The sequence below is a fragment of the Marinobacter sp. ATCH36 genome, from assembly GCF_023555055.1.
Lineage (GTDB): Bacteria > Pseudomonadota > Gammaproteobacteria > Pseudomonadales > Oleiphilaceae > Marinobacter.
Genome location: NZ_JAMJPL010000002.1, coordinates 288,357 through 343,341, shown reverse-complemented (window position 1 = coordinate 343,341; position 54,985 = coordinate 288,357). Strand labels below are relative to the sequence as shown.

The 54,985-nt window shown below is 57.7% G+C and carries 58 protein-coding genes (2 of these 58 only partly in view); 29 read left to right on the top strand and 29 right to left on the bottom strand.

The genetic code is table 11. The features are described 5' to 3' along the window. The 4 genes from M8010_RS09280 to M8010_RS09265 form a co-directional block, all read left to right on the top strand. Window positions 1–97 carry the end of a YdbL family probable chaperone protein gene (locus tag M8010_RS09280; RefSeq protein WP_250090633.1) on the top strand. 248 nt of this gene lie to the left of the window's left edge, so the window shows 97 of its 345 coding nt (coding positions 249–345); the start codon falls outside the window, past its left edge; the stop codon is at window positions 95–97. Next, window positions 98–772 carry a polyamine aminopropyltransferase gene (locus tag M8010_RS09275; protein WP_250090632.1) on the top strand — a complete coding sequence of 225 codons (675 nt, stop codon included), beginning with the start codon at window positions 98–100 and terminating at the stop codon, window positions 770–772. It abuts the gene before it with no gap. Window positions 773–907: 135 nt separating this feature from the next. Further along, a complete protein-coding gene (locus M8010_RS09270) occupies window positions 908–1,441 on the top strand; it encodes a hypothetical protein (RefSeq protein WP_250090630.1) in 534 nt (177 codons plus the stop codon). A gap of 23 nt (window positions 1,442–1,464) precedes the next feature. Beyond that, the gene (locus M8010_RS09265) at window positions 1,465–1,860 is read left to right on the top strand and encodes a hypothetical protein (RefSeq protein ID WP_250090628.1); all 396 of its coding nucleotides are present in this window, start codon (window positions 1,465–1,467) and stop codon (window positions 1,858–1,860) included. On the opposite strand, the gene M8010_RS09260 is transcribed toward M8010_RS09265, so the two are convergent. Further along, the gene (locus M8010_RS09260) at window positions 1,857–2,717 is read right to left on the bottom strand and encodes a PA4780 family RIO1-like protein kinase (protein WP_250090626.1); all 861 of its coding nucleotides are present in this window, start codon (window positions 2,715–2,717) and stop codon (window positions 1,857–1,859) included. The genes M8010_RS09265 and M8010_RS09260 overlap by 4 nt on opposite strands. Window positions 2,718–2,892: 175 nt before the next feature. Between M8010_RS09260 and M8010_RS09255 the strand changes: the two genes are divergently transcribed. Then, the gene (locus M8010_RS09255) at window positions 2,893–3,585 is read left to right on the top strand and encodes an SDR family oxidoreductase (protein ID WP_250090616.1); all 693 of its coding nucleotides are present in this window, start codon (window positions 2,893–2,895) and stop codon (window positions 3,583–3,585) included. A 15-nt stretch (window positions 3,586–3,600) separates the two neighbouring features. Here M8010_RS09255 and M8010_RS09250 read toward each other — a convergent pair whose 3' ends face one another. Continuing rightward, window positions 3,601–3,969 (bottom strand): ribbon-helix-helix domain-containing protein, encoded by a 369-nt coding sequence (locus M8010_RS09250; RefSeq protein ID WP_250090615.1) that lies wholly within the window; start codon window positions 3,967–3,969, stop codon window positions 3,601–3,603. Between the two features lie 47 nt (window positions 3,970–4,016). Further along, window positions 4,017–4,586: a DJ-1/PfpI family protein gene (locus M8010_RS09245; protein WP_250090613.1), complete on the bottom strand. Its 570-nt coding sequence runs from the start codon at window positions 4,584–4,586 to the stop codon at window positions 4,017–4,019. 140 nt (window positions 4,587–4,726) lie between these two features. On the opposite strand from M8010_RS09245, the gene M8010_RS09240 reads away from it, so the two are divergent. Both M8010_RS09240 and arfB read left to right on the top strand, forming a co-directional pair. Further along, window positions 4,727–5,719 carry a CobW family GTP-binding protein gene (locus M8010_RS09240; protein WP_250090612.1) on the top strand — a complete coding sequence of 331 codons (993 nt, stop codon included), beginning with the start codon at window positions 4,727–4,729 and terminating at the stop codon, window positions 5,717–5,719. Beyond that, window positions 5,713–6,126, top strand: coding sequence for an alternative ribosome rescue aminoacyl-tRNA hydrolase ArfB (gene arfB / locus M8010_RS09235; RefSeq protein WP_250090611.1), 414 nt, complete (start codon window positions 5,713–5,715; stop codon window positions 6,124–6,126). Before M8010_RS09240 ends, arfB begins: the two co-directional genes overlap by 7 nt. Here the strand turns inward: arfB and M8010_RS09230 are convergent. Genes M8010_RS09230 through M8010_RS09220 form a run of 3 tightly spaced genes read right to left on the bottom strand, consistent with a single transcriptional unit; the run spans window position 6,117 to window position 8,275 of the window. Next, window positions 6,117–7,346 carry a MerC family mercury resistance protein gene (locus tag M8010_RS09230; protein ID WP_250090609.1) on the bottom strand — a complete coding sequence of 410 codons (1,230 nt, stop codon included), beginning with the start codon at window positions 7,344–7,346 and terminating at the stop codon, window positions 6,117–6,119. The genes arfB and M8010_RS09230 overlap by 10 nt on opposite strands. A 42-nt stretch (window positions 7,347–7,388) precedes the next feature. Continuing rightward, window positions 7,389–7,625, bottom strand: coding sequence for a mycothiol system anti-sigma-R factor (rsrA, locus tag M8010_RS09225; protein WP_250090608.1), 237 nt, complete (start codon window positions 7,623–7,625; stop codon window positions 7,389–7,391). After that, on the bottom strand, window positions 7,622–8,275 hold the full coding sequence (locus M8010_RS09220) for an RNA polymerase sigma factor (protein ID WP_284048045.1): 654 nt from the start codon (window positions 8,273–8,275) through the stop codon (window positions 7,622–7,624). Before M8010_RS09220 ends, rsrA begins: the two co-directional genes overlap by 4 nt. A 163-nt stretch (window positions 8,276–8,438) precedes the next feature. On the opposite strand from M8010_RS09220, the gene M8010_RS09215 reads away from it, so the two are divergent. Beyond that, the gene (locus M8010_RS09215; RefSeq protein WP_250090604.1) at window positions 8,439–8,948 is read left to right on the top strand and encodes a cupin domain-containing protein; all 510 of its coding nucleotides are present in this window, start codon (window positions 8,439–8,441) and stop codon (window positions 8,946–8,948) included. Between the two features lie 31 nt (window positions 8,949–8,979). On the opposite strand, the gene M8010_RS09210 is transcribed toward M8010_RS09215, so the two are convergent. The 4 genes from M8010_RS09210 to M8010_RS09195 form a co-directional block, all read right to left on the bottom strand. Beyond that, window positions 8,980–9,333 (bottom strand): DUF1428 domain-containing protein, encoded by a 354-nt coding sequence (locus M8010_RS09210; RefSeq protein ID WP_250090603.1) that lies wholly within the window; start codon window positions 9,331–9,333, stop codon window positions 8,980–8,982. Between the two features lie 16 nt (window positions 9,334–9,349). Then, on the bottom strand, window positions 9,350–9,709 hold the full coding sequence (locus tag M8010_RS09205) for a YciI family protein (RefSeq protein ID WP_250090602.1): 360 nt from the start codon (window positions 9,707–9,709) through the stop codon (window positions 9,350–9,352). Between the two features lie 18 nt (window positions 9,710–9,727). Further along, on the bottom strand, window positions 9,728–10,561 hold the full coding sequence (locus tag M8010_RS09200; protein WP_250090599.1) for a YciI family protein: 834 nt from the start codon (window positions 10,559–10,561) through the stop codon (window positions 9,728–9,730). A gap of 81 nt (window positions 10,562–10,642) precedes the next feature. Further along, on the bottom strand, window positions 10,643–11,869 hold the full coding sequence (locus M8010_RS09195; RefSeq protein WP_250090598.1) for an RNA polymerase sigma factor: 1,227 nt from the start codon (window positions 11,867–11,869) through the stop codon (window positions 10,643–10,645). Between the two features lie 108 nt (window positions 11,870–11,977). On the opposite strand from M8010_RS09195, the gene M8010_RS09190 reads away from it, so the two are divergent. From M8010_RS09190 to M8010_RS09180, 3 genes are all read left to right on the top strand, one after another. Further along, window positions 11,978–12,355, top strand: coding sequence for a thiol-disulfide oxidoreductase DCC family protein (locus tag M8010_RS09190; protein ID WP_250090596.1), 378 nt, complete (start codon window positions 11,978–11,980; stop codon window positions 12,353–12,355). A gap of 77 nt (window positions 12,356–12,432) precedes the next feature. Then, a complete protein-coding gene (locus M8010_RS09185) occupies window positions 12,433–12,750 on the top strand; it encodes a putative signal transducing protein (RefSeq protein ID WP_250090594.1) in 318 nt (105 codons plus the stop codon). A gap of 29 nt (window positions 12,751–12,779) precedes the next feature. Continuing rightward, window positions 12,780–13,418: a class I SAM-dependent methyltransferase gene (locus M8010_RS09180; RefSeq protein ID WP_250090592.1), complete on the top strand. Its 639-nt coding sequence runs from the start codon at window positions 12,780–12,782 to the stop codon at window positions 13,416–13,418. Here M8010_RS09180 and M8010_RS09175 read toward each other — a convergent pair. Genes M8010_RS09175 through M8010_RS09160 form a run of 4 tightly spaced genes read right to left on the bottom strand, consistent with a single transcriptional unit; the run spans window position 13,415 to window position 17,398 of the window. Next, on the bottom strand, window positions 13,415–14,410 hold the full coding sequence (locus M8010_RS09175) for a PA2778 family cysteine peptidase (RefSeq protein ID WP_250090591.1): 996 nt from the start codon (window positions 14,408–14,410) through the stop codon (window positions 13,415–13,417). The two genes, M8010_RS09180 and M8010_RS09175, sit on opposite strands and share 4 nt — an antisense overlap. Before the next feature lie 12 nt (window positions 14,411–14,422). Then, window positions 14,423–14,824 carry a PA2779 family protein gene (locus M8010_RS09170; RefSeq protein ID WP_250090589.1) on the bottom strand — a complete coding sequence of 134 codons (402 nt, stop codon included), beginning with the start codon at window positions 14,822–14,824 and terminating at the stop codon, window positions 14,423–14,425. 20 nt (window positions 14,825–14,844) lie between these two features. Next, complete coding sequence (locus M8010_RS09165) at window positions 14,845–15,942, bottom strand: carboxysome shell carbonic anhydrase (RefSeq protein ID WP_250090587.1); 1,098 nt, start codon at window positions 15,940–15,942, stop codon at window positions 14,845–14,847. A gap of 19 nt (window positions 15,943–15,961) precedes the next feature. After that, window positions 15,962–17,398: a phospholipase D-like domain-containing protein gene (locus tag M8010_RS09160; RefSeq protein WP_250090585.1), complete on the bottom strand. Its 1,437-nt coding sequence runs from the start codon at window positions 17,396–17,398 to the stop codon at window positions 15,962–15,964. Between the two features lie 217 nt (window positions 17,399–17,615). On the opposite strand from M8010_RS09160, the gene M8010_RS09155 reads away from it, so the two are divergent. From M8010_RS09155 to M8010_RS09145, 3 genes are read left to right on the top strand one after another with little or no spacing between them, the layout of a single operon-like run. Further along, entirely contained in the window at window positions 17,616–19,274 is a 1,659-nt protein-coding gene (locus tag M8010_RS09155) for a serine/threonine-protein kinase (protein WP_250090583.1), read from the top strand. Next, window positions 19,274–20,020 (top strand): PP2C family protein-serine/threonine phosphatase, encoded by a 747-nt coding sequence (locus tag M8010_RS09150; RefSeq protein ID WP_250091154.1) that lies wholly within the window; start codon window positions 19,274–19,276, stop codon window positions 20,018–20,020. The genes M8010_RS09155 and M8010_RS09150 overlap by 1 nt, the downstream gene beginning before the upstream one ends. 14 nt (window positions 20,021–20,034) lie before the next feature. Continuing rightward, window positions 20,035–20,385 carry an FHA domain-containing protein gene (locus M8010_RS09145; RefSeq protein WP_250090581.1) on the top strand — a complete coding sequence of 117 codons (351 nt, stop codon included), beginning with the start codon at window positions 20,035–20,037 and terminating at the stop codon, window positions 20,383–20,385. Between the two features lie 3 nt (window positions 20,386–20,388). Here M8010_RS09145 and M8010_RS09140 read toward each other — a convergent pair whose 3' ends face one another. Next, window positions 20,389–21,102 carry a glutamine amidotransferase gene (locus tag M8010_RS09140; protein WP_250090579.1) on the bottom strand — a complete coding sequence of 238 codons (714 nt, stop codon included), beginning with the start codon at window positions 21,100–21,102 and terminating at the stop codon, window positions 20,389–20,391. 1 nt (window position 21,103) lies between these two features. Beyond that, complete coding sequence (locus M8010_RS09135) at window positions 21,104–21,838, bottom strand: YebC/PmpR family DNA-binding transcriptional regulator (RefSeq protein WP_250090577.1); 735 nt, start codon at window positions 21,836–21,838, stop codon at window positions 21,104–21,106. A 180-nt stretch (window positions 21,839–22,018) separates the two neighbouring features. Between M8010_RS09135 and M8010_RS09130 the strand changes: the two genes are divergently transcribed. Next, entirely contained in the window at window positions 22,019–22,441 is a 423-nt protein-coding gene (locus M8010_RS09130) for a tetratricopeptide repeat protein (RefSeq protein ID WP_250090576.1), read from the top strand. A gap of 130 nt (window positions 22,442–22,571) precedes the next feature. Then, on the top strand, window positions 22,572–23,054 hold the full coding sequence (locus tag M8010_RS09125; RefSeq protein WP_250090575.1) for a hypothetical protein: 483 nt from the start codon (window positions 22,572–22,574) through the stop codon (window positions 23,052–23,054). Window positions 23,055–23,057: 3 nt separating this feature from the next. Here the strand turns inward: M8010_RS09125 and M8010_RS09120 are convergent, their stop codons facing one another. Next, window positions 23,058–23,864, bottom strand: coding sequence for an oxygen-binding di-iron domain-containing protein (locus M8010_RS09120; protein ID WP_250090574.1), 807 nt, complete (start codon window positions 23,862–23,864; stop codon window positions 23,058–23,060). A gap of 141 nt (window positions 23,865–24,005) precedes the next feature. Then, entirely contained in the window at window positions 24,006–24,434 is a 429-nt protein-coding gene (locus tag M8010_RS09115) for an SRPBCC family protein (RefSeq protein WP_250090573.1), read from the bottom strand. A gap of 139 nt (window positions 24,435–24,573) precedes the next feature. On the opposite strand from M8010_RS09115, the gene M8010_RS09110 reads away from it, so the two are divergent. Genes M8010_RS09110 through M8010_RS09095 form a run of 4 tightly spaced genes read left to right on the top strand, consistent with a single transcriptional unit; the run spans window position 24,574 to window position 29,266 of the window. After that, a complete protein-coding gene (locus M8010_RS09110; RefSeq protein WP_250090572.1) occupies window positions 24,574–25,689 on the top strand; it encodes an AI-2E family transporter in 1,116 nt (371 codons plus the stop codon). Window positions 25,690–25,734: 45 nt separating this feature from the next. After that, complete coding sequence (locus tag M8010_RS09105; RefSeq protein WP_250091152.1) at window positions 25,735–26,880, top strand: alcohol dehydrogenase catalytic domain-containing protein; 1,146 nt, start codon at window positions 25,735–25,737, stop codon at window positions 26,878–26,880. Between the two features lie 2 nt (window positions 26,881–26,882). After that, window positions 26,883–27,926, top strand: a complete 1,044-nt coding sequence (locus tag M8010_RS09100; RefSeq protein WP_250090571.1) for a proline racemase family protein — start codon at window positions 26,883–26,885, stop codon at window positions 27,924–27,926. Then, window positions 27,923–29,266 carry a sodium-dependent transporter gene (locus M8010_RS09095; RefSeq protein WP_250090570.1) on the top strand — a complete coding sequence of 448 codons (1,344 nt, stop codon included), beginning with the start codon at window positions 27,923–27,925 and terminating at the stop codon, window positions 29,264–29,266. Before M8010_RS09100 ends, M8010_RS09095 begins: the two co-directional genes overlap by 4 nt. A gap of 382 nt (window positions 29,267–29,648) precedes the next feature. On the opposite strand, the gene M8010_RS09090 is transcribed toward M8010_RS09095, so the two are convergent. Both M8010_RS09090 and ilvG read right to left on the bottom strand, forming a co-directional pair. Continuing rightward, complete coding sequence (locus M8010_RS09090) at window positions 29,649–29,927, bottom strand: ACT domain-containing protein (protein ID WP_250090569.1); 279 nt, start codon at window positions 29,925–29,927, stop codon at window positions 29,649–29,651. Continuing rightward, a complete protein-coding gene (gene ilvG, locus M8010_RS09085) occupies window positions 29,924–31,624 on the bottom strand; it encodes an acetolactate synthase 2 catalytic subunit (protein WP_250090568.1) in 1,701 nt (566 codons plus the stop codon). The genes M8010_RS09090 and ilvG overlap by 4 nt, the downstream gene beginning before the upstream one ends. Before the next feature lie 325 nt (window positions 31,625–31,949). Here ilvG and M8010_RS09080 point away from each other — a divergent pair, with 325 nt between their 5' ends. Both M8010_RS09080 and M8010_RS09075 read left to right on the top strand, forming a co-directional pair. Continuing rightward, window positions 31,950–33,032 carry an efflux RND transporter periplasmic adaptor subunit gene (locus M8010_RS09080; protein WP_250090566.1) on the top strand — a complete coding sequence of 361 codons (1,083 nt, stop codon included), beginning with the start codon at window positions 31,950–31,952 and terminating at the stop codon, window positions 33,030–33,032. Between the two features lie 5 nt (window positions 33,033–33,037). Beyond that, window positions 33,038–36,133, top strand: coding sequence for an efflux RND transporter permease subunit (locus tag M8010_RS09075; protein ID WP_250090565.1), 3,096 nt, complete (start codon window positions 33,038–33,040; stop codon window positions 36,131–36,133). On the opposite strand, the gene M8010_RS09070 is transcribed toward M8010_RS09075, so the two are convergent. From M8010_RS09070 to djlA, 3 genes are all read right to left on the bottom strand, one after another. Further along, window positions 36,100–37,914 carry a putative bifunctional diguanylate cyclase/phosphodiesterase gene (locus M8010_RS09070; RefSeq protein WP_250090563.1) on the bottom strand — a complete coding sequence of 605 codons (1,815 nt, stop codon included), beginning with the start codon at window positions 37,912–37,914 and terminating at the stop codon, window positions 36,100–36,102. The genes M8010_RS09075 and M8010_RS09070 overlap by 34 nt on opposite strands. Before the next feature lie 73 nt (window positions 37,915–37,987). Further along, on the bottom strand, window positions 37,988–39,439 hold the full coding sequence (locus tag M8010_RS09065; RefSeq protein ID WP_349666100.1) for an amidase: 1,452 nt from the start codon (window positions 39,437–39,439) through the stop codon (window positions 37,988–37,990). Window positions 39,440–39,632: 193 nt separating this feature from the next. Further along, the gene (djlA, locus tag M8010_RS09060) at window positions 39,633–40,403 is read right to left on the bottom strand and encodes a co-chaperone DjlA (RefSeq protein WP_250090562.1); all 771 of its coding nucleotides are present in this window, start codon (window positions 40,401–40,403) and stop codon (window positions 39,633–39,635) included. Between the two features lie 57 nt (window positions 40,404–40,460). Between djlA and alkB the strand changes: the two genes are divergently transcribed. Next, window positions 40,461–41,111, top strand: a complete 651-nt coding sequence (gene alkB, locus M8010_RS09055; protein WP_250090560.1) for a DNA oxidative demethylase AlkB — start codon at window positions 40,461–40,463, stop codon at window positions 41,109–41,111. 6 nt (window positions 41,112–41,117) lie between these two features. Here the strand turns inward: alkB and M8010_RS09050 are convergent, their stop codons facing one another. Together M8010_RS09050 and M8010_RS09045 are read right to left on the bottom strand one after the other, a co-directional pair. Then, window positions 41,118–42,398 (bottom strand): MgtC/SapB family protein, encoded by a 1,281-nt coding sequence (locus M8010_RS09050; RefSeq protein WP_250090558.1) that lies wholly within the window; start codon window positions 42,396–42,398, stop codon window positions 41,118–41,120. Beyond that, on the bottom strand, window positions 42,391–43,281 hold the full coding sequence (locus tag M8010_RS09045) for a LysR family transcriptional regulator ArgP (RefSeq protein WP_250090557.1): 891 nt from the start codon (window positions 43,279–43,281) through the stop codon (window positions 42,391–42,393). The genes M8010_RS09050 and M8010_RS09045 overlap by 8 nt, the downstream gene beginning before the upstream one ends. Window positions 43,282–43,364: 83 nt before the next feature. Between M8010_RS09045 and M8010_RS09040 the strand changes: the two genes are divergently transcribed. Continuing rightward, entirely contained in the window at window positions 43,365–43,985 is a 621-nt protein-coding gene (locus M8010_RS09040) for a LysE/ArgO family amino acid transporter (RefSeq protein ID WP_250090556.1), read from the top strand. A gap of 12 nt (window positions 43,986–43,997) precedes the next feature. Here the strand turns inward: M8010_RS09040 and M8010_RS09035 are convergent, their stop codons facing one another. Both M8010_RS09035 and M8010_RS09030 read right to left on the bottom strand, forming a co-directional pair. After that, on the bottom strand, window positions 43,998–44,333 hold the full coding sequence (locus M8010_RS09035; RefSeq protein WP_250090554.1) for a TraR/DksA family transcriptional regulator: 336 nt from the start codon (window positions 44,331–44,333) through the stop codon (window positions 43,998–44,000). Next, window positions 44,330–45,550 carry an MFS transporter gene (locus M8010_RS09030; RefSeq protein ID WP_250090553.1) on the bottom strand — a complete coding sequence of 407 codons (1,221 nt, stop codon included), beginning with the start codon at window positions 45,548–45,550 and terminating at the stop codon, window positions 44,330–44,332. Before M8010_RS09030 ends, M8010_RS09035 begins: the two co-directional genes overlap by 4 nt. 304 nt (window positions 45,551–45,854) lie before the next feature. Between M8010_RS09030 and nhaB the strand changes: the two genes are divergently transcribed. From nhaB to M8010_RS09010, 4 genes are read left to right on the top strand one after another with little or no spacing between them, the layout of a single operon-like run. Continuing rightward, a complete protein-coding gene (gene nhaB, locus M8010_RS09025) occupies window positions 45,855–47,360 on the top strand; it encodes a sodium/proton antiporter NhaB (protein WP_250090552.1) in 1,506 nt (501 codons plus the stop codon). A gap of 34 nt (window positions 47,361–47,394) precedes the next feature. Next, on the top strand, window positions 47,395–48,882 hold the full coding sequence (locus M8010_RS09020) for a SulP family inorganic anion transporter (RefSeq protein WP_250090550.1): 1,488 nt from the start codon (window positions 47,395–47,397) through the stop codon (window positions 48,880–48,882). A gap of 1 nt (window position 48,883) precedes the next feature. Further along, complete coding sequence (locus M8010_RS09015) at window positions 48,884–49,810, top strand: universal stress protein (protein WP_250090548.1); 927 nt, start codon at window positions 48,884–48,886, stop codon at window positions 49,808–49,810. After that, entirely contained in the window at window positions 49,810–51,393 is a 1,584-nt protein-coding gene (locus tag M8010_RS09010) for a phospholipase D family protein (protein ID WP_250090547.1), read from the top strand. Before M8010_RS09015 ends, M8010_RS09010 begins: the two co-directional genes overlap by 1 nt. Window positions 51,394–51,407: 14 nt before the next feature. Here M8010_RS09010 and M8010_RS09005 read toward each other — a convergent pair whose 3' ends face one another. Together M8010_RS09005 and M8010_RS09000 are read right to left on the bottom strand one after the other, a co-directional pair. After that, window positions 51,408–52,592: a BaiN/RdsA family NAD(P)/FAD-dependent oxidoreductase gene (locus tag M8010_RS09005; RefSeq protein WP_250090545.1), complete on the bottom strand. Its 1,185-nt coding sequence runs from the start codon at window positions 52,590–52,592 to the stop codon at window positions 51,408–51,410. A gap of 181 nt (window positions 52,593–52,773) precedes the next feature. Beyond that, window positions 52,774–53,583 carry a PhzF family phenazine biosynthesis protein gene (locus M8010_RS09000; RefSeq protein ID WP_250090543.1) on the bottom strand — a complete coding sequence of 270 codons (810 nt, stop codon included), beginning with the start codon at window positions 53,581–53,583 and terminating at the stop codon, window positions 52,774–52,776. A 225-nt stretch (window positions 53,584–53,808) separates the two neighbouring features. Here M8010_RS09000 and M8010_RS08995 point away from each other — a divergent pair, with 225 nt between their 5' ends. Beyond that, window positions 53,809–54,985 carry the 5' portion of an aminotransferase-like domain-containing protein gene (locus M8010_RS08995; RefSeq protein ID WP_250090541.1) on the top strand. It continues 236 nt past the right edge of the window, so 1,177 of the gene's 1,413 nt are visible here — the first part of the coding sequence; the start codon lies at window positions 53,809–53,811; its stop codon lies off the right edge, out of view.

Sequence of the window (54,985 nt, the reverse complement as noted above, 5' to 3'; positions counted from 1 at the left end):
CGTAACCCAGGTGGAAACCGTCGCTGGTCAGAAGGCACTGGAGAAAACACCCTCGGGCCAGTTCATTCTGGTGGATGGCAAGTGGGTCAAAAAATAGATGGCTCGCTTTGAGGAAATCGGCACTGCGACCATTCCCGGCAATGGCAGCCAGTTGCGTTTACTGCAACGAAACGACGAATTCTCCATCAAAATCGCCGGGAAAACCGGTGAACTGATGAACAGCCGCTTACACGGCTCGGAGGATGCCCTGGCCACGCTTGCCTGTGAGCGTATCGCGGGGTTACCTGAGCCTCGCGTACTGATTGGCGGATTGGGGATGGGATATACGCTGGCCGCAGCTCTGGCAGCCCTGCCGGAGCAGGCGAGGGTAACCGTGGCGGAACTGGTTCCGGAAGTTGAAGTGTGGAACCGGGGGCCGTTGGGGGCTGCAGCCGGGTACCCGTTGAACGATGCCAGGGCCAGCGTCCACGTCGGCGATGTGGCGGAGCTTTTGCGAAAAGGCGATGGTAACTGGGATGCGATCCTTCTGGATGTGGACAACGGTCCTGAAGGGCTCACCCGCAAAGAGAATAACTGGATTTACTCCCCGGGCGGTATCGCCGCTGCCCAGAAGTCCCTCAGCCCCGACGGTGTTCTTGCCTACTGGTCCGCCGGGCCTGAGTACGCGTTTACCGAGAGGCTGCGCCGTGCCGGTTTTTCGGTAGAGCCTGTCACCGTGAGGGCTCTGAGACCGGGCAAGGGTGCACGTCACGTCATTTGGCTAGCCTGGTAGTCAGTCCCATCCTGTACATTCCATTGCCGCATGGTCATTCGAAATACATGTATTGAGGTTGTAGTTTCAGAGCTAAGGGGCAGCGGTCAGAAGTAGGAGCCCCGTTAATTCTCTGAGATGCTCTGGAGGTACTTCATGACATCCTCAATCAGTTTGACCGGCGAGCAGCAGGGCCACAAGGTAGCTGCAGTCTTTAACACCGAGATCCACGCCAGGGGAGCGGCCAAAGTATTGTGTGGAAGAACGAGCGTGACAGATGTTCAGATATCTGTGCTGAGTCCGGGCGACCTGCATCAGGGCAGCGAACTGGAGCCTGATGATCAGGGTATCTGGCAAACACTGGTACGTGCCCATATCGGATTGGGTGCTGGCGGTGCAGTGGCAGGATTCGTCGCCTTTTTGATACTGAGTGCCCTCGGTATCGGGTTTATAGCCCAGAATGCACTAGTTGCTGCTTCAGTGCTGGCTGCGCTTGGCCTGATGTTGGGTCTTATGCTTGCAGGGGCGGTGACAATTCGTCCGGACCACATGCCTTATCTGATAAAGACGCAGTCTGCATTGCGTAAAGGCAAGTATATACTGGCGGTTCACGCCGCCAATTCGCAGCAACTTCAGGAAGCAAAGTCGCTTCTTGATTCCTGGAATGTTAAAACAGTGCAAACCATCTGATTCAACCAGCCGGGATTCTGTTAATGGAAGATCTGAAGCGTTCGCGGGTAACCATTATTGCCGTTAGTGCCATTGTTCTGTTTTTTCTCACCAACTACCTGGCGCGGTTCCTGTTCGGGCTGACAGGTGTGTTGGTGTCGGTGGTTATTGCGGCCTTGATCGCGGTGTATATCAGTTGGTCGGTGGCTCGCATACTGAAGCGGGTACCGACCGGTGAAGAGCGCACACGGGTGTTGTGGTCGTATGGTGGCTTTCTTGGTGCTCTGTTCGTGGCCTGGGCCGCCTACGTAGGCCTGTCTTCCGGGCTGGATATGGGGGCGGTGATATTTCTGCTCAGCCATTACCTGCCATACCCGGCACTTGCCCACCTGATGCTGTCTGATCGCATGGTGGGCAGATTTGTGGGTGAGCCTGGCTAGTCGTCACCTTCCTCGGCATCCCGTTCGCGCTCTTTCCGTTCACGCTCCTCTTCTTTAGCGGCATCAATAACCGCCATCAGTTCGTTCACATCGGCACTTTCGGTGTCATGCTCGAAGCAGCCGGTCAGGCGGCTCTCAGGGTGCAAGTCGCCGGCCTCGTAGAGCGCCCAGATTTCCTTGCCATAATCGGTATTCAGCAGTTCCGGTGCAAACCGGCCGAAATAGCGGCGCATGTTGTCCACGTCCCGTTCCAGCATTTGTTCGGCACTATTGTTGCCGGACGCATTGACGGCCTGGGGCAGGTCGATAATCACGGGGCCGCTCTTGTCCACCAGCACGTTGAATTCCGACAGGTCACCGTGAATTAGCCCCGTACACAGCATGCGTACCACATCTGCAATGATCAGGCCGTGATATTGCCTAGCCTGCTCCGGTGATAGTGTTACTTCACCCAGTTGCGGCGCCACTTCTCCGTCCTGGCCGGTGACCAGGTCCATCAGCAACACGCCGTCTACAAAGCCATGGGGTTGAGGGACCCGCACACCGGCCCCTGCCAGCCTGTAGAGGGCATCCACCTCTGCGTTTAGCCAGGCATCTTCCTGTTCCTTTTGCCCAAACCGGGTTTTCTTGCCCATGGCCCGTGCCCTGCGGGTGTTACGGACCTTGCGGCCCTCCTGATACTGAACGGCCTGCTTGAAGCTACGCTTCTGTGCTTCCTTGTATACCTTGGCGCAGCGAACCTGATCGCCACAGCGCACCACGTATACCTCGGCTTCCTTGCCACTCATCAACTGGTAAAGCACTTCGTCCACCATGCCGTCATCGACAAGGGGCTGTAATCGTTTCGGTATTTTCATAATGCCTTTTGGTTGGCTGGTTGGCCTGGCCGTTCAATCCTGTTGAACGGCATGTCTGCGGCTATATTACCTGATATTGTCGCAGGAACCCTCATGAGCGCAATGATCTGCGAAAGCTTCAGGTTCCGTAGGTAATCCGTGACACTGTTCCAACACCACATTCAGGAGAGAATTTATGACGACTGACCCGGTTATGTTTATCACTGGTGCTTCATCCGGCATTGGCGAGGCAACGGCACGCGCGGCGCAGAAGGCTGGTTATCGTCTGGTGCTTTCTGCTCGCTCGGAAGACAAACTGAAAGCCCTGCAAAACGAGCTCGGCGGCAGTGAACGGGTACTGATTGCACGATGTGATGTGCAGAGTATGGAGGATCAGCAGGCAGTAGTGGATTCTGCCCTGGCGACGTTCGGACAGATCGATGCCGTGTTTGTTAATGCGGGCCGCGGCGGAGAGCCCGGGGGATTCAGTGGCGCGGACCACGAAGTCTGGAAAGACATGATCCTTACCAATGTCTACGGCGCCGGGCTGACTGTTCAGTGCTGTCTGCCGGCTCTGCGAAAAAGTCGTGGCCATCTTTTGTTAACAGGCTCTGCTGCCGGCCGGGTTACCATTCCTGGGTCCATGTACAGTGCGACCAAGTGGGCCGTCTCGGCCATCGGCTATGGTGTGAGAGAAGAACTCCGGGGCTCCGGCATTCGGGTCACCCTGGTCGAGCCGGGAATGGTGGATACGCCATTCTTTGATGAGCGCCCGGATAATGCCCTGAAACCGGACGATATTGCCGAGGCGGTTATGTACGCCGTATCCCAACCAGCCCATGTTGATGTCAACGAAATTCTGGTGCGGCCAACGCCTGCGCTCAAGTGAAACCGGGACCGCCGCTCAGTGGGTTGCTTCGCTGGGTGGCTTTTGTTCCATGTTTTTGGCCAGGATTTTGTCCGCATCGAGTGAGGCAATGGGTACCTGGGTATCCCGGGGAATATCGCCACTGAGTTGCAGCGCCAGGTAACGCATGGCGCACACCCTCAGAAACGAGGTGAAGTTGCCCAGGTCGTGCCCGGCGTCGATGGATTCGTGGTAAAGCCTGGTGATCATCTGGGGCAGGTTCATGCCGTCCCGGGCCGCGATTTCCGTGAGGGCTTTCCAGAAGGCGTTTTCCATGCGGATGCTGGTCACCATACCGTCAATACGCAGGGAATGGGTACGACTGACCCAGAGCTCGGAATCCGCCTGGACGAAGAGTTTGCACATGGCGTTGTCCTCATGAATCCGGGGCCACCTCGGTGGCCCCGCTTCCGTCACTTGTCCAGCAGTTTGAAAAACTGTGCCAGCCACTGGGGATGGGCCGGCCATGCCGGGGCTGTCACCAGATTACCATCGGTGACTGCGGCGTCAACGTCGATCTCGGCGAAGCGGCCCCCGGCCAGCTCCACTTCCGGCTGACAGGCCGGATAGGCGGAACACTCTCGCCCTTCCAGCACGCCGGCTGCTGCCAGTAGCTGCGCACCGTGGCAAATAGCGGCCACGGGTTTGTCGGTTTCGAAAAAGTGGCGAACCAGTTTCTTGACGTCTTCGTTCAGGCGCAGGTACTCCGGTGCACGGCCTCCGGGTACCACCAATGCATCGTAGTCCGCTGGGTTGAGGCCTGCGAAATCCGCGTTCAGGGCAAACCGGTGGCCGGGCTTCTCGCTGTAGGTCTGGTCGCCTTCGAAGTCGTGAATGGCCGTGGCAACGGTGTCTCCCGACTTCTTGTCGGGGCATACCGCATGAACTGTGTGGCCCACGGCCTGAAGTGCCTGGAAAGGCACCATGGTTTCATAGTCTTCGGTGAAATCACCGGTGATCATCAGAATTTTTTTGCCGCTCATACCCTTCTCCTTGTGCTTGTTGATGGTAGCCTGTTCACATTATCAAGAGCTGGATGGGAGCGGGTATTAGGGGGATACTACAGTGTTATGTTATAACACTTGGTTGCGCCGACTCCTTCACCTACCGACACGGGCAATTTATGAATTTACCAATACCCACCAATCTGGTGCTCGGTTTTCTGGGCGTGGGAAAGACCACCGCCATACTGGATCTGCTCAGAAAAAAGCCCGACGGCGACGTATGGGCGGTGCTGGTCAACGAATTTGGGGAAGTGGGCATTGATGGCGCCATTCTGGAAACGGAGGGTGCTTTCGTACGGGAAGTCCCCGGAGGTTGTATGTGTTGTGTCGCCGGCCTGCCGATGCAGATTGGTCTCAACCAGTTAATCCACAAAGCCAGACCGGATCGCTTGCTGATTGAGCCGACCGGGCTCGGCCATCCCTCCCAGATTATTGAAACGCTGACAGGGGAATACTACCGTGATGTGCTGAAGCTGGGGCCGGTAATTTGTCTGGTGGATCCCAGACGGCTGGAGGAGCCCCGGGTTATGGAAAACGTACAGTTCCAGGATCAGGTCGCCGCCGCTGACATTGTTGTAGCCAACAAAACAGATCTGTGTCAGCCGGAGCAGGTGGCCCGGTTTGATGACTGGATGGGTAGCCTGCAGCCAGCCAAAACCGCCGTGTTCCATACCAGGCAGGGCCAGATGAATTTAGATTGGCTCGATGGTGCGACCGCATTGTCAGAAGTAGGCTCACCTCATGCACATCACCACCATGAATCGGCCGAGCCTGAGCCCATTCCGGATATCCGGGACGAACCCTGGCAGCGGGTGAGTAACCACGGGCAAGGGCACTTCAGCCTGGGCTGGCGAATACATCCGGAAACGGTATTTTCAGAAACAGCTTTGCTGGCACTGTCCCTGGACAGCCACTTTGCCAGGTTCAAGGCGGTGGTTAACACCAGCGAGGGCTGGCGCACGATCAACATGGCGGATGGTAGCCTGTCGGTATCAGAATGCGAGCCTAGGGAACTGTCCAGAATTGAAGTGATCAGTGAGCAGAGTCTTGATGCAGATGTGCTGGACAACAGCTTGCGGGAGACCATCGGGTATACGGAACTTTCATGCTGACAATTTCAAACACGGTTGAGCTGGGTGACTGGGAGATTGAACTGACCCAGATCCGCGCACAGGGTGCCGGCGGGCAGAACGTCAACAAAGTGGCTTCTGCGGTTCACCTGCGCTTCGACATTCTCAATTCCAGCCTGCCTCCGTTCTACAAGGAGCGGTTGATGGCGCTGTCTGACCAGCGCATCAGCAAGGAAGGCATCATCGTTATCAAGGCGCAGAGTTATCGCACCCTGGAATTGAACAAGGAAGATGCCCTTGAGCGCCTGAAAGAACTGATTCAGGAGGCGGTGAAGCAGCAGAAAGCTCGCCGGCCCACACGGCCAACCAAGGGGGCACAGCGCAGGCGCGTTGATAAAAAGACCCAGAAAGGTAAGACCAAGGCCCTTCGCGGCAAGGTTCAGATATAGGCGCGGCTTTTCAGGCCGAGACGCCCGGCCTCTTCCCGCCGGCGCAGGTATAGATCCCGGCCCGCAGCGCCTGCCAGAAACACGAAGCCGATGAATTCGATGATAACACCATAGTCGATAAACAGGGCATAAAGCACCAGCGCCATGCCGATGGAGGCCAGGAAAGCCGGTCCGACTGAGCGATGGCGACGGAACCCGGTGGCTATGAGCAGGGTGGCGAGGAGAGTGAACACGGCAATGGTGCCGGCCCAGAGGCCGGGACTGAGTGTTATTCCGGCCCCGAGGGCGGCGAGTATCGCCACGGCAGCCAACGACCCGTAACAACTGATCAGAGCCAGCATCAATGCGGCCACACCCAGAAAACCCCGCCGATGGAGGTCCGCCAGCCAGCGCCTGGGGTGACCCCGTCTCAGCCACTGGTGCAGCCAGCCGGGTGCGTGGTCAGCCCTTTTCGCAGTCAATTCGACAGAGTGGGCGCCGAAGCCCTGCGCAATCTCGCGGGTTTGCTGGCTGGGGCTATGGGCGAAGTAATCCAGCCGGCGCACAATGTGGATGTCCTCAAACCCTGCATCTCCCAGCATGGCCAGCAGTTTGTCCTCTACCGTGGCACCCACCACGCACTCAACCCATAGACGTGGGTCGGAATCGCAATTGACGTTGACGGGGCGGTTGATGACCACATCGGCCAGTTGCAACTGCCCTCCGGGACGCAACACCCGGAACATTTCCCGGATCGCCTTGCGTTTGTCAGGTACCAGGTTAAGAGCGCCGTTACTGGTGATGCTGTCAATACTTTCATCCGCAAGTGGCAGCTGTTCCGCAGAGGCCTGGATGACCTCCACGTTGCCATATTGACTGGCCGCGTGCTGTTTCAGTTTCCGGGTCATGGCCGCTGTCAGATCCAGCGCAATGACCCTGCCATCAGCACCGACCCGCGCCGCCGCAATTAGTGAATCGTTCCCCGCGCCGGCTCCTACGTCCAGAACCGTGTCGCCGGGGCAAACGGCCTGTGCGGTAAAGGGATTGCCGACACCGGCAAAGGAGTCTGCGATGGCGGCGGGAAGTGCGTCGGTATCCCTGGCAGAATACCCCAGGAAACGAAAGGCCTCACGGCCAACCGGAAAATGGAAGTGACCGTCGGGCATCTCCGCCACTGCCGTGTACATGTCCTGTACGGCCTCGGTGATTTGTTGTGGGGAGTATCCAAGGATGGCAACCATGATGGTTTTCCTCTCCAGTGTGTTCCGCTGCCTCCGGACTGCTCAAAAGCGCTCGATCATTTCCCTGATCCGGTGGCGCAACCTTTCAGGCGCCTCCTGCTGGCCACTTCTGGCTACCCGTTCCCTGAGCTGGCGCTCGAACTCTGCCCGGCTGAAGCAATCGTGGCAACGCTCCAGGTGCCGTTGAATTTCGGCACTGGTGTAGCTGTCCAATTCACGATCCATGTATTCGAACAGGCGCTGGACCACCTCTTCGCAGGAAATCCGGGACTCACTCATAGATCACCTCCACTGCTGGTGCCTGACGGTTGCCCGCAGCACTTTGCCAGGCCAGCGTCCTGGCCCTGGCTCCAAAGTGCCTTCTGCAAAAGCGTCCGGGCCCTGCTTACACGTGAACGGATGGTGCCAAGGGGGAGATCCAGCAGCCCGGACGCCTCTTCGTAGCTGTAACCCTCCACCTCCACCAGGACAATAACAACGCGGTAGCCATCTGGCAGGTTATCGATGGCGTTCTGGATGTCTTCGTGCAGTAGGGCATTCACAAACTCTTTTTCCGGGGCTCCCCACCACAGCAGGAAGGGTTGATGGAGCTTTTCAAACAGGGAAAAACGAATATCGTTATCTTCCGGTTCGATGTCCACTTCCTTTTCCTGACGGCACTGGCGCCGGCGCCAATGACTGACAAATGTATGGTGGAGGATTCTGAACAGCCAGCCCTCCATGTGCGCCAGGTCGTCCAGTTGGTCCAGTTTTCTCCAGGCATTGGATACCGTCTCCGCGACCACATCCTCAGCGTCATCCGGATTCCTTGCCAGGCGCAAAGCGGTGCCATATAGGCGATCCATAAGACGGGTCACCTCCTGTTCAAACTGCCCTCTGCACTCCTTCGAGGTGGGCAGGGGGCGTGGTCTCCGGTTGCTGGCTGTCATGTTTTTCCCCGCTTCCATAGCGGCAAGGACGCGTGAACCCCTGGATAAGTTCCGGATCACACCTCGTGGACTACAGCGGGAACAAACCGGGCCTGCAATGCGTCCTTGCAGCCGACCGGGAGTTGTCCCGGAAAACAACCACACTATAAGGAGGATAGAACCCATGGCAGGCAACACAACCATTCGTTCGCCCCATTATTTCAGTAATACTGGCCGCGGCATTGCATTGCTTGCGATGCTTGTAGCCGCACCTGTGGTAGCCGCCGCGACGCCCTATATGGGCGAGGGGCACACCATGGTGAAGCCTTCGGAGCTGGAGTGGGGGCCGGTAGGCTCCATGGCCCCGGGCGCGAAGATTTCGATCATCGAAGGCGATCTGTCGAAGGAGGAGCCGTTTACCATGCGCTTGCGGCTACCGGCGGACTATGTGATCGCACCGCACATACACCCTGCGTATGAGCGGGTGACCGTGCTATCCGGCACCTTCCATTTTGCCCATGGTGAAGAGGTCGACCGCGACAAGGCAACGGCATTGCCCGAGGGCAGTGTTGCGATCATGTCGCCCGGCGATCCGATGTTCGGCTTTACGGAGGAAGAAGTCATGATACAGCTGCATGGCACTGGCCCCTGGGGTATCGAGTACCTCAACCCGGAAGACGACCCGCGGAAATGACTCAGTGGCGCCGGCTTCCGGCGCCACTGCATTATTCGTCCACGACCGTTTCAAAACCGCCGTAAATAAGGCGTTTACCATCGAAGGGCATGGGGTTGATATCAGCCTGGATTCGGGGGTCTTCCATGACTTTCGGCATGCCCTTGTTCCTCGCCTCACGAGAGGGCCAGAGGATCCATGAAAACACCACCGTTTCATCCGGCCTGCATTTAACGGCCATGGGGAAGGAGGTCACCTCACCATCGGGCACATCGTCGCCCCAGCATTCCACAAGCTTTAGCGCGCCATGGTCCTTGAACACCACGGCCGCATCGCTGGCGTGCTTGATGTACTTTTCCTTGTTGGCGGTTGGAACCGCCGCTACAAATCCGTCTACATACGTCATTGTGGTTCTCCTCGTTTCAGTCCTTTGGGGGTAATTCGCGCACAGGTCTTACTTCTATGCTGCCAAAGCGTGCGGGTGGAATACGGCTGGCCAGTTGCAGGGCCTCATTCAGATCGTTGGCCTCCAACAGGTAGAAGCCGGCCAGCTGTTCCTTGGTTTCGGCAAAGGGACCGTCGGAAATCAGTACTTCGTCATCCCGGACCCTCACCGTTGTGGCCGTTTCGATGGGCTGCAGCGGTTGGCCCGTCACATATTTGCCCTGTTCGGTGAGCCTTTCCACACCGGCAATGCACTGCTGGTTGAGGTCGTGCCACTCCTTTTCAGTCATGCTGTTGATGATGCTTTCCTGGTAATACACCAGTGCTACGTATTTCATGGTTATCTCCCTGTGGTTTCAGCCGCAGCTATCAATTTCGTTGCTGACCATCCATTGAGTGCCGAAACGGTCCGTGACCATGCCAAAACGGTGGGCCCAGAAGGTTTTCTCGAATGGCATGACAATGCTGCCGCCTTCCGTCAGTTGGTTGAAAACCTGTTCTGCCTGTTTCGTGTCGCCGTACTCCAGATGTACCTGGACCCCCTGGGGGCGGGTGTAGCAATCACCCGCCATGTCGGCCCCCATTATCCGCCGGCCTTTCAGGGTTAAAGATGCGTGGACGATTTTGTCGTGCCAGTCTTTAGGTGTTTGGTCGGCAATCGGTGTTTCGCCGTGGGTGATCATGGTTTCGATCTGGCCGCCAAGCACATCGGCATAGTAGGCCATGGCCTCCCTGCAGTTGCCTGCGAAGGCGAGATGAATGTTTATCTGTGCAGGAAGCCTCTGGAGTTGCTCGCCCATCTGCCGGTGCTTGTCGATCGCCGCACCGGGTTTAAACTCCTCCAGTCCGAAGAAGGGCCTCAGTTCCAGGCGGGCATGGCCGTCGGCGTCGGATTTTGGCCAGCGGGTGGCCCATTCGATGGCTTCTTCTTTTGACGCTACTTCCAGAACGGTAAAGCCCGCCAGAAGCTCTTTGGTTTCAGCAAACGGGCCGTCGGTGATGACGGGTTCGCCGTTCGTGAACTCGATCCGGCAACCGTCCTTGCTGGGGTGAAGGCCCTCTCCGGAGACAAGTACACCTGCCTTGAGCATTTCTTCGTTGTAATCGGCCATGGCCTGTAGCAGGTCTTCCGAAGGCATTACCCCCTGTTCGGTATCTTTGTCGGCTTTGCGCATCAGCATGAATTTCATGATCACGGTTCTCCCTTTTGATGTTGTGTATCAGTAAGTCGCCCGGGAGAACATAGGATCGACAGCCGGTGAAATTATTTTTCAGGCACTGTCGAGATCCGCCAGTCGACGGTTCAGGAAACGTTGTTCCGGCCCTTGCTGGGTCAGGGTGAGGGCTCGTTGATAGGCGGTTCTCGCGGACAAACGGTCCCCTGATCGGCGGAGGAGGTCGGCGCGGGCGGCGTGATAGAGATAGTAGCTCTGGATGGCTTTGTGGCCCGCAAGCTGGTCCAGAAGTTTCAGGCCGTCTTCCGGCGTGTCCCTCATGGCCACCGCTACAGCGTGGTTCAAGGCAATCACCGGGGAAGGCTGCTGTTGATAGAGGGCCTGGTAGAGTCGCGCTATGCGGGCCCAGTCCGTATCCCCGGGCCCGGTGGCTTCGGCATGGGCGGCGGCAATCGAGGCCTGAAGGGTATACGGGCCGGCAGGGCTCAATTGCAGGGCGCGGGTCAGCCACGCCAGGCCTGATCGAATCTGCTGCCGGTCCCAGAGGTTTCGGTCCTGATCTTCCAGTGTGATGAGTTCGCCATTGCCATCCTGGCGCGCATTGCGGCGGGAGTCGTGCAGGAGCATCAGCGCCAGCACGCCGAATACCTCACCCTCTGGCAACAGCTCGGCCAGCAGCCGGGCAAGCCGGATTGCCTCGGTGGCGAGGCCGACGTTTACAACGGTATTGCCTTCACTGGAGGAGTAGCCCTCATTGAAAATCAGGTAGATCACTTTCAGCACACTCTGGAGCCGTTCCGGTAGTTCCCGGTGTTCCGGCACCTCATAGGGTATATTGGCTTCACGTATCTTGCGTTTGGCCCTCACGATCCGCTGCGCCATGGTGGTTGGCTTCTGCAACAGGGCGCTGGCAACCTGCTCTGTTGTCAGCCCGCATAGTTCGCGCAGCGTCAGTGCCAGTTGCGCCTCAATGGCGAGGCCCGGATGGCAGCAGGTGAAAATCAGCCGCAGAAGGTCATCATCAATGGTGTCAGGGTCTGCTTCCGAGGTATGACATTCGTCGTCAGCGAGGTGGTCGAGATTGTGTCTGGCGGTTTGGCGACGTCGGATATGATCGATGCCCCGCCGGTGTCCGGTTTTGATAAGCCAGGCTGCAGGGTTGTCCGGCACTCCCTGCTCGGGCCACTGCCGGATGGCGGCGGTGAATGCTTCCTGCAGAGCTTCTTCCGCCAGGTCGAAATCCCCCAGCAGCCGGATGAGGGTAGCGTGTACCTTGCGCGACTGATATTGGTAGATGTCATTGATGTGGCTGCTGATGTCCATTGTCGCTACACCCGATCCCTTGCGGCGAATAAGCCGGTTGTTTTATTAACACTAGACATTGTTTTATCGTGTATTCAAGTGAATGTGATGCAACAAATGGAGAGGGCTATGATGGCACCAGGTGATCAGCTTCGCGTGTTTTACGATGGCGCCTGCCCCAGCTGCGTCAAGGACCGCAAGCTCTACGAGCGACTCGCGGGCAGGACCGGCGAATCGGTGGAGTGGGTTGATATCACCGGCCGTGACGATGAGCTGAAGGAACTTGGTATAGAGCCGGAAGCAGCGCTTCAGGAACTTCACGTGGAGGATGGTCAGGGCAACATCCACCGGGAACTGGATGCCTATATTCTGTTGATGTCACGGGTCTGGTTGCTGAAACCCCTGGCCTGGCTAATCGGTTTGCCGGTTATCCGGCCGGCGCTGGCCAAGCTCTACCACAAATGGGTGGGCGAGCGGCTGGAGAAAACCGGGCGCATGCCGAAATAGTCGGATGCAGGTCGACGAACGGCAGTATTCCGGCTAGGGTTCAGGTAAAGAGTTGCCTGAGCCTGCGGAGCCTGCCAATGCAGATAGCCTATCGAGCCCGTGACCTGGCGGAAGCCCATATTATCGCCGGCATGCTGCAATCAAGGGGGATCGAGTCCCACGTGGGTGGTCACTACCTGCAGGGTGCCATGGGCGAAATTGGTGCTGCGGGGTTCACCAATGTCCATGTTGAGGATGAAGACTATTCGCTGGCCCGCAAACTGGTTGCGGAGTACGAGTCCGCCGCCCCCGCTGAGACACATCCTGCAAGCGTTGAAGACCGCGCCAATCGCTATGCGACCTGGTTTCTGTTATTCCTTGCTATCGTGATGGTGGTGCTGTTCGGCGCTCTGTGAGTGTTCGGTTTTTTCAGGAGTTTTGTCCATTGACACCCTATTGCCCGGTTTGCGAGAGCCATGCGCTCGTGCCGTTCCAGACCATCAATGCTACCCGCTATCATCGCTGCACAGCCTGTGAAGCAACGGTCATGGATGAGGCAGACTGGCTGGACGAGCAGGAAGAGAAGGCAATTTATGACCTTCACGACAATAATCCGCAGGATGAGGGTTACCGCCGTTTTCTTTCGAAGCTGACCAATCCATTACTTGAACGATTGAGGGCAGGGGATCGCGGGCTGGATTTTGGCTGTGGCCCCGGTCCGGCGCTGGCCGTCATGCTGCGGGAGGCCGGGATGGATATGGCGCTCTATGATCCGTTTTTCTGTCCGGATGAGTCCGTTCTGGAACAGCAGTACGATTTTATTACCTGCACGGAAGTAGTGGAGCATCTGCATCGTCCCGCGGAGGTCTTCCGACAGTTGGACCGGCTGATGGCGGCGGGTAGCTGGTTGGGGGTCATGACCTGTTTCCAGACCGACGACGAACGTTTTGCCAACTGGCACTACCGGCGGGACCCGACTCACATTGTTTTCTATCGTCGAGCCACCCTGGAGTGGTTAGCCGGGGCCCATGGTTGGACACTCGACATTCCGGCCAAGGATGTGGCGTTGTTTCAGAAGCATTAGGGAGCCGGAGCAGGGCAGGTTACCACCGGGCATGACTCCGGGGGAGTGCTGTTCTGTATCTCGGGGGGCACGCCGTCAAAGCGCTCAGGGTTGATGGCCGCGGCGCAGCTGGCAGCGGTTTCAGCGGCAGTGGCGCAGCCCTGAGCCGCCAGCGAGTGGCCCAGATTGTTCCAGCCAGCTGCCACCCCGGGAAACTTCCGGGTCAGGCGCAGGTAGTGATGGGTGGCTTGCTCTGACTCTCCGTGTTCCCAGGCAATATTTCCCTGCCCCATAATGGCGGCCGGCTGGTCTGGCCAGGTCTGCTCCGCAGTCTGGTAGGCAGTTGTTGCGGCCATTGTTCGGCCGGTGGTTTCGAGGTCATTGGCTGACATCAAATAGCGCAGGGGTTCGGCGCTTGCCGGCAGCTGGTCAGGGGGTAACATAACGGCAGCCCAGTTCTCCGCACGTTGCCAGGTTGCCGTGAACACTTCCAGAGTTTCCTCGTGGCGCTCACGTGTGTCGGTATGCAGGATGATGTTTCGTTGTTCGGCATCGAAGCCCATAACCACGGCAAAATGCCACTGCGGCCACCAACCAAACCTCAGATTCTGCATGACAAGCACGGGGTTGCCCCCAGCCACCTCTTCCAGCAGGCTTTCCAGTGAACCATCCAGCGGGTAGACCAGAAGCCCGTGCGCGCGGGCTGCGGCTACCAGCTCTACTTTCAGGCTACCGTGCCGCTCCGGGAGGTAGACCAGCTCCTTGAGAACTTCCGGATTGGTGTTCAGCCCCTGGCTGTTGAGCATCATGGCCAGGGAAGCCGGGCCGCATTGGTAGCGCTCCTGGGCATAAAAAGGAACATCATCCAGCACCAGACGTTGTTCAATGTCCGTAGCGATGTTCAGGGTTTCGGGTTCTGGCCACTGAGGGCGGCTGGCGCAACCCGCAAGAACCATCGCCAGTACAACACTGGCAAGGATTCTTGGCGAGCGCGGATTGGTGAAGATAGTCACGAAGGCAGCGCGCTACCGGATACAGTTGATGAACGAGAAGATATTGGTGGCACAGAGCATGTCGGTAATGATGAACACCAGCAGAAACAGAACGATGATACCGACGACATCTTCACCCACCGGTGCCTCTGCCAGCTGTTGTTCGAACGACGACAGCTCCTGCGGTGTCAGGTTCTGGATACGTTGCTCAACCTGCTCCTGGCTGACGCCCATTTCAGCAAGCTTGTCCTTCACTTCATCACGCTCAAGCATATCCAGCAAAGATTGGCGGTCAAGGTCGGCCCGCTGCTCGGTCAGCAGTTCACCGGTGCCAACAACCCCTGCTGAGGCAGACGTTGCCCATACGGAGCCAAACGCCATCATGATGGCCATGAACAACGACACGTACCGCAGGTGCTTTCTGATGGTCTGCATTCAATTCTCCTTGCTTTGGTTTATGAAACATGTTCGCCCGCTCTCGGGTCTGGTTCTGCTGGCTGCACTTCGAGGCGTCTTTCCGGCCAGTTCAGGATAGCTGAACGGGTAACCATACGCTCTGCCAGCTCGGGAAAATCCTGCCGGATAACGTTGGCCGCGAATTCTGACAAAAAAGCGGACTTGAGAGTAGCACGCGCTTTCTGGGTTCCGGGTTCCAGATAAGGGGCTGAAGAGAGCAAAAGAAATCCATCGTCCGGCACCCGACCGCTTTCCATATTGGCCTTGATGATGCCGGCGGCCTGGCGGATAGGATGGGAAAGGTCAGGACTGTAGGGGCCGATAATCAGGGCTACATTGGGCACGTGGAGAAAGTCGAACCCCCGTCCAATGCAGATGACCCACTCCCGGTGCTCGATGTTGAGTTCCCGGTCGCTCTTTCTGATTTCAGAAATGTGCTGAATGTTGCCATAGACCAGTGGTAACAGATCCCGTTGCACCGGTATTGGCATATCCGGGTACAGGGAGGCGATTCGTGAACCAATCTCGTCTGCCTCTGCGGGAGTAATTGTGGACAGATCCAGGCTCAGGTTATCGCGACCGTGAAGAACCAGAGCGTCTTCATCGGTTTCAAAGCCACAAACCAGAGGGTAGACCGTCTGGTGTCCGCTGCCAAACAGCGCTTCAACCTGGCGGCGGATGCTGAAGGCGTGTGCCTGAGCAGCGTCACGGTCACAGTTGAAGCCTGCACATCCGCGTTCCGCAGCGCCTTTCGAGTAATGGTAAGTGATGATAATGAGCACCCGCCTGCCGGCGCCGACGGCGTCCTGCACAGTGTCGGCCAGCATGTCACCGAGGTAGGGCCAGCCCAGGTCAAAAATGCCGCCCAGGTTGCGAAAAGGGTGGATAATACCCAGTGGCGTCTGGGTTACATAGGGCAGATGAATGCGCCCATCCATGCACTTCATGGCAATGATAAGCGTGTTGTGTTCCGCCAGGTAACGTTGGCGGGCCAGGTGATTCTCGGGACTGCAGAAGCTCGCCGAGTGCTTCCGGCTCAGCTCCATCAGCCAGTCAATCCGCTCGTTAATGGGCCGGGAGTATTCGGGTGTATTCATCGAGATCACCTCTGCAAATCTAAAACGTAGACAGTCCCGTCGTCTCCATCAACCTGTATTGCCAGTACCGTAACCGCGATTCATCCGCCCAGGCTTCGTAAGGCAGGCTCATAACGGGTGTGTCACCGGGGCCGTGATTCCACTGGTCATCGAAAAAACCGGTTGCCTTGAGCACTGTATCGGAATCAGTCGTTGACACGATATGAACGCTGGTCTCGAGGTTCAGGTCATCCAGGTTCCGGCGGGTGAAATTCGCGGAGCCGAGTAGCAGCTGCGCTTTGCCGTCCTTGTCCTGCCGCGCAAGAAGCTTGGTGTGACACTGTTCACCTTCGGTGAGACACCAGCGCACGGTTATGCCAGCCCTCTTGAGCTCCATTGCCGCCTGGCGATTGGGGATGCCGCTTTTTTCGAGCCCGAAAGCATCGTTGTTGGCATCCAGCAGAACGCGGACCCCTACGCCGCGTTTATGGGCGTCTTTTAAACTCTGCAGAAGGGTACGGTGAGACAGGTAGAACATCGCCAGATCCAGACGGTCTCCCGACGATGCAGTGTCGATAATGTCCCGCGCTGACGAGAGGATGGCGGACTCGCTGACAACTTTGATGGTATCGGCAGATTTCGCCTCGGATTCCGGAAGGCTACCCAGTGCATTGTCTACAGCGGTTGTGTCCGCATCCGACATTGCCAGCACGGCCCGTTCGGTTCTGAGCAGATCGGCGACAGCGGGCCCTGCGAACCGCAGCCCGATGTTGCTGTGCCGACTACTTCCGTCGTGGGGGTTTGCGGAGGTAACGAGTGCGCTGAACCCATCGGCGCTGTCAACCACCAGGGTTTTGCGGTGGTTGGCCTTGAAGTTGGGTAGTGCCAGATAGCTGCGCAGTGTGACCGGTTGGTCCCCCAGGGCGTTGGGTAGCCAGCCGCCTGAGGCTGAATTGCCCATCCACTGGCAGCAGACGCGCCACAGCCCTGACCAGATGGGGTTACTGTCACGTAAGCGCTCCAGGCGCGTTTCCACCACTGGTATGCCAGCCTGACGGAGCTGCTGGAAATGGCGTGAGTTTGTACCACCGTAGACCGTGTTGATGGGGTCGGATATCACGATGATGTCCATCTCGGGATGGGCCTGCTTGCGGGAGATCAGGGCATCGGTAAGCGCACTGGCCAGTGGTATCTGACGGCTGCCGTCGGCACGGGAATCGTTGAACAGGAACATGTCCACCAACACGAACTGCTGCGCATTGGCAATCATATCGAAAATTTCAGCAAAGATTTCCTGGTCCAGCCGTGGCTCTTCATTGCCGAAGTGCAGGGTTCTGTCGGTAAGCAGCTTCGGGTTTATAAGAGGTCGTTCATCACCGTGATAGCTGAGTCCCTGGGGAAGGGATTTGAATGAGTGGTAGAGGCTGGTTGTTGTGATTGCAAGAAAAATAAAACCAATCAGTAACTTGAATGTCATTGTTTTGCTTCCCGGCGGAGACGTCCTTTCTGTGGACTATACGGCAGAAAAGTGGCTGGCGTCTTTTAAACCCTTGTCATCACCGTTTAATGCGGGCCGGGGCGTGATGGTGTTCCCAGCTAAACAAACCTTTACAAAAAACAGCCCCTGGTAACCTATCGCTGCCTGCGCTCACTTCCTAAACTTGCGGTACCAACCATTTACAATAACGGTTCCTGTGAATTCATTGGCTTTTGTATTTTCCCGCATTTTCAGCCTGCGCTTGCTTATCATTGTGCTGGCGCTGGCCTGTGCCTTCATGGGTGAGGTAATCCCGCTACTGAGCTGGGTGGATCGAATACTGTTCGGCTCCCTCGGAAATCCCTCCGGTATCGAAAACGCCGGCGCACTGATGACTCTGTCGCCAGAGATGTTCAACTCGGCCCTGGAATCGAGAGGGCTTTCCGAGCCTGCCTGGTCGACGGTTGCGATTCGTGCCGGGCTGATGGTATCCGCACTGTTTCTGGTGCTGGCGATTCCCCGGCTCGGTGGTGCCGTGGCCCTGCCCGTTATTCTGCTGGCGGCAGGCTCACTGGTGGTGTTGCAGGCAGCCTTCATGTTTTACAGGAATGCCTGGCTGCCGCTGGGGGAAGTGGTGACCCTGCTTATGGCTGGGTACCTCATCATGCTTTTCTGGCTACAACCCCGACGTGATATCGAGGCGCTCTCCGAAAATGTCCAGGCAGCGAGGACCCGTCTGGGCAAACTGTTGTTGCAACAAGGCCAGCCGGACGAAGCGCTGGAAGTTCTGTCTGAGTGCCCTCCCAGCGAGGATACGCTTGGTCTGCAATACGATATTGCCATCCAGCAGGAGCGCAAACGCCAGTATGACAAGGCCTGTGCCACCTACAGGCAGATTCTTGACCAGAAGCGCAAATACCGTGATGCCAACAAACGACTGGCGGCTCTGGAGAACCTGAACAGTGAAGGTACCGCGGCGGTGGCTGGGAACCTGGACGGCACACGAACACTGGTGCTGCCAGAACAGAATGTCAGCCGGCCAACTCTGGGCCGTTATGAGATTGAGCGGGAGATCGGGCGTGGCGCCATGGGGGTGGTCTACCTTGGCAAGGATCCGAAAATCGCCCGTACCGTGGCGATCAAAACCTTCAGCTACCAGGCCTTCGATGACAATGAATTGCGGGATCTGAAGGCGCGGTTTTTCAGGGAAGCGGAAGCGGCCGGGCGACTCAGCCACCCGGCGATAGTTACCATCTACGATGTGGGAGAAGAAGCGGACCTGGCGTTTATTGCCATGGATTATGCCAGTGGGCGCCCGCTCAGCGAGTATGGCAAACCGGGCCGGTTGTTGCCCCTGGCAACGGTGCTCGATATTGTCGCCCGGGTGGCGGATGCTCTTGACTATGCCCACCGCCAGAAGATCATTCACCGCGACATAAAGCCGGGGAACATTATTTTCAATCCGGATAATGGTGAACTGAAAATCACCGACTTCGGGATTGCCAAGATCTCTGATGATTCCCGAACCCGCACCGGGAATGTCATGGGAAGTCCGCTCTATATGTCACCAGAGCAGCTCAAGGGCCAGAAGGTAACGGGCGCGACTGACACCTATAGCCTGGGTGTCACGCTGTACAAACTGGTATCAGGCGAAACACCGTATCAGGGTGATACGCTGGCGAATCTGACCTACCAGATTCTGAACAAGCGCCCGAAGAGTGTCCGTGAATTCAATCCGAACCTGCCCAACGGTGTTGTTCGCCTAATCAACAAAGCCATACAGCGGGAGCCGGATAAGCGCTTCCTCAGTGCCTCAACCATGGCAGAAGCACTGCGGCGGCTGGCATCCCGCGAGGCGAAGGAGGAAGCATCGTGATGATTCCCCGTGTAGCCGGCGTCACCGACGTTGGGACTGTGCGCTCAGCCAATCAGGACGCCATTGACTGGCGGGTCAGTGATGACAATAGCCAGGTGCTGCTGGTAGTTGCCGATGGCATGGGCGGCTATCAGGGTGGGGAAATTGCCAGCCGCATTGCCGTAGAGACGGTCATGGAAGTGCTGGGAGGGTTCCTGGTGCAGGGTGACGAGGGTGCTTCAGACCTGCCCCCGGACGCCATGCAGGCAGCAATCAACCTTGCCAACGAACGCATACAGGAGTGTCGGGCAGGGAATGAAGACCTTGCCAAAATGGGCACGACTCTGGTTATCGCGTGGGTGATTGATGGCGAAGCTCACATTGCCCACCTGGGTGACTCCCGCTGTTACCTTGTTCACGAGGGCGAACTGCAGTGCCTGACGCGGGACGATACCGTGGTCCAGAACATGCTGGATGACGGCAGCATCCAGCCGGATGATGTGCCCAATGTTCCCTTTCGAAATGTGCTAACCCGGGCTCTGGGAGCTTCGTCCTCGCTCGCCAGTTTCGGGCGGGTGATACTCGGCCCGGGTGACTGCCTGCTGTTGTGTTCCGATGGCCTGACCGGGGCTCTGCCGGAAACTGACTGGTTGCCAGTGATATCAGGCCAGGGGGCGCCGGAAGACAAGGTGCGGGCGCTGGTCAGAACAAGCCTGGCCAATCAAGCGGCGGATAACGTGTCTGTCGTTCTTATGATACTCGAATAGAGAAGGAGCCGTGTATGGCCTCACTGTCACAACTGGTGGATAGCGTCGTGGTAACCACCTTTGAGCTGGATCAGCCCGAAATTCGGCTCGGCAGGGGCGGAGACAACGATATTCGCATCGATGAAATTTCCGTCAGCGGTCGCCACGCGGTTATTGAAGCAGTACCCAATGCCTACCTGGACGATATGGTGGATTACTACATCACTGACAGCAATAGCACCAACGGTACGTTTGTAAACGATATCCGCATCAGCGGGCGCCAGCGCCTGAACAGCAGTGACCTCGTGCGGATTGGCTGGAACGAGTTCCGGTTTGTGGACGAGGACGAGAATGCAATGGAAAAGACCGCCTACATTCTCGACTAGTGCCTACCGGTTCATGACTATTTGTGAGAAGCGATCCAGCAGCGAGGAAGCTTCCGGCGCGTCATTCACTCCTGCCAGCAGGGCATCGGCATCAAGTCCTTCTTTCTCAAGATCCGGAGCCTGGACTTTGAGGTAAGCCCGCATCACCTCTGATGAAAACTCAGGATGGAATTGAACACCCCAGGCGCACGGTCCCAGCCGGAACGCCTGATGGGCCTCGAATTCATTGCGCCCCAGAAGAACCGCGTTTTCCGGAAGCCGGAGAACGGATTGCCGGTGCGTCAGCTGGGCCGGAAATTGGCGGGGGAGACCTTTGAAAAGGGGATCGTCCAGCGCGCTATCCAGCAGCTCCACCTGATGCGTGCCGGTTTCCCGGCCCCGGGGATGAAAACCCACCTCGCCCCCGACAGCATGGGCCAGTAACTGATGGCCGTAGCACACGCCCAAAACCGGAACCTCGGCCTTGATCGCGTGAGCGAGCCAACTGGCGGTCTGCTCGCTCCAGTGTTCACGGTCGCTGACCATGGCCGGCGAGCCGGTGATGACAATGCCGTCCCAGTCTTCAGGTTGGCCCGGGAGGTCGTCTACGGTCACATCCACAACATGAATGTTGAGTTCCGGCGCCAGGCGGGTGACAAACCAGCTGTCAAAATCCCCGAATACCTCGCGAAGAGCAGGGTAAGTAGTGCCAGTTTTCAGTATCACGACCTTCGGCAAGTTACTGCTCCTGTCCATCTGCAATCACGGCGTTATGGTAGACGTTCTGCACATCATCCAGCTCGTTCAGCATGTCCATGAATTTTTCAAACAGCCCGATGTCGTCACCTTCGATGGTTGTGGTTGTCTGGGGCAGGAACTGGATCTCGTCCACCTCGAACTCCAGGCCTTCAAAGGCTTCCTGCAGTGCCTGCCGGGCCTTTGCGTATTCAGTATGGGGCGCAAATACGGTGATCATGCCGTCTTCATGCTCAATATCAGTGACATCCACGTCGGCCACCACCAGCGCTTCCAGTGCGGCTTCTTCATCATCGCCCTTGAACCCGAAGATGGCGCAGTGATCGAACATGTGACTGACACTGCCCTGGGTACCGATTTTGCACTTGGTTTTGGTAAAGGCCAGACGCACGTCACCAAAGGTGCGGTTGGGGTTATCCGTCAGGCAATCCACGATGGCCATGCAGTTACCTGGCCCGAAACCTTCATAGCGGGCAGGGGAGAAGTCTTCGCCGGCGCCCCCCTGGGCTTTTTCGATGGCTTTTTCGATAACGTGTGCCGGCACCTGATCTTTCTTGGCGCGGTCTATCAGGCCACGCAGTGACAGGTTGCTCTCTGGGTCCGGGCCACCGGACTTGGCGCAGACATAGATTTCACGGCCATACTTGCTGTAAACCTTGGTTTTGGCGGCGGCCGTTTTGGCCATGGAGTCTTTACGGTTCTGATAGGCTCTGCCCATTTCGCTGCCTCAATATCGTTTCAAAAGTGCGGATTTTACTCGACAAAACAGGCCGGTGACAGAGTTATTTCCCGGCCATGTACCCCACCCAAAGTTGTAAACCTTCGCCACTTTAGAGTCAAAGACGCTGCTTTTTGAGGGTGATAGCGTGGAACTGTCCCCTGATCCCCGGAGGTTTCCATGCCACGCCGATACGCTGCAAGCCGGATAGCCACCGCCATTGGTCTGATGATGTTGCTCTCACCCGTGGTGCGCGGCAACGAATCGGATCAGCAAATGGGAGTGGCCCGCGAGATGGTGAAGGTTCTTGAAGCCTATGCCGTTTACAAGATGGGCCAGTACGACCTGGCTTTCGAGCGGTACCAGGCGCTTGCCGAAGCCGGCAGCCACCAGGGGATGTACAACCTGGCAAACATGTACTCGGCGGGCCAGGGCGTAGCACAGAATGACGCCATGGCGTTCAAGTGGTATCTGAAAGCGGCTGAAGCCGGCGACAGATTGAGCATGTCCGAAGTAGCAAGGGCTTATGCCGAGGGCATCGGTACCCGGGCAAACCCGGTTCAGGCTGACTACTGGCGAACCAGGGCGGCGGAGCAACCCTAGTGTTTCCTCTCGGGCGTTCTGTGGCGGGAGCATTACCATGTCGTCATTGATTTGCCGGAGAAAATGGAAAGCTGATACGGTCTCAAGAAATTTGTTGAGGATCTTCGGCTGCGGTCCCGGGAGTAAAATAATGAAACGCACAGCAGTTTTGCCTTTGAGTCTGGCGCTTGTCATTGCGCTGCCCGGCCTCGTGATGGCGCAACAGGCGTCGTCTCAGCAGGGACAGAGCCAGATGCAGGGCCAGCCCGTCGTCGGCTCCGGGCTTATGACCCCTGAAGAGCAGGAGCAATTACGTGAGCGGATAGGTGCAGCCGGCAGCCACGAGGAGCGCCAGGCCATCCTTGATGAGCACCGCCTGAAAATGGCAGACCGCGCCCGGGCACAGGGTATGGACCCGCAGAGCATTGAGGGTTTGTCATCGTCTTCCGGTGATGATCCCCGCAGCCGCAAGATTAGTGGGCAACCCACTGGCGCGCCTCAGGGCGGCGCAGCGGGTCCTGCCACTGCTCCTGGCCAGGGAATGGGTATCAACACAGGCCCGGCAACGGGAACTGGCCGCGGGCCGCAGCAACCGGTTCCGGGGCAGCAGGACCGTGCAGGCGGTGTCCGTTAACCGCTACGACGAAAGATAGTCTACCGGCTGCCGGTAGTTTTCCTGGCTGACCAGGTCAATACCGCAGTCAACACTGGATACCCAGTTCAGGAACCGATCCACCATTTCCGGGCCTTCGAAGCGTTTGCCGTGCTGCGGCACAATGGCACTGACGTCCATCTGCCGAACCATATTGGCCCACAACTCACATACTTTTCGTGACGCAATATAGCGGCGGTGGAATCCGATCATGTTGGGTATGTGCCTGTCGAAGTCTGTCACGGGCTTGTGGTCGTCCTCACCACCCATGGACGCTCCGAGGTCGCCCGAGAACAGGATCTTCGAGACCGGATCATAGAACTGCAGGTTGCCCACCGAATGCATGAAATGCGCAGGCAGGCACTGAATATACGTCTCCCCGAAAGGCACGTTGATGCCGCCGTCCGGCACACTCAGAATACGGTCATAAACGCTTCCGCTGAGTTGCCCGGTTACATAGCCGGAAACCAGGTGGGGGAGGAAGCGGGCCCAAAGGCGGGAGGTGACAATTTTGGCGCGGGTATGGACGATCCAGCGGTCGATCGCGCCGATAATGTCCGGGTCCTGGTGGGAGGCAAACACGTAATCCATTTCGCGAATATTCATATACCGCGAAGCGGCAACCGATAGTGGGGTGTAGGTCAGGTCGCCACCCGGATCGATCAGTGCTTCGTGTTTGCCATCAACAATCAGGAACTGGTTGGACTGCACGCCCTCGCCGGTTACCAATGAATCGAACATCAGGCATTTATGTTGCCCGTTATCAAACAGAACGATGGGTTCCGCAGCCATTGTTGTCTCCCGCCAGGCTGAGTATCCGGCCCGGATGGCCGTATACTGCAAAATTTCCGGGAGGGTACAAAATTGGCAAATGCGATCTATTGCGTCAGGTCAATAAACTGATACCCATCAAGTAATGTTTTGCAACGTCATTCAGGCAAGCCTGGGAACACGCCGAATGCCCTTGCGTATACCCTGGTCCAGAGCTGAACAGACGAGTTTGCCGGTGAAGGGCACAGTGTCTTCAAATGAAATCGTGTACTGGACCCGGGTTCTGCCGTCAGCGGCATCCTCGAAGCGGATTCTGCCCAGGTGATTGCGGATAGGGCTCAGGCTGGAAATGGTGTATTCGATAAGTGTTTCTGGCTCAAAGGTGATCACCGTCTCCTTGAGTCCGATGGGACCAATTCCGATCTTGCGAATAGACCCGACACCATTAGGGTCGGCCTGGTCGCTGTCGCGAATTCGCTTGACCGGGGCGCCCAGCAGTTTCCCGAAACGCTCATGGTCTGCAAACAGGGCAAATACCCGGTGTCGCGGCACATCAAATGTTTCATCAATTTCAATCGTGTAGGTTGCCATAGCCGCACTCTTTAGGAACTGTATCAGACAGGGTATCCGGTAATGTGCTACAACAAAAGTCGTAGCGCCCTGATGACCAGGCTCTGGCCCGAAAGGGTTCACTACAACCAACTTAAACAGCAGAGGCACGCTGACTTGCATGGAAGACGAGAACCAGAACAACCAACCGACTGACGACCCGGGCACCGAGAAAAAGCCAGCCCGTTCCGACCTTGCCACGCCTCTCAACGGCTTGTTTGCGTTGGGCATACTCTACACCCTCTATCTGGCCCATCAGATTATTCTGCCGATTGTACTGGCTGTGCTGACCAGCCTTTTGCTGTTTCCGCTGGTCAGAAAAGCCTATGAGAAAGCCGGCATTCCGAGAGTGCTCAGTGCGCTGGTGCTGGTGATTCTGGTGCTTGCCGGGCTGGTCGGTATCGGTGTTGCCGTTGCCACTCCAGCTCTGGAGTGGGCACAACAGGCTCCGCAGGGAATCTCTCGACTAATGGTGGGGGAGAGCGGGTTGAAAACCCAGATCGACAAGGTCAATGAATCCGCCAAGAAGGTCGAAGAATCGATGGATGAGCTCTCGGAAGAGGGTGGGGAACAAGCCACCACCAACACCGTTGTGCTGCAAACCGACTCGTGGCGCAACCAGCTGATAACCAAGGCCCGCAATGGTGCCGCCGGCCTCGCTCTGGCCCTGGCGCTGACCTACTTTCTGCTGGTGGGCGGCGACCGCATTATCCAGAATTTCGTGCGCCAGCTACCCAGGGGCCAGCGGCGGAATGTGCTGCACATTGCCCGCGACTCCCAGCATGAAATCGCCCAATACCTTGCCGTACTTAGCCTCAGCAACCTGCTCGTTGGCATCACAACCGGTCTGATCTGCTGGGCCGTCGGCCTTCCTGACCCTGTCGTCTGGGGTCTGGTAGCGGGGCTTGCCAGGTTTATTCCCTATCTGGGCGTTATCCTGACGATCACACTCCTGGCCGTTGTGTCCGCAACCAGTCTGGATACTCTGTGGATGATGGCTATAGCTCCGGTTGGCTATCTGGCCCTTACCTCAACCGTCGGCTTTTTCATCGAACCCTGGATACATGGCTTTCGCATGGCCATCAACCCGGTCATCATCTTCGTGTCCATTTTCTTCTGGGGCTGGCTGTGGGGGCCCGTCGGTGTTTTGCTGGCCGTGCCCCTGATGACTGTTATCCAGGTGGTCCTCAAACAGATCCCGAAATTGCGCCCGATCTACAAGGTAATTGCGCGCTAGTGCTATCCTGAGGTGATAGCCAGCAGAAACAGGAGCAGAATGCCCATGATCCCCAAGACCATGAAAGCCATGCTGCTCACGGGCCACGGTGGCATCGAAAAACTGGAATACACCGAGGAGGTATCCACCCCCCAGCCCGGAGCGGGTGAAGTACTGGTCCGGGTAACCGCTACCGCCAAAAACAACACCGACCGCAAGGCCCGGGAAGGTCTTTACCCCACGAAGGAAAAAGGCGAAGTCACCTCTTTCCAGATGGGGGGCTCAGCCACGCTGACTTTTCCCAGAATCCAGGGCGCGGACGTGGTAGGTCATGTAGTTGCCGTGGGCGAGGGTGTTGATGAGGCACGGGTAGGCCAGCGTGGCCTGCTGGACTTCAACCTCTACGCCGATGGCCGCCGGGACATCAACCTTACCCCGGACTATTTTGGCCATGGTGCGGATGGCGGTTTCGCCGAATACATCGCGGTGCCGTCTGACCAGTTCCATCATGTCGAAAACGCTGAACTGGCCGATGCCGAACTGGCTTCCATGGGCATGTGCTCTTACCAGACAGCTCTGCACATGCTGACCTCTGCCAGGGTGAAGGCGGGTGAGCATATACTGGTTACCGGTGCCAGCGGTGGCGTCGGCACCGCCCTTATTCAACTGTGCCGCACCCTGGGTGCCATTCCCTATGCGTTGAGCCAGCAGGACAAAGCAGAAGCGCTGCTGAAACTGGGCGCTGCCGCAGTGCTGGACCGATCGGATATGAGCCATTTCACCGACAAGGTACGCGCCGCTACCGGCGGCCGGCCTATTGATGCCGTAATGGATCTTGCAGGCGGTGAGATGACCGACCAGTTTATTGACACCATGATTTTTGACATGAACAGCCGCGGTGACTACCCCCGTCTGAGCATTGCCGGTGCCAGCGCGGGCAATGTCAGCGAAATTATGTGGACCCGGATTTACCTCTACCAGGTACAGGTTTTCGGGGTGTCGCACGGTACCCGGGAAGAGGCCGAGCAACTGGTTGCGTGGATCCGTAGCGGCCAGTTAAAGCCGGTGCTGCATGCCGCCTTCAAACTCTCGGAGTTGCATGAGGCCGAACGCTATTTCGTCAACCGCAACAGCAACTACCTGGGCAAAATCGTGATTGTCCCGGACGCCCAATGGGCCACACACGGCGCCCCTTTTGCCTTGGAGAGTTAGAGATGCCCACGGAGCTTAATCTGCAACTGATGGATACCCATGCTGGCGGCGATGTGAGCCGGATTGTGACGGGCGGTATTCGCCCGCTTCCGGGCGCCACGGTGCGCGCCCAGATGGAATATCTGCGGGACGAGGCAGATGGCCTGCGCCGGCTTCTGCTGGAAGAGCCGTATGGTATTCCCGAGATGTCCGTAGATCTTCTGGTACCACCGACCGACCCCGAGGCGGTTGCCGGTTATATCATCATGGAAGTCATGGGGTATCCGATCTACTCCGGCTCGAACACCATCTGTACGGCCACTGCCGTGCTTGAGTCGGGAATCGTAGCCAAGCGCGAAGGCTGGCAAAGCTTCACGCTTGAGGCCCCGGCAGGCCTGGTTCACATCGATGCCTTTGTTCGTGATGGCGTGGTTGAGGCAATCACCTGCGGAGGGCTGCCCAGTTATATTGATACCTACAAAGCAAGCATTCACGTGCCGTCCATCGGTAACGTCACCTACAGCGTGGCTTACAGTGGTGGTTTCTATGCGCTCGTGGACGCACCAAGCCTGGGGTTCGACCTGACCCTGGATGAGGAGCGGAAGCTCAGCGAGTGTGCTTACCACATTATCTCGGCAATTCAGGCAGAACGGGGCTTCTCTCATTACACACTGGGAGATGTCGGGCCACTGCCGTTCCTTCACTTCATGGGGCAGGTTGAGCAGCTTTCGGACCATTCGTATCGATCCCGTTCGGCCACCTATGTACACCCGGGCGTAATCTGCCGCAGCACCACGGGCACCGGAACCTCTGCAAGGCTTGCGCTGATGAACTACGAGGGATTAATCAGCCCGGGCGACCGGCTGGAAACCGTCTCGCTGCGAGAAACCGGATTTATCGGCGAGTTCACGGGCGTGCGGCAGGAAGGGGAATACCAGGTGGTGGAGAACACCATCACCGGTAAAAGCTATGTGCTGAACCGTGCAGACATTATCGTGAATTGCGACGACCCGATGGTGGATTGTGGAGGGCTCACACACATTCTGACCAGCGCACATCAGGAATGACCAGAAAGCACAAGTTCATTGAAGAATCCCGCAAACAGTGGAGTTCCGAGCCGGCCTTCGTTGCTTCCATGGCAGCGGCTGCAGTCGGTCTGGGAAACCTTTGGCGCTTTCCATACATGGTGGGCGAGAACGGCGGCGGCGCATTTGTCGTTGCCTACCTGATAGCGCTCATCCTGGTGGTGCTTCCGATCATGATACTGGAAGTCTCTGCCGGTCGATTGTCAAAAGGCAGTACCGTACAGACATACCGCCAGGTGAACCGCTTCGGCGCGGTCTATGGCTGGTTCGTGGTGTTGATCACCATGGCAATCACCAGCTATTACCTGGTGATCACCGGCTGGACACTGGGGTATGCGGTGGATGCGGTACGTGATGACCTGCGCGTGTTTGATGGCTTCACTGGTGGCTTCAATTCGCTGTGGTATTTCATCGCCGTTACCCTGTTGGCCGCCCTCGTATTGGCAAAGGACGTCCAGGCCATCGAGCTGATGTCGAAAATCCTGATGCCAGTCCTGCTGGTGGTTATCGTGGGGCTGGTGATTTTCGCCAGCTCCACACCCGGGTGGGCGCAGACCAAGGATTTTTTCTTCCAGGTGGACTGGAGCCGCCTGGCCGATGGCAAACTCTGGGCTTTTGCCTTCGGACAGGCGTTCTACACCCTCGCAATCGGACAGGGCTACCTGGTTACCTACGGCAGTTTTATTCCCCGCCAAACCCATGTGCCCCGCGCCTGCATAATAGTCGCCGGCACCGAGACCAGCGTCGCCTTGCTGGCAGGCTGGATGATATTCCCATTCGTGTTCAGCTTCGGACTAGAACCCACAGAAGGCAGCCAGCTGGCATTCGTGACTATGCCCCGGGTGTTCGAGGACATGGCCGGTGGTTACTGGGTGGGCATCCTGTTTTTCGGCCTGTTTTTCGCCGCGGCCTTCAGCTCCAGCCTGGCTGGTCTGAAAGTCATGATCGCGGCGGTGGCCGAGGAATTCCGTCTGAGCAACACCGCAGCTGTCTCTATCGTGACCGTAGTGATGCTGGTTCTGGGTACCGCCTCGGCACTGAGCTTTACCCCGATGGAATGGACCATCGCCGGTGACCCGGTGCTGGATGTGGTGGACCGGATCGCCGGAGGCAACGTGATTATTTTCTCCGGAGTCGTCGGCGCCGCATTATTCTGCTGGTTTATTCCGCCACAGCAGATACGCACGGTGCTGGGGACGGAAAGCCGCTGGTGGGAATGGCGGATCTACTTGGTGGGCCGTTATCTGCCATTGGTAATGATACTCTGGATTGTGCTCACCTACGCCCTGGCGCAGTTAGGTATTACTCCGGCATCGCTCTAAGACCGTTCGGCCTGGTGAGTGCTTTGGAGTTGCCCTCTTTATTCGTAGCCTGCGTGGTTTGGGGGCGGGCTTGCGGGGTGGCATCTGTATTTTTTTGGAAAAAGAACTCGCTGCGCTCAGACACCTTTTTCTGGCAAAAAATCCAGATACCACCCCGCGCCGAGCAGACCACGGAAGGTTCGCAAAAAAGCCACACAACAAGGCCAACTCGATTCGAGTATCCCTGTGCTGCACGTCGATAGGGGGGTGGGGGTGTCTTTTCTGGCAAGGAAAAAGGTGTCTGAGCGTAGCGAGTTCTTTTTCCCGAAGAAAAGACACCCCCACCCCCCGTATCCGCCCGCAAAACCTGCAGGCTACGAACAAGAGGGTAACTCCCAATGTCTCAGGCGGTCTGAACCCGGGCTCCAGAATCCTGACCGAAGGCAACCTCGGCCACCGTATGCAACTTCTCCAGTTGGGCCCGGAGCATCGTAATGGGCCGGCTACCTTCCAGGGTCAGGACGATCTCGATGTGCTCGCCGGCGGACTCTACCGCCATTCTGGCAATGCGGAAACCACGAATACGGACCACCTGGCACAGGCGTTCCAGAGCGGCGGCTTCCTGGGACATGCGGCAGTTGAGGGTGTAACTCTGGATTGAGATGTCCGCTTGCGGGGTCATGCTATCTGCTCCTTGTTAGCAGTGCTGGTGCGTCGGGTTTCGTCGATCATTTCGCGGTTGCTGGCGCCGGGTTTGACGATGGGCCAGACGTTTTCCTCACGGCTGATGGCCACGTGCAGCAGCATCGGGCCGTTGTAGGCCAGGATGGTTTCGATACCGCGGCGGATCTGGTCGGTGCGTTCGATGTGCAGGGCCGGAATGTCGAAGGCGCGGGCCATGGCTACAAAGTCCGGGTTGTCGTCCAGGTTGATCTGGCTTTCCCGATTGTCGTAGAACAGCTCCTGCTGCTGACGCACCATGCCCAGGCATTGGTTGTCCATGATGATCAGTTTTACCGGCAGCTTGTAACGGCGGATGGTGGCCAGTTCCTGGGCGTTCATCATGAACGAGCCGTCACCTGTGACGTTGATAACCGTGCTGTTGCGGTCGGCGAACTGGGCGCCGATGGCGGCGGGCAGGCCAAAGCCCATGGTGCCCAGGCCACCGCTGGTGAGGTGATGGCGCGGGTGGTCAAACTCGTAATGCTGGGCGACCCACATCTGGTGCTGGCCCACGTCGCAGGCAATCACGGTGTCGTCCGGGGCGATTCGTGACAGCTGGCGGATGAAGGCGGGGCCGGTGATTGGTGCCAGGGGTTCTTCGTTGTCAGCTGCCTGGAAACCGCCCGTGGTGTGCCAGGTTCGGCACTGTTTCTGCCAGTCACTGATGGCCAGCGGCATATCTTTAACGGCATCACTCAAGGCCTCCAGAATTTCATTCAGATTCCCGCGGATAGCCAGGTCAGCCGTGCGCAGCTTGTTGATTTCAGCGGCGTCAGTGTCGATATGAATCATCCCGGCGTTTGGGGCGAAGCCGTCCAGTTTGCCAGTGGCCCGGTCATCCAGGCGGGCGCCGATGACCAGTAGCAGATCGCATTCATCCACCGCTCTATTGGCAGCGCGGGAGCCGTGCATGCCCAGCATTCCGAGGTTCCAGGGGTTATGTTTGCCGGGGTTGCCTATGCCTTTGAGGGTCACGACCGCCGGCAAAGCTGAGGACTCGGCGAATGCCCTGAAGCTGGCCTCTGCGTGGCCCAGGCTGATGCCACCGCCGCTGTAGAGCAGGGGTTTTCGGGCTTTGCGCAACATGGCCAGTACTTCAGTCAGATCCGGGCAGTGGGTGTGTTGCTGTCTGGGCCGCGGGCAGGGAGCGTCCGCCACTTCGGTCAGTAACAGGTCTTTGGGAATATCAATCCACACCGGTCCGGGCCGGCCGGCCTGAGCCAGTTCAATGGCTTCTTCCATGATGGCAGGCAGGGAGCTGGCGTCTTCAATCAGGTAACTGTGCTTGACGATCCCCAGGGTCATTCCCAACACATCGGTTTCCTGGAAGGCATCGGTGCCGATCAGTCCGGATGGCACCTGGCCCGTTATAACCAACATGGGGATCGAATCCCGGTGGGCATTGGCAACCCCGGTAATCAGGTTGGTGGCACCGGGGCCTGAGGTGGCGATGCATACCCCCAGCTTGCCGCTGGCACGGGCGTAGCCGTCTGCAGCCAGGGCGCAACCCTGCTCGTGGCGGCACAGCACGTGGTCCACACCCATATCGTCCACCAGCGCGTCGTATAGCGGCATGATGCAGCCACCCGGATAACCGAAAACCGTGCTGATGCGGTGGCGGTGGAACGCTTCAAGAATGTGCTGTGCGCCGTTCATGGTCGTTTTTCCCTTTTTCTTGCTGCAAAAAAAAGCCCCCGGGACCTTTCGGTGCCGGGGGCTTCTCGTGTTTTGTCAGGTTGCTGCTATCTCACCCGCTTGTCCACGCAAAAGCCCCCGGACGGTACCACGACCACCAGGACTAGCTTTACAAGGACAACCACTGCGTTGAGATTCATAAAATTCGAATTCGCTCTGATTCTATCGAAAAATTATGTGTAGAATTTACCCCACGAAATTAATCGGGTGCAACCGTTTTCTGGCAGTTTTTCGAAATGGAACCGCAGTTTTACTGAAATCACCTGTCTTAACCTGTGAGCGATCAATGACAAAAGCAAAACTGGGATCCATCGGTCTGTCTCTCGTGGTACTGACGCTACTGGTTGTCTGGATGGCGACGGGAAATGTCAGGGAGGCTCGCGATGAGGCGCCGGACACTCCGCCCGAGCAGAGCAAAGGTCTGCCTTCCGTGCAGGTGGATGTACTGCGCGACCGACCCTACCAGCCGGGGCTGATGGTGCAGGGCCAGCTGGAACCCTGGCGGTCTGTGGCTATCGGTGCGCGGATTGCCGGAACCGTGGAAGAGTTGATGGTGAGTCAGGGTGACCGGGTCAGGGAAGGCGATGTTCTGTTGCGCATTTCCGAGGACGGTCGCGGCACAGCGGTGGAGCAATGGCAATCCCGCATTCGTAAACTGGAGGCCGATCTTTCTGCAGCCCGGCGTCTTCGTTCCCGGGATCTCACCTCTGAATCTGAAATACTGACCCTGCAAAGCGAACTCTCCGCTGCAAAAGCGGAACTGGCGCGGGCACAAGTGGCTATGGATAACCTGACTCCCCGTGCACCGTTCGATGGCACGGTCAATCGACGTGATGTGGATCTGGGGGACCTGGTTCAGGTGGGCTCACCTTTACTGGAGCTGGTTCACATTGACCGGCTGAAAGTAACAGGCCAGATTCCTCAGCAGTCCGTGAGCAATGTGGAAGAGGGCCAGAAGGTGACTGTCCGCACTTTGGATGGCGATACGCTGGAAGGCCAGGTGAGCTTCGTGGCCAGTGCGGCAGACCCTGAAACCCGCAGCTTTGCCGTGGAAGTGACGGTGGAAAATCCGGAGCGCAAACGGGTTGCCGGCGGCAGTGCCACGTTGCGGATTTCACTGCCGGAGGTCAGGGCCATGTTTATTTCACCAGCCTATCTGAGCCTCGGTGATGATGGCCGTCCCGGCGTACGGTATGTGGGCGACAACAACGAGGTTGTGTTCACCACGGTCAAGCTGCTGAACGTGACGACCGATGGCGCCTGGGTGACTGGTTTGCCGAAAGAAATCCAGCTTATAACCAGAGGCGCCGGGTTTGTGTCTATCGGGCAACAGGTGCAGCCGGTGAACCGTGATTCGGATCGGGGCTGATTGTTATGCGAACGCTTATATTTGCGGCCCTTGATCGTTCCCGCACCACTTTCCTTACGCTGATGTTTCTGATCCTTGGCGGCATCGCTGCTTTTCAGGCCATTCCCAAAGAGGCCAATCCGGACGTCACCATCCCCATGATTTACGTGTCCATGACCCTGGAAGGTATCAGTCCGGAAGATGCGGAGCGCCTGTTGATCCGTCCCATGGAGCAGGAGTTGCGTTCCCTCGAAGGCATCAAGGAAATGCGAGGCACGGCCTCGGAGGGCCATGCTTCGGTGATGTTGGAATTCGACGCCGGCTTTGACCCGGATATGGCACTTCAGGACGTGCGCGAGAAGGTCGATACTGCCCGCAGTAAACTGCCGCAGGAAGCGGACGAGCCTCGGGTCAACGAGATTAACGTGGCGCTGTTCCCGGTGATGTCCGTGGGTCTGTCGGGGCCGCTGTCAGAGCGTGAACTGGTGACCATTGCCCGACGACTCCAGGATGCCATTGAAGGGATTCCGGAAGTCCTGGAAGTGGATATCGGTGGTGACCGGGAAGACCTTCTGGAGGTCGTTGTCGACCCCCAGGTTCTGGAAAGCTACGGCATCGATTTTGACCAGTTGGCCTCTCTGGTCACCCGCAACAATCAGCTGGTGGCGGCGGGCAGTCTTGATACCGGCGCCGGTCGCATGACCATGAAAGTGCCTGGCGTGATCGAGTCGGTGGAGGATGTGATGTCCATGCCGATCAAGGTGGGCGGGGATACCGTCGTCACCTTTGGCGACGTCGCCATGCTGCAACGCACCTTCAAGGACCCTACCGGGTTTGCACGAATCAACGGTGAGCCGGCCCTGGTGCTGGAAATTTCCAAGCGCACCGGTGCCAACATTATTGAAACGGTTGGTCAGGTCAAGGAGTTAATCGAGCGCGCGGGGCCGGAGTTGCCGGAAGAGCTGGAAGTCCGTTACATCATGGACCAGTCCGGTGAAGTGCGGGACATTCTCAGTGACCTGCTCAACAACGTACTCACGGCCATTGTGCTGGTGATTATCCTGATCATTGCCGCCATGGGGCCCCGCTCGGCCCTGTTGGTTGGCCTGACCATTCCTGGCGCCTTCCTGACCGGTATTCTGGTGATCTGGGGTATGGGCCTGACCCTCAATATTGTGGTTCTGTTCAGCTTGATCCTGGTGGCCGGCATGTTGGTGGACGGGGCCATCGTGGTATCGGAGCTGGCGGACAGAAACCTCTCCGAGGGGCAGAGTGTGCGATCCGCATGGGGCGAGGCTGCCAGCCGCATGGCCTGGCCTATTATTGCTTCCACCGCGACCACTCTCGCTGTCTTTGTGCCATTGCTGTTCTGGCCCGGCGTGGTGGGGGAGTTCATGAAATTCCTTCCCATGACCGTCATCATCTGCCTGATTGCCTCCCTGGTCATGGCCCTGGTGTTTCTCCCGGTTCTCGGCAGTATCAGTGGTGGCAGACGTAAGCGCCAGGCGGCACCAGACGGCCGAATGACGGGGTTGTACAGGAATCTGCTGGGGCGTTTGCTGGCGGTGCCGGGGTACACACTGTTGGGTGTGTTGGCTGTGGTTGTGGTCATCTACCTGGCGTACGGCAAGTTCAACCATGGCGTGGAGTTCTTTCCCAGCGTCGAGCCCGACTCGGCCCAGGTACAGGTGAGGGCGAGAGGCGATATGTCGGTGGAAGAGCGGGATGCCATTGTGCGGGAAGTGGAGCAGAGGCTGCAGGATATGCCGGAAGTAAAAGCGCTGTATGCCCGCTCAATGGTCAGTGCCGGCAACCAGATGGCACCGGATGTTATCGGTGTACTGCAGTTCCAGTTCACCGACTGGTTCGAGCGACGTTCCGCCACCAGGATCCTGGAGGATTTCCGCGAGCGCACGGCAGACATCCCCGGCATCGAACTGGAATTTCGCAAGCAGGAAGGTGGCCCGGCTGAAGGCAAGCCCATTGAGCTGATGGTGAGCAGCCTCGACAGTGACAAACTGGGCCGGTATGTCGGTCTGATCCAGGAGCACATGGCGACCATCGACGGCTTTGTGGATATCGAGGATGACCGCAGTCTGCCGGGTATCGAATGGCGCCTGAACGTGGACCGGGCGTCGGCGGCCCGCTTCGGTTCCGATGTGCTGAGTGTGGGCAGCGCCGTGCGCCTGATTACCAACGGGTTGGTATTGGCTACTTACCGGCCGGAAGATGTACGTGATGAGGTGGACATCGCTGTGCGGGTGCCCAACAACTGGCGCGAGCTGGACCAGTTCCAGCGCCAGACCATCCATACCAATCGCGGTCAGGTACCGCTCTCAGAGTTTGTGGAACTGGAGCCGGGCGATAAAACCGGAAGCATTGTGCGGGTGGATGGCCAGAGGACGGTGACCATCAAGTCCGATGTGGCGCCTGACCGTAGGGCCGATGAGTTGTTGACAACCCTGCAGGAGCGAATGCCGGAAACGCCCGAAGGGGTATCTGTCCGCTTCGCCGGTGAAAACGAAGATCAGCAGCAGGCGTCCAACTTTCTGGCTTCCGCCTTCGTGGTGGCGATTGCCCTGATGCTGTTGATCCTGGTGACCCAGTTCAACTCCCTGTACCAGACCTTGCTGATTCTGTCGGCCATTGTGCTTTCCACGGCCGGGGTATTGCTTGGCCTGCTCCTTAACGGCCAGTCTTTCGGCATCGTGATGGTGGGGATGGGCATCATTGCTCTGGCGGGTATTGTGGTGAATAACAACATCATTCTGATCGACACCTATAATGAGATGCGAGGCCGTGGCATGGAAGCGTATGAGGCAGCGCTGGAAACCGGCTGCCTGCGTCTTCGCCCGGTGCTTCTGACGGCCATCACCACCATTCTGGGCTTGATGCCGATGGTGCTGGGCGTGAACGTGGATCTGATCACGCCTTCCCTGGGGCTTGGCGCGCCTTCAACCCAGTGGTGGACCCAGCTGTCCAGTGCCATTGCCGGTGGGTTGGCGTTTGCGACCATCCTGACCCTGCTGCTCACACCTGCGTTACTGGTTCTGGGCGACAAATCCGGGCGTAAACTGAAACAGGTGTCCTATTCACTGGTGAAAAAGCGTTCGACCAGCTGATCGAATGGTAACGGCCTGCTGTACAGGTAACCCTGAAGGTAGTCGCAACCCTGTTCGCAGAGCCACCTTTCGTGAGCCTCGGTTTCCACACCCTCGGCCACGACGGATAGCCCCAGACCTCTCGCAAGCCCGAGAATCGACAGAATGATGGCGCAGTCATCCTCGTCATCGGGGATGTTGCTGATGAACGAGCGGTCGATCTTGATGCGGGAAAACGGCAGGCCCTTGAGCCTTGACAGGGATGAGTAGCCGGTGCCGAAGTCGTCAATCGATAGCTGCGCACCGGCGGCGACCAGTTCCTCCAGAATACCGGAAATGGTGATGATATCACCCTGAAGGGCATCCTCGGTCACTTCGAAATGCAGTGACCTGACGGGAACGCCATATTCTGCACAGATCGTTTTTATCTGGCGGGGAAGCCCGGCTATCAGAACCTGCTCGGGAGCCAGGTTCACTGACACTTCCGGCAGTTCTATCTGATGGTTTCGGGCCCACTGCCAGTGCTCACACACTCGACGCAGCACGCATTCGCCAAGGCCATACATCAGGCCTCCGCCTCTGGCAATGTCGAGAAACTCGATGGGTGACAGCCATCCCCGCTCCGGGTGCTGCCAACGAACCAGAGCCTCAACCGACTCCGTACTCGATCCATCGGCACTGGTTATCGGCTGGTAGAATACGTCGAGCTTATGTTCCCTGATGGCCGTGCGCAGGTCATTCTCCAGTTCGAAGCGGGAGCGGGCGCTGATCTGGATACTCGAATCAAAAAAACAGGTCCGGCCACGGCCCTCATGCTTGGCGTTGTACATCGCCGCTTCGGCGCCACGAAGCAGGTCCTCGGTGGAATCACAGTCACCGGGTAGGTGACAGATGCCGAGGCTGGCCCCCACGGTTATCGAGTGTCCGTTGAGACGGATTGGCTTGCTGATTTCATGCCGGATTTTTGCGGCAGTCTGCTCCAGTGTGTCCGGCTGGGTCTGGTTTCGAATAATGAGGGCGTATTCGTCGCCACCTATGCGGGCAAGAAGGTCTTTTCCGGGAACAATGACCTGTTTGAGCCGTTGACCAATTTCCTCAATAACATTGTCGCCCACCTGTGCACCAAGGCCGTCGTTGATGGACTTCAGGCGGTCGACATCCACCCATAAAAGAGCAAGGCTGCCAAGCCCGCGACGTTCGAACTTGTCGATCAGGTAACTGATGCGATCACGCAGTGATTTGATGTTCAGCAGCCCAGTCAGTGAGTCGTAGCGGGTGGCGTATTCCAGTGCCTGTTTCGAATCAAGCCAGGCCTCATGGGTATTCATCAGGCTGACAGTATCTGCGATCGCAATGACGAAGGATATTTCCGGCAGGGTCCACTGTCGATGTGTTGTTGATTCCAGGCAGACCACACCGCTGAGCCGGGCGCCGTCAAAAATCGGCGCATCCAGCATGGAGCGTATACCCATGGGTGCGAGATAACCGGGTGAAAAGGCCCGGGTTCGGCAATCTTCCTGTGCGTGGGGAACAGACAGTACCCGCTCGCTTTCCAGCGCCGCAAAATAGGCCGGGTTGCCTGACTGGTAGAGGCTTCTGGTTTCCGCGGTTGCACCTTCCGGCGTATGCAGCCATTCAGACTCAATGTGTTCGCGTTGCTCCGGAAACTGCCAGACACTGACTCGTTCAACGTCCAGCAGCTCTGCGCACAGGGCGGTCATTGCCGCAAGTTTGTGACTGCGCTCCCTGTTGATGAACGCCGGGCTGTGGCTCAGCTCCATCAGCGCCTTGTGAAAGTTCACAAAGGTGTCCGTATCCTTCATAGGTTCTGGCTTTCGCTTGTGAATGGCGGGTGCCGCGTCCGTGGTCGCTGGATCACATATTGGCACCGGCAAAAGGCCATGTCCAACCCACGGCGTCTTCGAGGGCATAAGCCAGTTCCAGCAGAGTTCGCTCCCCGCCATGCCGTCCCATCAACTGAATGGATACAGGCAGGTTCTGCCCGGTAAGGATCGCCGGCAAGGAGATGGCTGGAGCGCCTGTGGCGTTGGCCAGCGGGGTAAAGCTGACATAACGGGTGAGGCGGTCGAAAAGGGTGTCAAAATCGACTGTCGGACTCAGGTAGCCGATTTCCGGAGTTGTGTGGCCAAGCACGGGGGTTAATATTGCGTCGTAATTCGCCATGGCTCTGGCGTAGTCATGATACGACCTGCGCAGGCGCCACAGCGTAGCTGGGAGTTTGTAGAATTCTCTTCTGAAGGCCTTGTCCAGCCCCTTGGTCAGTCCGTCCAGCCGGGATTTGTCAAAACTAGGATGGAATAACCGCTTGCCGTTGGAGCGCACACCAAATGCCAGCATTCCCCAGTAGCGCGCAAAATCCTCCGGGAAAGAGGGTGCAACCGGAACGTCGACCGGCTCTACGCGATGGCCAAGTTTTTCCAGAACCCGCGCGGTGATTTCTACCGCTTCCCGGGTGGTTGAATCCGTCGGGTGGCCGTTGATGGAGTCCATGACCAGGCCGATTTTAAGTGTGTGTGCGGATGGCCCTTCGACTTTGCCAATGGGTAACAGCTTCGGATTCTGGAAATAATGCTCCGCACCGGCATAGAAGTTGGCCGTGTCCCTGACACTCCGGGTAACCACGCCGTCGCTGACAATATTGATGGGTAGCGATTTTGCGGCATCGTTGTCGACCAGGCGACCCCGGGTAGGCTTCAGGCCCACCAACCCGCAGCAGGCTGCGGGAATCCGGATGGAACCACCACCATCATTGGCGTGGGCGATGCTGATAACACCGGCAGCCACAAGTGCTGCCGAACCTCCCGAGGAAGCGCCGGTGGAGTATTTCAGGTTCCAGGGGTTACGGGTGGGTTTATCGTGGGCGGGCTCCGTGGTGGCGTTGAACCCGAACTCGGGCAGGGTGCTTTTGCCAAAACAGACCAGTCCCTGCGCCAGCAATTGTCGGGCGAAAGGGCTGGTTCTGTCTGCCGGATGCGGGCGAATGGCGGCAGTGCCATAAGTCGTCGGAAACCTTTTTACATCGGTATTGTCTTTAATCACCGTGGGGACACCGCCAAAGATGCCGGGATTTGCATGTACCGGAGATGCTTCCCTTACGGTTATGCCGGCGCCTTCTTCAGGAACGGGCGTAACCAGGCCATGTATCATGGGCTCTGCCTTCCGGGCCCTGGCAAGAGTGGCCTGAAGTACTTCGTTTGCAGAGATCTCGCGATTGCGAATCAGGGTTGCCAGAGCGGTTGCGTCGTGTCGCGCGAGCAGGTCATCACCAAATGTATGCATTGATTGGGGGTGTTGTTGTGCGGTCAAGGCTGGTACTCCCTGTAATATCTCGTTTTCACTCAGCTTGACAGGCTATAAGCTTGAATTCGGCCACAATCGCCACAAATAGTGAGTTCAATGGTATTTCTGGATAGTTTCGATACATTTGCCGAGCCACTGGTCCGTTATTTTCGCAGGCGAGTGCTCTGCTGGCTCTGAACCGGCTATAGTCTCGACATTATTACTTGCGGGCTTCCTTGATGACGTCGTAGGCATGGCTGATCTCCCGGGTGCGTTCTTCCGCCATTTCCCGCATGCTCTCCGGTAGGCCGCGGCCTGCCAGTTTGTCCGGATGATTTTCACTCATCAGTTTACGATAGGCTTTCTTGATTTCGGCATCACTTGCCGAGGGTGATACGCCCAGCGCCTTGTAGGCATCGTCGATCTGGCTGGCGGATGATGCCTGGCCGGACGCGCCGGACTGGCCGGCGTGGGCGCCACGCAGCATGGCTTCCAGTTGGTCCACCTGGGCCTCCGGGAGCCCCAGGCCCCGGGCGATACGCACCAGCATCTCGTGTTCGGCAGGGTGCACCACGCCATCAGCCGCAACCGCAGACACCTGAACCTGCAGGAACATCTGTAGCAGCGAGGGTTGACGACCACTGACTTTCAGAAAATGCTGCAGTTCCGCATCCAGGTCAAAGTCGTCTGCCTTGCCCCGATTGAAGGCAGCTTTGGCACGTTCCCGGTGCTCGCCGGACAGGCGAAAGCGATCGAACAGGCCTTCTGCCACCTGGATTTCGTCGCGGGTAACAACACCATCGGCCTTGCACAGGGCGCCCATCACTGCAAACACTGACTCCAGAAAATCCGTCTGTACGTTGCGCAGTTTCTGAAACAGGCGGCTCTTGATATAACGTGTGAGTAGCGCGCCCGCTATTGCACCAATCAGCAATCCGGGAAAGCGGCCAAACAGATAGCCGATCAAACCGCCAATAAACAGACCGAACATGACAGTGTCCTTTTCAAAAGTTTAAAACTGCGCGAAGTATACGGGGCTGAAAAAACCATGACCATCGATCTCTTCGAACAATCACCACCGGAACCCTGGGCCGAACCTATTTGCGAGGGGGCGGTTGTTTTGCGCCGGTTTGCCAGCGTCAGAGATGCTGAACTATTGAAGGAAATTGAGCAAGTGGCGGACCAGGCGCCGTTCCGACAGATGAAAACGCCGGGCGGCCACACCATGTCCGTCGCCATGACCTGTTGCGGTGACTGGGGCTGGGTGACGGATGCGCAGGGGTATCGTTACCAACAGCAGGACCCGGTTTACGGGTCCTCATGGCCTGGAATGCCGGAATTGTTCCATACCCTGGCGGCCGAAGCCGCCGCGAAGGCCGGTTATGCCGGGTTCGAGCCGGATTCCTGCCTGGTGAACCGTTATTCCACGGGCGCAAAAATGGGGCTTCATCAGGATAAAGACGAAGATGATTTTGGTCAGCCCATCGTTTCGGTATCTCTGGGCACGCCAGTAACCTTTCAGTTCGGTGGCACGCGGCGCAGTGACCGACCGCAGCGAGTGCTGCTGGAGCACGGGGATGTGGTGGTCTGGGGTGGCCCGGCGCGGTTGCGATATCACGGTGTACTGACCCTTAAAGCCAATCATCACCCCCTGACGGGCGTTTATCGATACAACCTGACCTTCCGGCGGGCACGTTAACCCGCCTTACTGCAACCATGCGACTGTCAGTCCGGCAACCAGGGATAGCACCATAGGGCCTGCAACCCGTATTCCCAGCTCTTTTCGGCCGATGGCACCGGCGATACCTGACTTCACCAGGTTATTGGTAGCTGCCGCAATCACAATGCCAATGACGGCCGTTTGCAGGGCAAGAGAGTCCTGTGACATGCGTGTCAGTGAAAGAGTGATAGCGTCTACGTCGGCAACGCCAGACGTGGCGGCAAGCATATAAATACCCAGGTCTCCCAGCCACTCCTGCAGGAATTCTCCCAGCAGGAGTATGGCCACCAGTAACAGGCCGAAAACCATCGCGGATTTCAGGTCCAGAGGATTCTGGGTGAGTTCCGGGCGGCTTACCTCCAGGCGCCCCTGGTGTCGTTTCCAGATGATGAGTGCGGGCACGTACAGCAACAGGGTCATCACAACAACGGGCCATACCAGGCTGGGTAGCAGCGCCGGGTTGATAAGGGCGCAATAGATCAGGATGCGGGGGAACATGGTACCGCAGGCGATCAGAATACCGCTGGCGAACTGCGGGCTGACTTCCGGCGAGACTGTCGACTGCCTGGCGTAATGGAGGGTAAGGGCAGTTGACGAGCTCAGTCCCGCGAACAGACTGGTAAACAGAATGCCTTTGCTGGTGCCGGCCAGCCGGATGGCAAAATAACCGACAAAAGAAACCGAAGCGATCAGCACGACCATCCACCAGATTTCCCGGGGGTTTAGAACGCCGCCCGGGCCCAGGTCTTCATTGGGCAGCAGTGGCAGCAGGACCACCGAGATCACCAGCAGCTTCAGCGCTGCATCCAGCTCGTGTGCCTGAAGTTTGTCGACCAGCCCATGAATTTCCTTCTTGTTATCCAGAATCAGCGCTGTAACCACAGCAGCACCGGTAGCGATTGCCGGGTCCACGGCTACGGCAATTGCGCCATAACAGAAGGTGAGAACCATGCCGATGGTGCCGGTGATGCTGAAGTTACGGATATGGGCGAGGCGCTCACTGAAGGCTACCAGGGCAATGGCAACCACACTGATGAGCAATACCGGAAATGCCCATTCAGTGACTTCCTTTGCCAGCAGCGCGGCAACGCCCCCTAGCAGGCCAATGAGGGCAAAGGTTCGAATACCTGCAATGCGCTCGCCGGACGCCTGGGCGCGGGCGTCCCACCCGCGCTCCAGACCGATAATGGCACCCAGCAGCAGGGCAATGGCCAGGTTCAGCGTGGTCTGGTTGTCAACGATAAACTGACTGGTTACTTCATCCATGGAGTATTCCGTTATCGGGTGTGAAGGCCCCTTCAAGGGTGGTTGTCAGGCGCTTGAGCAATGTTCCGCTGTGGCGCCAGAAATGCCAGTAAAGCGGTACTGCCAGCTCATGGCCCGGAGCAATGTTTACCAGACTGCCGTCTTCCAGCGATTTTCGGGCCTGTACAACGGGAATCATACCGTAGCCCATGCCGGCCCTTGCAAGCTGAACAAAGCCTTCAGAGGAAGGGCAAAGGTGATAGGGGAAGCGGCCATGGTAGCCGCAACCGGCCAAGAACCGATGCTGAAGCTGGTCATTCGGGCCGAACACAATGGCAGGTGAAGTGGCAAATGCATCGGGCGTGATTCCGTCGCGGAAGAATCGACGAACGTACCGGGGCGTTGCCAGTGGCATATAGATCATTTCTCCCAGTGCTACACAGCGTCCCCCGGCGACAGGCTGACTGCTGCTACACAGGCAGGCGGCAACATCACCATCGCGCATTCGTTTCAGCCCCACATCCTGGTCCTCAATGACCAGGTCCAAAAGCACACCTTCATCACTGCAAAAGTCCCCGATGACGGAAGCCCACCAGGTGGCCAGGCTGTCGGCATTGACGGCAATCCGCAGGCGTGTCGTATCCTCGGCCAGAGCGGGGATGGTGTTGCGCAAATCCTTTTCCAGCAGTTGTACTTGCTGGAAATGGTTGAGCAACTTGTTGCCAGCCGGCGTTGCCCGAAGCTCCGGGTGCCTTACAAGTACTGGCTGGCCCAGGCGGATCTCGAGCGACTTGATGCGTTGCGATACGGCGGATTGGGTAAGCCCGAGTAATTCGCCGGCGCGTTCGAATCCACCATTCTCGACAACGGCGGCCAGTGCCTGAAGCAGCTTGTAATCCAGCATAAGAAAAATTCATGGGATATAAAGTTTATGATTTTTAAGTATAGCGCTGTCCGGGTAAGCTTCCAGCAAATCGGGAGGGAAGTATGCTGACAAGCTATCTCACAGGGCTGATTGTGTGTGGCGGTATCATCATTGCCATCGGAGCACAGAATGCTTATATCCTCGGCCAGGCAATACGCCGGGAACACCATTGGTATTGCGCGGGCATCTGCATGACCGCAGACATACTGCTGTTCACCGCCGGGATGTTCGGTGTTAACGCAGCGCTGATGGCGGTGCCGGAAGCGCTGGATGTTCTGCGCTGGCTTGGGGTGGCGTTTCTGGGCTGGCTGGCGGTGGTGGCGTTCTACAGGGTGGTAAAAGGGAGGCAGGGCCTGGGTGCCGATGCACCGGCGGCAACCAGCGTTCAAGTGGTGGTATTGACGACCCTGGCAGTCACGTTGCTGAACCCTCAGGTCTATCTCGATACCCTGTTGCTGATTCCCGCCATTGGAGCACAGCAGGAAAGCCCGGCGGTGTTTGTTGCGGGTGCCAGCAGCGCCTCAGTGCTGTGGTTCGGCTTGCTGGCATTCGGTGGTGCGGCGCTTTCGCCCTGGCTGGCCAGCCCCAGGGCATGGCGGTTTATCGACGGAGTCATTGGTTCGATGATGGCTGTGATTGCCTTTCACCTCGCCAGCAACGGGTTATCTGGCCCGGCCATGTAAAGGGCCTGACGGCTAGCGTGCGCACTCAATGCAATAGAGCACGGTAGGGTCAATTTCCAGGCGTTTGGGATTGATGGGTTCACCGCATTCCATGCAGTCGCCATAATCGTCGTTGTCGATTCGGGTGAGGGCGGCTTCAATCTGCCGCAGTTGCAGTTCGGCGCGTTGCTTGCCTGCTTTGGCCAGCGCCTGACCCTGGAGCGCATCCATTCGCGACAGCCGACCCACGCTCTGCTGGTCCAGGTGAACGGTGCCACTGCCTTCTTCCCTCACTTCGCTGGTTGATTGCAGGTCGTCCCGCCAATCAAGCAACAGTTTTTTGAACTTCTGCAATTCGGTTTTATTCATGATGATCGGGTTCCACCAGGTTGTGCATTTGCCGATGCCTGAACAGGTTTTTTCGCCGTTGTAGCAAGTATTGCGCACAGCGCGATGACCACGGCCAGTGTACCCGCAATACTTCCGGCTGCCAGCCCGGCGTCCAGCATCAGGCCAATCAGGATCGGTGAGAGAGCGGTCGAAAATACCATCGATGCCTGCGCCACAGAACGAATGGCCCCTATATGACGCGCACCATACCGCTCTGGCCAGATTGCTCCGCCGGCGGCACCGATGCATCCCAGGCTAACACCGGTAAGAGCAAGGTAGATATTGGGCGTCCAGAGGCTGTCGGTCAATGCGAGCACCAGCAGACCGCTGAAAATAGGTATCAGTCCAATAGACAAGGCCCGCTGTGCTCCCACACGGTCAACCAGCGAGCCGGCGAAAAACAGGCTGACGAGATGTCCGGCCGCGAAACCGGTGAACGCCATGGCCACTCTTTCCGCAGGCCAGTCACGAAGGTCTGCAACCGCGGATTGGTGAAACAGCATGGCTGTTACCGAAAAGGGCACCGCCAGGGCTGCCGGCAGAATCTGATAAAAGCCGGGGTCCCGCAGGGCTTCGGCCCGGCTGAAACCTCCTGTTGTCTCGCTGCTGTCAGTATTGGCCACCCGTGAGGGGTGAGCGGCCTTACGTGCCAGCAGCAATAATGCGGGCAGCGCCAGGACGATGAGAATGCCGGCGGCAATGAACCAGGGCAGGCGCCAGCCACCCCACACCAGGATAAGACCTCCGGCAGCGGGTAGTGTTGCCTCAGCGACCGGAAAGCCTGCGGCTGTGAGTGCCATGATGCGGCCCCGGCTCTGGTTGAAGTACCGGCCCGCGACGGTCATGCCAATGTGGGACAACATCGCCTGGCCTCCAAAACGGGCCAGCAGAAAACCCGGGATCAGCATCGCCCAGCCCGGTGCCAGCCCGATCAGCAGGCAGCCGGCGGCCAGCATTCCCACCGCCAGAAGGGTTACCGACTGCACCGACCAGCGATCCGCCAGCGGCCCCGCTTTCAGCAGCAGTGCAGCGGAAAGGAGAGTGGCCAGGCCATAGGTCAGGCCATAGGTGCTGTTAGCGAGATCAAAACTCTCGCGGATACCGCTACCAAACACCGAGATAAAGAAGGTTTGCCCAAAACCCGACGTGGCCGTCGCCAGAAAAGCGAACGCAGCCAGCGAGGGGTTCTCTCTCATGAAAGCTGGATAGTTCATAAATCCGAATAGTACATTTGTGTGCCATATTTGTTTAGGAAACTAAGAATAACCCGCAATGTCGGTTACTTTCCCGGAGCCGTTCTGGTAAGCTTCGCCGCCTTAATTTAACAGCCTATGAACTTACTCTAATGAACGTCTTCGCGACCTTCCCGACGATCACTCCGCCATAGCGCTCTGCGCGCCCTCCAGGTTAATTCCTTGAGCCAATAGCCTGTATTCGCTTCCGGTGAGTACCACGGGTCCTATTGTCTCCGAGTTTTCGTCTCACGTCGTCCGGTTCACAATGCCCAAAACAGTTATCTCAGGTTTTACCCACAATTTTCTTGGCAACGCGCCTGTCTGGTACAAGCAGGTTATTGTCCTGTTTCTGATCGTCAATCCTCTCATCGTCTGGTTGCTTGGTCCGGCGACGGCTGGCTGGTTCCTGGTAGGGGAGTTCATTTTCACCCTGGCCATGGCGCTGAAATGTTATCCGCTGCTTCCAGGCGGACTGTTGGCTGTCGAAGCATTGCTGATCGGGCTGGCTACACCGGATGCTGTCTACCACGAGGTGCTCGTAAACCTGCCGGTCATTCTGTTGCTGATGTTCATGGTCGCCGGCATCTATTTCATGAAAGAGCTGCTGCTGGTTACGTTTACCCAGATTCTGGTAGGCGTGCGCTCAAAGTCGGCGCTTTCCATGCTGTTCTGTGCAGCTGCCGCACTGTTATCGGCCTTTCTCGATGCCTTGACGGTAACCGCCGTTATTATCAGCGTGGCGGTGGGATTCTATTCGGTTTACCACAAGGTGGCTTCTGGCAAGGGGTACCAGCACGGTACCCACAATGCCCACAGCGATGAACATGTGGTGGAGTTGCACCGTGAAGACCTGGAGGAATTTCGCGCCTTTCTTCGTAGCCTGCTGATGCATGGCGCCATTGGTACCGCACTCGGTGGGGTCGCGACCATGGTGGGAGAGCCCCAGAACCTGCTGATTGCGAAAGTGGTGGGCTGGAACTTTGCCGAATTTTTCCAGCGAATGGCACCGATCAGTCTGCCGGTTCTGGTTGCTGGCCTGTTTACCTGCTGGTGTCTCGAGAAGCTGCGCTGGTTTGGCTATGGCGCCCGGCTGCCCAAACCCGTTCGCCGGGTGCTGGAAGACTTCGCGGATAACGAGCGTGAAAAGCGTACCAAGGCTGATCAGGCGGCCCTTTGGATTCAGGCGGCGGCCGCTGTTGTTCTGGTGATCGGGCTTGCATTCCATATTGCCGAGGTGGGGCTGATCGGGCTGCTGGTCATTATCCTTATTACCTCGTTCACCGGTGTGACCGACGAGCATCAGATTGGCAAAGCGTTTCAGGAATCCCTGCCTTTCACCTCCTTACTGGTGGTGTTTTTTGCCGTGGTGGCGGTAATTCATGAGCAGCACCTGTTCAAGCCGGTGATCGACTTTGTGCTGGCCCAGCCGGAAGTCCATCAGCCGGCCATGTTTTTCGTGGCGAACGGAATTCTGTCGATGATCAGCGACAATGTCTTTGTCGCCACTGTTTACATCAGTGAAATCAAGCAGGCGCTGGACGCTGGTGTTATATCCCGCGCCCACTTCCAGGATCTGGCCGTTGCCATCAATACCGGCACTAACCTGCCCAGCGTTGCGACGCCGAACGGCCAGGCGGCGTTCCTGTTCCTGCTGACCTCCGCCATCGCACCGCTGGTTCGCCTGTCGTACGGTCGCATGGTGATTATGGCTTTTCCCTATACCATCGTCCTCGGATCCGTTGGTCTGCTGGCGGTCATCAACTTTCTATAATTTCTCCCTTCAATGAATTGACTGGATCTCAAATATGTTAAACACGCTTAAAGCCGACTGGCTCTCCAATATAAAGGGCGATTTGCTCGCCGGTATTGTGGTGGCGCTGGCGCTGATTCCCGAGGCGATTGCCTTCTCCATTATTGCCGGTGTAGACCCGAAAGTGGGCCTGTACGCATCGTTCTGTATCAGCGTAGTAATTGCCTTCGTGGGCAGCCGCAAAGGCATGATCACGGCAGCTACGGGTGCCATGGCGTTGCTGATGGTGACACTGGTCAAGGAACACGGCCTTGAATACCTGCTGGCGGCTACGCTGCTTACCGGCCTGTTGCAGATAATTGCCGGCTTTCTGAAGCTCGGCAGCCTGATGCGGTTTGTGTCCCGCTCGGTGGTCACCGGATTTGTGAACGCTCTGGCGATCCTGATTTTTATGGCCCAGTTGCCTGAGTTGACCAACGTTACCTGGCATGTGTACGCCATGACTGCGGCCGGGCTGGGCATTATCTACCTGTTTCCGCTGATTCCGTTCGTGGGTCGTGCCATTCCCTCACCGCTGATCTGTATTGTTGCGCTTACGGCTTTTGCGATGATCTATAATATCGACATTCGTACTGTGGGTGACATGGGGCAATTGCCGGACACCCTGCCGATCTTCCTGTGGCCGGACGTGCCACTGAATCTGGAAACCCTGATGATTATCCTGCCTTACGCAGTGGCGCTGACAGTCGTGGGTCTGCTGGAGTCGATGATGACAGCGACCATCGTGGATGATCTGACTGACACCAAAAGCGATCGCAACCGCGAGTGCAAGGGCCAGGGTATTGCCAACATCGGTTCCGGCCTGTTGGGCGGCATGGCTGGTTGCGCGATGATTGGCCAGTCCATCATCAACATCAAATCCGGTGGCCGTACCCGCCTGTCCACTCTGGCGGGGGGTGTCTTCCTGCTGCTTATGGTGCTGGTGCTGGATCAGTGGCTGGTGCAGATCCCCATGGCGGCACTGGTTGCGGTCATGCTCATGGTTGCCATCGGTACCTTCAGTTGGGGGTCTATCAAGAACCTGAGGGAGCATCCGCTGTCCACCAACATCGTTATGGTGGTTACCGTTATCGTGGTTGTGGCAACCCATAACCTCGCCTACGGCGTTCTGGCGGGCGTTCTGCTGGCAGCATTGTTCTTCGCCAACAAGGTGGGCCACTACATGCTGGTGACCTCCGAATTTGACGAAGCGTCCGATACCCGCACCTATAACGTGGTCGGGCAGGTATTCTTCAGTTCCTCAGAAAAATTCACGGAATCCTTTGATTTTAAGGAAGCAGTGGATAATGTGGTCATTGATCTGACCCGGGCGCACTTCTGGGATATTACTGCGGTGGGTGCCCTGGACAAAGCGGTGATCAAGTTCCGCCGCGAGGGCGCCGAGGTTGAGATCATCGGGCTGAATGAAGCCAGTGCCACCATCGTTGACCGCTTCGGGGTGCATGACAAACCCGACGCCGTCGATCAGCTAATGGGGCACTGATATGACACAAGCCAAGGAATTCAACAGCGATCCCGGTCAGAATAACAATCACAATGATCATGAAAACGAGGTTGAGATGCTACGAGTAGTTGCCTGTATCGACGGCTCCCGGGCCGCGCCGGCGGTCTGCGATTATGCCGCCTGGGCCAGCAAGCACATGGAAACTCCACTGACGCTGCTGCACGTGCTGGACGAAGAACGCTATCCGACAGAACCGGATCTGGCTGGAAACATTGGCCTGGGTAGCCGCGAGCAGCTGATGGATGAACTGGCGGAACTGGATCGCAAGCGCTCGAAGCTGGCGCTGGAGCACGGCCACCATATGCTGGATGAAGCCGAAGACCGCGTGAAGAAGTTTGGTATCGAGGATGTCAGCAAGCGTCAGCGCCATGGTGATTTAACCGAGTCTCTGGTGGCTCTGGAAAGTCAGACCCGTTTGTTGGTGATGGGGCTTCACGGCGAGAGCAGCTCGGATCGCGACGTTCATGTGGGCAGCCAGCTGGAAACCGTGATTCGCAGGGTTCACCGTCCGATTCTCCTGGTGCCGGATGAATATCAGCAGCCGAAAAGTGCGATGCTGGCATTCGATGGCAGTGCCACCGCTTTCAAAGGGGTAGAGTTGTTGGCAGGTAGCCCGGTTCTGAAAGGCATGCCGATTCATCTGGTGATGATAGGAGCGGACACCAATGACCGCTGGGAGCAGCTCAAGAAAGCCGAGAAGATGCTCGGTGACCTTGGCGCCGAAATCACCCTGGCCATCCGTGCCGGCGATGTGGAACCGACCCTTCACGCCTACCAGGAGGAGCATGATATCGACATCCTGGTTATGGGGGCCTACGGGCACTCGCGAATTCGTCAGTTCCTGGTGGGCAGTACCACAACGACGATGCTGAAGACCGCTCACAAGCCGCTGGTAATATTGCGGTAATGCCATCTCGCCAACGTTGCCCGACCACGCTGTTGGTATCAAGCGGCTGGTTACTGGTGATGGTGACGTTGGTGACTTTGGTGACGGGTTGCGCCGGTGGTGGTTTGCCGCCGGTGACTCATTCTGGAGTTGAGACGATCGTGCAGAACGATGACAGTTTTCTGCTCAATCAATCCAGACAGCGACTGGCCGGTACCGGCGGCCAATCCGGTTTTTATATCCTCGATTCAGGGCAGGATGCCTTCCTTTACCGCGCAGCCCTGATTGAGTCGGCCGAACTAAGTATCGACGCACAGTACTACATCTGGAGCAATGACGTTTCCGGGCGTTATCTTGCCGGTCGGATGCTGCTCGCAGCAGACCGTGGTGTGCGGGTCCGTCTGCTGCTGGATGATTTCAACGCAGAGCATATTGGTGCACTGTTTGCTGCCCTGAATACCCACCCCAACGTTGATATCCGCATTTTCAATCCCGCCAGCAGCCGCAGTGGATGGGGGCGATGGATATCCTTCCTGATGGATTTCGACCGCATCAACCGGCGCATGCACAACAAGACCTTCGTGGTGGACGGTGCGGCGGGGATTGTCGGCGGACGCAACATTGGTGATGAGTATTTCGGGTTTGATGCAAACCGTTACTTCCGGGATCGTGACGTGCTTGCGCTGGGGGCAGTTGTCGGAGGAATGAATGACAACTTCCAGGCTTATTGGAACAACCCCTGGGCCTACCCGGTGTCAGCACTTTATCCGGACGTGCCCGCTGACGGAGACGTGGCTGCGGCTATGGATGCGCTTCGTCAGAACGCCAGAAAACACAATGATCTACCCGTATCAGCGCCTTCAGATACCAATCAGGGCAGGTCAGATCTCGAAGAAGTTTTTGACGGACTGACGATTGCTTCCGGGGAGCTCGTGTTTGATCCTCCTTTCGAAACCATGGACGAGACAGCGGATGCTCCTAAACGCAGCGCCAAGGCTCTGCAACGATTGGCTCAGGACGCCACCCAAGAAATCCTCATCGAGTCCGCCTACCTGATACTCACTGAGGAGCAATTGCCGCTACTGGAAATCGGAGGCCGTCAGGGGGTGCAGGTGTCGGCTTTGACCAACTCGCTGGCTTCCAATGACCTGGTTACCAATCATGCCGGTTATGCCCGCTGGCGCACGTATATGCTCGAGCAGGGGCTCCGGATCTACGAGCTCAGGCCGGATGCGGAAGCCTGTCAGCAATGGCTGACCACCGATGCGGTCTGTTCGACGGGTGAGGTCAGCCTGCACTCCAAGTCGGTGGTGTTTGATCGCAGCACCTTGGTTGTAGGGTCCTTCAATGTCAATCTCCGCTCCATTTACCTGAACGGTGAAACGGTACTGGTGATTCACAGTGCTGAACTGGCGGAAAAGGTGGCGGAGGACATCCGGTCGGTCATGGAGCCCGGCAACAGCTGGGAAGTCTTGCTGGATGACGGCGGGGAACTGCAATGGCGCGGTGATGACAAAGTATATACCAGTGAGCCGACGGTTGGCTGGTGGCGTCGTGCCGAGTCCAGCTTCCTGTCGTGGTTGCCTATCGAGAAGTACCTTTAAGGATTTCTGATTTATCAGGCGTTACTGCCGGCTGCTACACCCGATGCCCAGGCCCACTGAAAGTTATGCCCGCCGAGATGGCCCGTCACGTCGACCACTTCGCCAATAAAATAAAGATCCGGCCGGTCCAGAACCGCCATGGTTTTGGATGACAGCTGCCGGGTATCCACCCCTCCCAGGGTTACTTCTGCTGTGCGATAGCCTTCGGTACCAGCAGGTTTGATGGGCCACTGGCCGAGAGCATGCGCCGCCTGTTCGATGTCACTGTTCTTGTAACCCTGTAGCGGGCCAGCCCAGCCGTGGATGTCGTTCAGCGCCTGTGCGAAGCGTTTGGGCAGGTGCTGCATCAGGTATTGGGCAACGGTGGATTGCGGCCTGCTTTTTCTTAGCTGGTACAGATCCTGTTCGATGTTGGTCGCCGGCAGCATGTTGATGCTCAGGCTGTCGCCCGGGTGCCAGAAGCTGGATATCTGCAGCATGGCCGGGCCGCTGAGGCCACGATGGGTGACCAGCATGGGTTCGCGAAAGTGTTCGGTGTTGCAATGGACGTCCACCGGGCAGCTCACACCGGCCAGCGGGGCCAGCTGTTGCTTCAGTTCCGGGTGCAGGGTAAACGGTACCAGCCCCGCACGAGTGGGTAGAACAGTCAGCCCGAACTGCCGGGCTATGTCGTAACCGAAGCCGGTAGCGCCCATGGTGGGTATCGACAGCCCACCGCAGGCGACTACCAACGAGTCGCAACTGAGGGTGCCGGAGGAGGTCTCCAACCGGTAGCCATTATCGATGCGGCTGATGGTTCTGATGCTGGTATTCAGCCTTACTTCCGCGCCGGCCCAGTCGCATTCGGTCAGCAGCATGTTGAGAATTTCCTTACTGCTGTCTTTGCAGAAGAGTTGGCCGGCGGCTTTCTCTTCGTGCTCGATGCCATGGCGCTCCACCAGGTCCAGGAAGTGCTGGGCGGTGTAACGTTTGAGGGCGGAGATGCAGTAGTGGGGATTGTCCGAGAGAAAGTTGGCCGGGGTGCTGTTGAGGTTGGTGAAGTTGCAGCGGCCGCCGCCGGACATGAGGATTTTCTTGCCGGGTTTGTTGGCGTGGTCGATTACCAGAACTTTGCGGCCCCGGTAGCCGGCTGTCAAAGCGCACATCAGGCCTGCGGCGCCGGCGCCTATGATGATTATGTCGTAGCTGTCGGATGTCATGGTGTGGAGTTCCGGTGGCGGTTAGGGGCGGTCCAGGATACGCGGTGAATACGTCCATGTACGCTCGACAAAAACATCCATGTTTTTGACGATCCTGGACCGCCCCTAACCGCCACCTTGTCAGACATGGTGCCCATCCATCCTCGCGAAACAAAACGGCGATTATACAGCCAAGACATCTCTAACGCAGGTGCACGGATCCTTCCATGTAGAAAGCAGCCTGGCCGGCGATGGCAACGCGATCGCTTTTCAGTTCGCAGCGTAGTACGCCACCTCTGGCGGATACCTGCTTTGCCAGCAGAGTGGTTTTACCGAGTTGCTCTGCCCAGTAGGGCACCAGTACGCTGTGGATGGATCCGGTGACAGGGTCCTCGTCGATACCGGCGCCGGGGGCGAAATAGCGGCTGACGAAGTCGCAATCCTTGCCGGGGGCGGTGATGATGACGCCCTGGTTGCCAAGCTCCTTGAGTTTGCGAATGTCCGGTTGAGCCGCCTTCACAGTGGCCTCGTCGTTCAGGACGACCATGTAGTTGGTGTCGTTGGGCACGAAAAAGGACGTGTCCGGGGTTCCGTCCAGGGCTTCCTGGATCAGGCCTGGCGTTGGGCGCTGCTCGAAGGAAAGGTTGGGGAAGTCCAGAGCCAACCAGCCATCGTCGGTCTGTTCTACGCCGAGAGGGCCACTTTTGGACTGGAATCGGATTTGAGAATGCTTCCAGCCCAGCTTGTTGAATATGACCCAGGCGCTGGCAAGGGTGGCGTGTCCGCAGAGCGGAACTTCCACGGTGGGTGTGAACCAGCGTATGTGAAAGTCCGCGTCCGCCTCCGCGGGCAGCGGCACGAAGAAGGCGGTTTCCGACAGGTTGTTCTCCATGGCCAGTGCCAGCAGGGTGTCGTCTGGCAGCCATTCCTCCAGCGGCATTACGGCGGCCGGGTTGCCTGCGAATACGTCGCTGGTGAAGGCGTCAACCTGGTAGATCGGTAGTGTTTTCATGATTTTTCCCTCTTGAAGGTTTCAGCGTAACGGTGCGCCCGATGGACGGCAAACTGGGTCAGTTCCGGGTTCTGATCATCATTCTCCGCCGTTGCAGACAACCATAACAGATTCAAGTAATGTGGTTTTGGACCGGTACAGATTCTTTGATCCGATATCTGTGCTGGCCAGAATCCGGTTGATCTGTACTGACTGTACTCCCGATTGATCTGGCAGGATAAGACTATGGGCATTCTCTATAACCAGGTGGCAGACCAGTTACAGGCGTTGATTCGTGATGGTGTTTATCGCGAAGGGGACCGGCTGCCTGGCGTTCGGGCGCTCAGCCGCCAGTTAGGGGTGAGCATTTCGACGGTGCTTCAGGCCCACCAGACTCTGGAAGCCCGGGGCTATCTGGAGGCGCGGGAGCGCAGCGGTTATTTCGTGCACCTGCCCCGGCGGGACACCCCCGAACCGGTGATGCAGAAACACCGGGCCAAGCCTGTGCCGGTCAGTGCCCGGGACATGGCGCTGGATCTCTGCGCCGACGATCAGAAACGCATGGTACCGCTGGCGGCAGCCGTTCCTCATCCTGATTTCCTGCCGGTTCGACAAATTCAGCAGGCAACGTTATGGGCGGCCAGGCGTGGACTGGAAACCCTGGATTACGCCTTTCCGGGCAAGATCGAGTACCGACGTCAGGTGGCTCAACGGATGGCCGCACTTGGTGTCATGGTGACTCCCGACGATATTATCGCTACCAACGGCGCCCAGGAGGCGATTATTCTCGCCCTCAAGGCAGTGACCAGGCCTGGTGATATCGTGGTGGTGGAGTCGCCTTCGTTTCCGGGCATTCTGCAGGCTCTGGACGTTGTCGGACTCAGAGTGATTGAAGTTCCGACGCATCCCTCTGAGGGGTTGAGCCTGGAGGGACTGGAACTGGCGCTGGAACAGTGGCCTGTGAAAGCATGCGTGGTGGTTCCCAACCACAGCAACCCCATGGGCGCGCGGATGCCCGATGAGCGCAAGCAACAGCTGGTCAGGATGCTGGAGCGGGCCGGCGTGCCCCTGATTGAAGACGATATCTACGGTGACCTGTTCCACAGTGGCGAGCGGCCCAGGCCGGCCAAGGTGTTTGACGGCACCGGCAACGTTATCTATTGCAACTCGTTTTCAAAAACCATCTCGCCGGGGCTGCGTCTGGGTTGGATGATACCCGGCAAATATCTGGACGAGGCGCGTCAACAGAAGTACTTCAGCAACCTGGGCACCGCAAGCGTACCGCAGCTTGCGGTGGCACATTTTCTGGAGCAGGGTGGTTACGACCGCTACCTGCGATCCATTCGGCCCCGCTTTCGTGAGGCTACCGAGCGGATGCGGGCCGCTGTGGGGCGGTCATTCCCGGAAGGCACCGCTGTCAGCC

What these genes read in the sequence shown, in the direction of transcription:
- M8010_RS09275 (WP_250090632.1), top strand. Translation starts at nt 98, where the DNA reads ATGGCTCGCTTTGAGGAAATCGGCACTGCGACCATTCCCGGCAATGGC.
- M8010_RS09270 (WP_250090630.1), top strand. Translation starts at nt 908, where the DNA reads ATGACATCCTCAATCAGTTTGACCGGCGAGCAGCAGGGCCACAAGGTA.
- M8010_RS09265 (WP_250090628.1), top strand. Translation starts at nt 1,465, where the DNA reads ATGGAAGATCTGAAGCGTTCGCGGGTAACCATTATTGCCGTTAGTGCC.
- M8010_RS09260 (WP_250090626.1), bottom strand. Translation starts at nt 2,717, where the DNA reads ATGAAAATACCGAAACGATTACAGCCCCTTGTCGATGACGGCATGGTG.
- M8010_RS09255 (WP_250090616.1), top strand. Translation starts at nt 2,893, where the DNA reads ATGACGACTGACCCGGTTATGTTTATCACTGGTGCTTCATCCGGCATT.
- M8010_RS09250 (WP_250090615.1), bottom strand. Translation starts at nt 3,969, where the DNA reads ATGTGCAAACTCTTCGTCCAGGCGGATTCCGAGCTCTGGGTCAGTCGT.
- M8010_RS09245 (WP_250090613.1), bottom strand. Translation starts at nt 4,586, where the DNA reads ATGAGCGGCAAAAAAATTCTGATGATCACCGGTGATTTCACCGAAGAC.
- M8010_RS09240 (WP_250090612.1), top strand. Translation starts at nt 4,727, where the DNA reads ATGAATTTACCAATACCCACCAATCTGGTGCTCGGTTTTCTGGGCGTG.
- arfB (WP_250090611.1), top strand. Translation starts at nt 5,713, where the DNA reads ATGCTGACAATTTCAAACACGGTTGAGCTGGGTGACTGGGAGATTGAA.
- M8010_RS09230 (WP_250090609.1), bottom strand. Translation starts at nt 7,346, where the DNA reads ATGGTTGCCATCCTTGGATACTCCCCACAACAAATCACCGAGGCCGTA.
- rsrA (WP_250090608.1), bottom strand. Translation starts at nt 7,625, where the DNA reads ATGAGTGAGTCCCGGATTTCCTGCGAAGAGGTGGTCCAGCGCCTGTTC.
- M8010_RS09220 (WP_284048045.1), bottom strand. Translation starts at nt 8,275, where the DNA reads ATGACAGCCAGCAACCGGAGACCACGCCCCCTGCCCACCTCGAAGGAG.
- M8010_RS09215 (WP_250090604.1), top strand. Translation starts at nt 8,439, where the DNA reads ATGGCAGGCAACACAACCATTCGTTCGCCCCATTATTTCAGTAATACT.
- M8010_RS09210 (WP_250090603.1), bottom strand. Translation starts at nt 9,333, where the DNA reads ATGACGTATGTAGACGGATTTGTAGCGGCGGTTCCAACCGCCAACAAG.
- M8010_RS09205 (WP_250090602.1), bottom strand. Translation starts at nt 9,709, where the DNA reads ATGAAATACGTAGCACTGGTGTATTACCAGGAAAGCATCATCAACAGC.
- M8010_RS09200 (WP_250090599.1), bottom strand. Translation starts at nt 10,561, where the DNA reads ATGAAATTCATGCTGATGCGCAAAGCCGACAAAGATACCGAACAGGGG.
- M8010_RS09195 (WP_250090598.1), bottom strand. Translation starts at nt 11,869, where the DNA reads ATGGACATCAGCAGCCACATCAATGACATCTACCAATATCAGTCGCGC.
- M8010_RS09190 (WP_250090596.1), top strand. Translation starts at nt 11,978, where the DNA reads ATGATGGCACCAGGTGATCAGCTTCGCGTGTTTTACGATGGCGCCTGC.
- M8010_RS09185 (WP_250090594.1), top strand. Translation starts at nt 12,433, where the DNA reads ATGCAGATAGCCTATCGAGCCCGTGACCTGGCGGAAGCCCATATTATC.
- M8010_RS09170 (WP_250090589.1), bottom strand. Translation starts at nt 14,824, where the DNA reads ATGCAGACCATCAGAAAGCACCTGCGGTACGTGTCGTTGTTCATGGCC.
- M8010_RS09165 (WP_250090587.1), bottom strand. Translation starts at nt 15,942, where the DNA reads ATGAATACACCCGAATACTCCCGGCCCATTAACGAGCGGATTGACTGG.
- M8010_RS09160 (WP_250090585.1), bottom strand. Translation starts at nt 17,398, where the DNA reads ATGACATTCAAGTTACTGATTGGTTTTATTTTTCTTGCAATCACAACA.
- M8010_RS09150 (WP_250091154.1), top strand. Translation starts at nt 19,274, where the DNA reads ATGATTCCCCGTGTAGCCGGCGTCACCGACGTTGGGACTGTGCGCTCA.
- M8010_RS09145 (WP_250090581.1), top strand. Translation starts at nt 20,035, where the DNA reads ATGGCCTCACTGTCACAACTGGTGGATAGCGTCGTGGTAACCACCTTT.
- M8010_RS09135 (WP_250090577.1), bottom strand. Translation starts at nt 21,838, where the DNA reads ATGGGCAGAGCCTATCAGAACCGTAAAGACTCCATGGCCAAAACGGCC.
- M8010_RS09130 (WP_250090576.1), top strand. Translation starts at nt 22,019, where the DNA reads ATGCCACGCCGATACGCTGCAAGCCGGATAGCCACCGCCATTGGTCTG.
- M8010_RS09125 (WP_250090575.1), top strand. Translation starts at nt 22,572, where the DNA reads ATGAAACGCACAGCAGTTTTGCCTTTGAGTCTGGCGCTTGTCATTGCG.
- M8010_RS09120 (WP_250090574.1), bottom strand. Translation starts at nt 23,864, where the DNA reads ATGGCTGCGGAACCCATCGTTCTGTTTGATAACGGGCAACATAAATGC.
- M8010_RS09115 (WP_250090573.1), bottom strand. Translation starts at nt 24,434, where the DNA reads ATGGCAACCTACACGATTGAAATTGATGAAACATTTGATGTGCCGCGA.
- M8010_RS09110 (WP_250090572.1), top strand. Translation starts at nt 24,574, where the DNA reads ATGGAAGACGAGAACCAGAACAACCAACCGACTGACGACCCGGGCACC.
- M8010_RS09105 (WP_250091152.1), top strand. Translation starts at nt 25,735, where the DNA reads ATGATCCCCAAGACCATGAAAGCCATGCTGCTCACGGGCCACGGTGGC.
- M8010_RS09100 (WP_250090571.1), top strand. Translation starts at nt 26,883, where the DNA reads ATGCCCACGGAGCTTAATCTGCAACTGATGGATACCCATGCTGGCGGC.
- M8010_RS09095 (WP_250090570.1), top strand. Translation starts at nt 27,923, where the DNA reads ATGACCAGAAAGCACAAGTTCATTGAAGAATCCCGCAAACAGTGGAGT.
- M8010_RS09090 (WP_250090569.1), bottom strand. Translation starts at nt 29,927, where the DNA reads ATGACCCCGCAAGCGGACATCTCAATCCAGAGTTACACCCTCAACTGC.
- ilvG (WP_250090568.1), bottom strand. Translation starts at nt 31,624, where the DNA reads ATGAACGGCGCACAGCACATTCTTGAAGCGTTCCACCGCCACCGCATC.
- M8010_RS09080 (WP_250090566.1), top strand. Translation starts at nt 31,950, where the DNA reads ATGACAAAAGCAAAACTGGGATCCATCGGTCTGTCTCTCGTGGTACTG.
- M8010_RS09075 (WP_250090565.1), top strand. Translation starts at nt 33,038, where the DNA reads ATGCGAACGCTTATATTTGCGGCCCTTGATCGTTCCCGCACCACTTTC.
- djlA (WP_250090562.1), bottom strand. Translation starts at nt 40,403, where the DNA reads ATGTTCGGTCTGTTTATTGGCGGTTTGATCGGCTATCTGTTTGGCCGC.
- alkB (WP_250090560.1), top strand. Translation starts at nt 40,461, where the DNA reads ATGACCATCGATCTCTTCGAACAATCACCACCGGAACCCTGGGCCGAA.
- M8010_RS09050 (WP_250090558.1), bottom strand. Translation starts at nt 42,398, where the DNA reads ATGGATGAAGTAACCAGTCAGTTTATCGTTGACAACCAGACCACGCTG.
- M8010_RS09045 (WP_250090557.1), bottom strand. Translation starts at nt 43,281, where the DNA reads ATGCTGGATTACAAGCTGCTTCAGGCACTGGCCGCCGTTGTCGAGAAT.
- M8010_RS09040 (WP_250090556.1), top strand. Translation starts at nt 43,365, where the DNA reads ATGCTGACAAGCTATCTCACAGGGCTGATTGTGTGTGGCGGTATCATC.
- M8010_RS09035 (WP_250090554.1), bottom strand. Translation starts at nt 44,333, where the DNA reads ATGAATAAAACCGAATTGCAGAAGTTCAAAAAACTGTTGCTTGATTGG.
- M8010_RS09030 (WP_250090553.1), bottom strand. Translation starts at nt 45,550, where the DNA reads ATGAGAGAGAACCCCTCGCTGGCTGCGTTCGCTTTTCTGGCGACGGCC.
- nhaB (WP_250090552.1), top strand. Translation starts at nt 45,855, where the DNA reads ATGCCCAAAACAGTTATCTCAGGTTTTACCCACAATTTTCTTGGCAAC.
- M8010_RS09020 (WP_250090550.1), top strand. Translation starts at nt 47,395, where the DNA reads ATGTTAAACACGCTTAAAGCCGACTGGCTCTCCAATATAAAGGGCGAT.
- M8010_RS09015 (WP_250090548.1), top strand. Translation starts at nt 48,884, where the DNA reads ATGACACAAGCCAAGGAATTCAACAGCGATCCCGGTCAGAATAACAAT.
- M8010_RS09010 (WP_250090547.1), top strand. Translation starts at nt 49,810, where the DNA reads ATGCCATCTCGCCAACGTTGCCCGACCACGCTGTTGGTATCAAGCGGC.
- M8010_RS09005 (WP_250090545.1), bottom strand. Translation starts at nt 52,592, where the DNA reads ATGACATCCGACAGCTACGACATAATCATCATAGGCGCCGGCGCCGCA.
- M8010_RS09000 (WP_250090543.1), bottom strand. Translation starts at nt 53,583, where the DNA reads ATGAAAACACTACCGATCTACCAGGTTGACGCCTTCACCAGCGACGTA.